Genomic DNA, 57,671 nt, shown 5'->3' with positions numbered 1-57,671 from the left:
AAATTATTATTGATGGATTATTTGGAACTCATAGAATTTTCGCGCCTTTTTTAGGTGTAGTTTATGATGTTTTAATTGCTTCTTTTGAAATATTAGCAATATTGGTAATCTTTGCTGTTACCGTTTTCTGGATAAGAAGAAATGTGATTCGATTGAAACGTTTCATTAATCCCGATTTGAATGGGTTTCCTAAAAGTGATGCGAATTATATTTTGTACTTCGAAACAGTTTTAATGCTTTTGTTTTTATTCATGGATGCAGCCGACTTGCATTTGCAAAATGTACCAGGAGGATTTTCGCATTTTCACAAAGCAGGAAGTTTTCCAATAAGCCAATTTATTGCTCCAATTTTTAATGGAATGTCAAATGAGTTGGTTGCCATATTGTTTGAAGCTTTCTGGTGGTTACATATTGCAGGTATTTTAGTTTTTATGAACTATTTGTACTTCTCAAAACATTTGCATATTCTTTTAGCTTTTCCAAATACGTATTTTGCCAATTTGAAACCAGAAGGGCAATTTGATAATTTAGAATCGGTTACAAAAGAAGTGAAGTTAATGATGGATCCAAATGCTGATCCGTTTGCGGCGGCTCCGGTAGATGAAAATGCTGCTCCGAGTAAATTTGGTGCAAGTGATGTTCAGGATTTAAACTGGGTTCAATTGTTAAACGCTTACACCTGCACAGAATGTGGACGTTGTACATCATCTTGTCCGGCAAATCAAACGGGTAAGAAATTGTCTCCTCGTAAAATTATGATGGATACAAGAGATCGTTTACAGGAAGTGGGTAAAAACATAGATGCTAATAAAGGTGTTTTTGTTCCAGATAATAAAACGTTATTAAACGATTATATTACACCAGAAGAATTGTGGGCTTGTACCTCTTGTAATGCTTGTGTTGAAGAATGTCCGGTGAATATTAGTCCATTGTCTATTATTATGGATATGCGTCGTTATTTGGTGATGGAACAAAGTGCTGCTCCGATGTCACTGAATGCTATGATGACGAATATTGAAAATAATGGAGCACCGTGGCAATACAGTCAGCAAGACAGATTGAACTGGAAGAACGAGAATTAGAAAAGATTTAATTGGTTATTTGTTTAATCGATTTAATAAAATATTTAGGTTTTTTAGTAGGGTTATAGTAGAGAGTGCGATTAACCAATTTAACGATTAACCGATTTAACAACAAAAGAAGATGTCAGAAAGTTTAGTAGTGCCAACAATGGCTGAAATGTTAGCCGAAGGAAAACAACCAGAAGTTTTGTTTTGGGTAGGTTGTGCAGGAAGTTTTGATGATAGAGCGAAAAAAATTACTAAAGCATTTGTGCGTATTTTAAATCGTACGAATGTTTCATTTGCAGTTTTAGGTACAGAAGAGAGTTGTACCGGAGATCCTGCAAAACGTGCTGGAAATGAATTTTTGTTTCAGATGCAGGCTATGATGAATATCGAGGTTTTAAATGCCTATGAAGCTAAAAAGATTGTTACGGCTTGTCCGCATTGTTTTAATACTTTAAAAAATGAATATCCTGAACTAGGAGGTCAATATGATGTAATTCATCATACAGAGTTTTTGAAGTCATTAATTGATGATGGAAGACTGACTGTTGAAGGTGGTCAGTTTAAAGGAAAAAAAATCACTTTTCACGATCCTTGTTATTTAGGAAGAGCGAATAAAGTATATGAAGCACCAAGAGATTTAATTCAGAAATTAGATGTTGAATTAGTCGAAATGAAGCGTTCTAAAGCAAACGGTTTATGTTGTGGCGCTGGTGGAGCACAAATGTTTAAAGATGCGGAACCAGGAAATAAAGAAGTGAATGTTTTGCGTACGGAAGATGCATTGGAAGTGCAACCGGATATTATTGCAGCGGGTTGTCCTTTCTGTAATACCATGTTAACTGATGGTATAAAACATAAGGAAAAAGAAGGACAGGTTAAAGTAATGGATATCGCAGAGTTAATTGCAAACGCACAAGATCTTTAAAAGATTCTGAGTTGCTAAGACACTAAGGTTCTAAGATTTCAAACCTGAAACTTGAAACAAAAAAAAACTAAATTTAATTAAAAATGTATATACCTTTTGAAAATTTACCTGGTGAATCCAGAGTTTGGATTTATCAATCAAACAGAAAATTTTCTGAGGAAGAATTTTCTGAAATTGAAACCGACCTAAAAGCTTTTGTGGAAGAATGGGCAGCACACGGAACAAGTTTAGAAGCTTCATATTTGTTGAAATACAACCGATTTATTATTCTGGCTGTAAATCAGGAAGTGCAGGCTGCTACAGGGTGTTCTATAGATAGCTCTGTTGAATTTATTCAGAGTTTGGAGAAAAAGTATAACGTTGATTTATTAGATAAAATGAACGTGACTTTTAAGAATGGGGAGCATATTGCACATAAAACATTAATCGATTTTAAGAAAATGGTTAAAGATAAATCGGTTTCTGAGAATACGATTGTGTTTAATAATTTGGTAAATAATATAGAAGAATTTAATGAATCCTGGGAAGTTCCTGCTGCTGACAGTTGGCATAGCAGATTTTTCTAAGAGAAAAATTATAATATATTTGAAAGGCATGAAATTTAGGTTTTATGCCTTTTTTTAGTTTAATGTGAATGTGAATTGTTTCAAGTTTCAGGTTTCAGGTTTGCCAGAATTTGTCAGGATGACAAGATTGAGAAAACCTTGTTCTTATGAAAATAAAAACCTCTAATCTAGCCCCGATGGGAGTGATATCCTTTTGTGCCGGGGTTCGGCACAAAAGATATAACGGACAGCGGGACAAGTCGTTCTTTTGAAAATGAAAATTCTGCTCCTTAAAAAAGTTAAAAGTTATTCATTAAAATATAGAAATTCAGGTTTCTCGTTCAACTTGTTCAGGATGACATTTAGAATTACGGAGGTATAATTTGAAATTCTAATAAAGCTAATTATCTGACAAATCCAATATTCACAAAAATCTAACAATTGAAAGCTTAGATTAAACGTGATTTTTGAGTACTTTCGTAGTACTAAATTTAATACATGAAAATAGCAATAGTTTGTTATCCGACATTTGGTGGTAGTGGGGTTGTAGCCACAGAATTAGGCCTCGAATTAGCCAGACGCGGACACGAAATACACTTTATTACCTACAGTCAGCCGGTTAGACTGGCACTTTTGAATCCTAATGTTCATTATCACGAAGTAAACGTTCCTGAATATCCTCTTTTCCATTATCAGCCTTATGAATTGGCTTTGTCAAGTAAATTGGTTGATATGGTAAAATTATATAAAATAGAAGTTCTTCATGTTCATTATGCAATTCCACACGCGTATGCGGGGTATATGGCCAAGCAAATGCTGAAAAACGAAGGAATTAATCTTCCGATGATTACAACGCTTCACGGAACAGATATTACGCTGGTAGGGAATCACCCGTTTTATAAACCAGCAGTTACTTTTAGTATCAATAAATCAGACTATGTGACTTCGGTTTCGCAGAGTTTGAAAGATGATACGTTGAAATTATTCAAAATCAAGAATAAAATAAAGGTAATTCCGAATTTTATTGAGCTGGATAAAGTAAAGACAGACCCAACTGCACCTTGCCATCGTTATGTTATGGCGAAGGAAAATGAGCGTATTATTACCCATATTAGTAACTTTAGAAAGGTAAAACGTATTCCGGATATTATTAAAATTTTCTATAACATTCAGAAAGTGATGCCTGCTAAATTAATGATGGTTGGTGATGGTCCTGAGAAAGAGAAAGCAGAAGTTTTATGTATGGAACTGGGAATCTACGACAAAGTAATTTTCTTTGGCAACAGTAATGAAATCGATAAAATTTTATGCCTGACAGATTTGTTTTTACTTCCGTCTGAGACAGAAAGTTTTGGTTTGGCAGCGTTAGAAGCCATGGCATGTGGTGTTCCGGTAATTTCAAGTAATTCGGGAGGTTTGCCAGAAGTTAATTTTGATGGTTTTTCAGGTTATTTGAGTAATGTAGGAGATGTGGAAGAAATGGCTGCAAATGCTATTAAAATTCTGGAAGACGATGCTGTTTTAAATCAGTTTAAAGAGAATGCTCTCGAAGTAGCGAAGAAATTCGATATCAAAAATATATTGCCAAAGTATGAAGCATTGTATCAAAGAGCAATTGATGACTATAAACATGAAAAACATTCATCTTAAAAATAGGCGATAATGAAAAAAGTAATTTCGGTTTTAGCAGTTTTTGTTTTAATTTCTTGCGGAGCAAAAAAAACATCAGATTCAAATGCATTATATGAAGTTTTGACAGCGCAATCTGACGGTGGTGGAAATATCAAATTTTATGAGATTTTGACAGAACCAAATGAGATCAAAATGTTGGAAAATGATCCTCTTTTGGCTGATAAAATGAAACAAGCCGATATTAGTAATTCTAACTATGTTATTTTAAACATGGGAGAGAAAAATACTGGAGGTTATTCTATTGGTGTTGAAAAAGTAGAAGAAACCGATAAAAATATCATTATCACTGTCAAAGAAAACAGTCCGGCTCCGGATGCTATGACGATGCAGGTAATTACTTATCCTTATACGGTTGTAAAAGTACGTTCGAAAAAGGAGATTATTATTAAATAAGATTAGATGAAGTCAGGATTTCTAAGCCTTCGACTTCGTTTAGGATGATAATCTTTTTCTTGATGAAAAACATAAAAAAACCTGTCGTAATTAAAGCGACAGGTTTTCTTTTACAATTATTTTTTAATTTTATTTTAGAATTTGAATTTGATTCCTAAACCAACATCAAATCCAAAGTTGTCATCGTCGTAATATCCTGAACCAATTTCAGGTCTTGCGTCTAAAGATAATAGAATTGGCACTTCTTTAAAGCCATATTCGATACCGATATCACCTGCTGCAAAAACGTAAGTTCCGCTGTCATTATATTTAACATTTCCGTTATAATAATCATGATCCCAGGCAGCGATACCAGCACCAACACCAGCGTACCAATTAAAACCTCCGTCGATATTCCAAACCCATTGGTAAAGACCAACTGCTTTAATAGCGTCAACATCACTGCTGTTTCTCCATCCTAAATCGAACTCAAGTCTGTTTTTGTCGTTTAATCCTCTTTGGTACGATATTTCTCCTCCAAATCCGTTATTGTCTCCTAAGCGTAATCCAAGAGCGTTTTTAGCAATGTCTTGTGCCTGAGCTGTAAACGCTAATCCAAATAGCATAATGGCTGATAAAATGATTTTTTTCATAAAAATGGTTATTAATTTTTTTCAAATGTAGTTTTATACGAAATGATAAAACGTATAATACTTTTTAAAATTGTTATATAATTCACATTTTTATCCTTGGTAAAAGTGTTTTTTAAGAGAAGAAGGCTAGTGAGACAGGTAACTCTTTGGTGTTTAATATTTTACTTTTTAATAATCATTGAAGTTATTATCTGGGAGGTTAAAATATCTTCCATTTCGAATAAATTTTCTTCTTCTTCAGTCAAATTTGATTCGGCATAGGAAAATAATTTCCAGCGTTTTTTGTGGTATTCAAGGGCGGTTAAATTTTCTACCCAATCTCCGGAGTTTAGATATAAAGTTGATCCGTGTTTGTTTTCTTTGGTGATAATTTTTGGTTCATGAATATGTCCACAAATTACATAATCGTAATTTTTTTCTATTGCCAAATCGGTTGCTGTTGTTTCGAAATCGGAAATAAATTTCACAGCTTTTTTAACACTTGCTTTTATCTTTTTAGAAAACGAATAAGGTTCGCGTCCTAATTTGGCCAGGCACCAATTTGCAAAACGGTTGCTCAGGATTAAATAGTCGTATCCTAATCCGCCTAATTTTGCAATCCATTTAGAGTGTTGTACAGAAGCATCAAAGACATCTCCATGAAAAATCCAGGCTTTTTTATCATCCAGATCTAAAACTAATTTATCGAGAAGTGCAAAATTTCCCATATTCATATCGCTGAATTTACGTAGAATTTCATCATGATTTCCAGTGATGTAATACACTTTTGTACCTTTAGAAGCCATTCCTATAATTCGTTGAATGACTCTTAAATGTGCTTTTGGGAAATAGGATTTTCTAAATTGCCAGGCATCAATAATGTCTCCGTTTAGGACTAAAGTTTTGGGTTTAATGCTTGATAAATAGTTGTTTAATTCTTTAGCATGGCTTCCATAAGTTCCTAGGTGAACATCTGAAAGAACAACTAACTCGACATTTCTTTTTTTCAATTTTTCCTGATTTGAAGTTTAGCAAATAAAAGAAACTTGAGTCAGTTTCATTTTATCAAAAGGTTACCAATTTGGCTTCAATTTTAATAAATTATGATTTTTATTCAACTTAGTCTTTACTTAATAATACCAACTTTAAATTTTTTAATTTAATTCATAAAACTTACATTTGCTCAAAACAAATTACAATGGCAGGAAATAGCTACGGCAACCTATATAAAGTTACAACATTTGGAGAATCTCATGGTGAAGCTTTAGGCGGAATTATAGATGGATGTCCATCAGGAATTGAACTTGACTTAGAAGCAATTGAGGTTGAAATGTCTAGAAGAAAACCAGGACAATCAGCAATTGTAACCCAAAGAAAAGAACCAGATGCAGTTCAGTTTTTATCTGGAATTTTTGAAGGAAAAACAACTGGTACTCCAATTGGTTTTATTATCCCGAATACGAATCAAAAATCAGACGATTACTCTCATATAAAAGATAACTACAGACCAAGCCATGCTGATTATGTATACGATCAGAAGTATGGTTTTCGTGACTATCGTGGAGGCGGAAGAAGTTCTGCCCGTGAAACAGCAAGTAGAGTAGTAGCTGGTGCTATTGCAAAACAAATGCTGCCTGAAATTAAAATTAATGCTTACGTTTCTTCTGTTGGACCAATTCATTTAGATACACCTTATCAGGATTTGGATTTTTCAAAAATTGAAAGCAATCCTGTTCGTTGTCCTGATGAAAAATCGGCAGCAGTTATGGAAGAATATATTCGTAATATCCGTAAACAGGGAGATACTGTTGGAGGAATTGTTTCATGTGTAATTCAAAATGTGCCGGTTGGTTTAGGAGAACCTGTTTTTGATAAATTACATGCTGAATTGGGAAAAGCAATGCTTTCTATCAATGCCGTAAAAGGTTTTGAATACGGAAGTGGTTTTTCAGGATCAGAAATGAAAGGAAGCGAGCATAATGACTTATACAATCCGGACGGAACTACAAAAACAAATCTTTCAGGTGGAATTCAGGGTGGTATAAGTAACGGAATGGATATCTACTTTAGAGTAGCTTTCAAACCTGTTGCGACTATCATGCAGACACAAGATTCATTAGATAATAAAGGAAATATTACACCAATGACCGGTAAAGGTCGTCATGATCCTTGTGTAGTACCTCGCGCAGTGCCAATTGTTGAAGCAATGGCAGCGATTGTTTTGGCTGATTTTTACCTGATCAACAAAACATATTAATAAAAGTTAAGACAGTGAGGGTCTTAATATTTTAATTTAAAACAAACAGATTAATGCAACAAGTTACAGAAACCAAAAAAAAATCATTTCTTTCAGGATTAACAGGGCAGATTATAATTGCTATGGTTCTGGGAGCAACTTTAGGAATTATATTGCACAATTATATTTCGCCTGAAGCTGCACAATCGTTTAGTAATAAAATAAAAATGCTTGCAACCATTTTTATTCGTTTGGTACAAATGATTATTTCACCTTTAGTATTCACTACTTTGGTAGTGGGAATTGCAAAATTGGGAGATATTAAAACGGTTGGAAGAATTGGAGGAAAAGCGCTTGCATGGTTTTTTACGGCATCTTTTATATCTTTATTAATTGGGTTGTTTTATGTAAATGTTTTGCAACCAGGTGTAGGTTTAAAACTAGACCATGTTGATATGGCAGCTGCTTCAGAAGTAACGGGTAAAACTAAAATACTTTCTGTTGAGAATTTTGTAGAGCACATCGTTCCTAAAAGTTTATTTGAAGCAATGGCAACCAATGAGATTTTACAAATTGTAATATTTTCTATCTTTTTTGGATTGGCAGCAGCTTCACTGGGAAGTACTGTAAAACCGGTAATAAATGCTTTAGATAAAGCTTCTCATATTGTATTGAGAATGGTGAATTATGTAATGAACTTCGCTCCAATTGGAGTTTTTGGAGCCATTGCGGGAGTTTTTGCTATTAGAGATGCAGAGGAGTTAGTGCTTACTTATTTTAAATTCTTTGGATCATTTTTGATTGGAATAAGTACATTGTGGGTTCTTTTAATTGCAATTGGATATATCTTCTTAAAAGGAAGAATGACTGAGTTGTTAAAACGTATTTTAGGACCATTAGCAATTGCTTTTGGAACAACAAGTAGTGAAGCTGTTTTTCCAAAATTAACGGAGGAATTAGAGGCATTTGGTGTAAAAGATAAAGTAGTATCTTTTATGTTGCCGCTTGGTTATTCGTTTAATTTGGACGGAAGTATGATGTACATGACCTTTGCCAGTATTTTTATTGCGCAATTTTATGGTGTTCATTTAGATTTAGGAACTCAAATGGTAATGCTTTTAGTTTTAATGTTAACTAGTAAGGGAATTGCAGGTGTGCCAAGAGCTAGTTTAGTAGTAGTTGCGGCAACGTGTGGTATGTTTGATATTCCTGTTGAAGGAATTGCATTGATTTTACCGATTGATCACTTTTGCGATATGTTTAGAAGTGCTACGAATGTACTAGGAAATGCTCTTGCAACTTCTGTTGTTGGACAATGGGAAAATAATAAAGAATTAGCAGCAGCTAATTTGGAAGAATAAAGTATAAAGTACTCTTCACCTCCTTGATTTAGTTAAGGTTAAAGAGGATAAGAAAAATAAAGAAAAGCTGTATTTTTAATGGAAATACAGCTTTTTTTTATTTTTAAGTGTATATTTGAGAAAATTAGCCGACCTATGTCCCGTATGCGGATTTTTTTCCTTCTTATGTTGTTTCTGAATTGCTTTGTCAATTCAGCTAATGCGCAGTCGGAAGTTATCTCAGATGCTAAAATTAATAAACTGGTTCAGCAGGCTTGGGATGATTTTAAAGATGCAAATTTTGAAAAATCACTAATTACTTCAAGAGTAGCTTTGAACTATGCTACGGCATCAAAAAACAATTATTTAATTGCGAAGTCTTATAAGATAATTGCTGGTAATTATAATGAATTATCAGAGTTTGATAAGGCTATTTTTTTCTATAATAAAAGTTTGAATTACGCAAATAAGACAAACAACGACTCTATTAAATATAGCCTTCATAATAATTTAGGAAATATATTTTGTTTTGAAAAAAAACAGTTTGATAAAGGAATTGACTATTATAAAAAATCAATAGCTTACAGTTTGAAGATTAATGATATGAGTCAGGTGTATTTTACGAATGTTAATATTGCCTGGGCTTATTTTGATATCGGAAAATTTAAAGAGGGTTATCCTTATTTGAAATTTGTCGGTAATAATATTGAAAAGTATGGCGATGAATCTACCGAGATCGTCGTAAATATGCTTAATGGAATGTATTCAAGTTATTTTAGTAATAATGATACAGCGAATGCTTATTTTTTATCTGCCATTGCTGCAGGACAAAACAGTGATGAAAAATCAGACTTGTCTTACGCACATTTAGAATATTCAAAGTTTTTAACTAAAACAAAGAAATTTAAAGAAGCTTATGATAACCTAACGACCTATAATCAGATTACAGAAGAATTGTATAATCAGGAAAAGCTTAAAAAAGCTTCTATTGCTGGTTTTAATCTGGAATTGGATGAATACAAAAGGCAAATTGATAAAATTGAGAGTGAAAAAATTTCGCAATCTCAAAGTCTTAAAAAATCCAGAATCATTGTAATACTTTTTGTTTTAGTTTCTCTTATTCTTCTTGTTTTGATAATTACATTGATAAAGAATATCAGATTTAAAAAGAAACATAATCTAGAGCTATTACAAGCAAAAGAAGTTGCAGAGGAAGCTTCTCTCCTTAAAACACAATTTATTTCGACTATAAGCCACGAATTGCGTACTCCCTTGTATGGTGTTGTGGGGATAACAAATATGCTGCTTGAAGAGCATAAAGAATTGGCACAAAGTCAACATTTAAGTTCCTTAAAGTTTTCTGCACGATACTTACTTTCTTTAGTAAATGATATTTTACAGATTAATAAAATTGAAGAGAATAAAGTTATCCTTGAAAATCTGACATTCAATATTTCGGATGAAATTACAATGATTAAAAATTCACTTTCTTTTCTTTCTCAAAAAAATAATAACAAAATCAAGGTTTATATTGATCCGTGTATTCCCGAATATCTTATTGGGGACAAATTAAGGCTGGCGCAAATTTTAATGAATTTGGTTAGTAATGCATTAAAATTTACGAAAGACGGAGAAGTAGAAATTATTGTGAATTTGAATAAAGTAGAAGAGAAATTTTATTTTTTAGAGTTCCATATTAAAGATAATGGTGTTGGTATTGCAGTTGTTGATCAGAACAAAATTTTTGAGAAATTTGTTCAGGTCGGAAGAAAGGAGGAGGATTATCAAGGTACTGGATTAGGGCTGAGTATCGTAAAGCGACTTTTAGGATTGTTTGGAAGTAAAATTAATCTGGAAAGCAATATTGGTGAAGGAACTTCATTTTCGTTTGTAATTCCGTTTGAATATGACCCACAAAAAACGAAAAAAATCATCAATGAAATAGAGGTGGATTTAACATCAAGTGAGGTTTATAAAATCTTAATTGTCGAAGATAATCTGATTAACCAATTGGTTACAAAGAAGATTATCGAAAAAAACAATTATGCATGCAAAGTAGTTGATGATGGTTTTGGTGCGCTGGATATTATTGAGAAAGAAGATTTTGATCTCATTTTAATGGATATTAATATGCCATTGATGAACGGATTTGAAACCACTAAAAGAATTCGTTTAAAGGGAATAACAACACCGATTGTGGCACTAACAGCTTTTGATAAGGATGAAATTACAGATGAAGCTATTTCGTCGGGAATAAACGATATTATAGTAAAACCGTTTGAGCCAATTAAGCTATTTAAAATTATAAGCTATTTAATAAAAGAAACAAAAAACGTTGGTTAATACCAACGTTTTTTGTTTTGCTTAGAAGCATTTGATTTTCTTGATTTATGAGCGCCGCCGCTTCGGTTTGAATTTTTAGGTTTTTCAGCCGTTGCTTCAGGACTTCCTGAATGCCATGGATAAGGATGATCCGTAATTATTTTTACGTCTACTTTTATCAATTTTTGAATATCTTTCCAGTAGGGTTCTTCATCTTTACCACAGAATGAAATAGCAATTCCGCCATTTCCTGCACGTCCGGTTCTACCAATTCGGTGAACGTATGTCTCAGGAATATTAGGTAAATCAAAGTTGATTACATAGGGTAATTGATCAATATCGATTCCTCTGGCCGCAATATCAGTAGCAACCAAAACGCCAACTTCTTTGTTTTTAAAGGCATCCAAAACACGTTGTCTTGCATTTTGAGATTTGTCACCATGAATGGCTTCAGCAGGAATATCTTTCTTACGAAGTGCTTTTACGACATTATCTGCCCCATGTTTGGTTCTTGAAAAAACCAATACATTTGATAAGTCTTCGTTTTTTATTAAATGATATAATAAATTTCTTTTCTCTGTTTTTTCAACAAAATAAACACGTTGCTCTACAGTTTCAGCAGTTGATGAAACAGGAGAAACTTCTACTTTTGCAGGATCCTGAAGGAACATTTCGGCCAGTTCGCGAATCGCAATTGGCATTGTTGCAGAAAACAATAAGGTTTGACGATTTTTAGGCGTTAATTTTACGATCTTTTTTACATCGTTTATAAAACCCATATCCAACATCTGATCAGCTTCATCTAAAACCAAGGTGTGTAAATGGTCCAAATCAAGAAATCCTTGTTTTTGTAAGTCTAATAATCTTCCTGGTGTTGCTACCAGAATGTCAACACCATTTTTTAAAGTATCCACCTGAGGATTTTGAGAAACTCCTCCAAAAATGGTCAATTGAGTTAGGTTCGTGTATTTAGCATAAGTATCAAAACTTTGTCCAATTTGAACCGCTAATTCACGTGTAGGTGTAACTATAAGAGCACGAATTTGTTTGGCTTTTTTTGATGAGCCTACAATTCGGTGTAACTGATGTATAATTGGAATAGCAAATGCCGCTGTTTTTCCTGTACCTGTTTGTGCACAACCAATTAAATCTCTTCCCGATAAAACGATCGGAATAGATTGTTCCTGAATAGGTGTGGGGTTTAGGTAGCCTTCTTCAAATACGGCTTTTTGTATACTTTTTGAAAGTGATAAATCTTCGAATAACATATCTTAGGTATTAAGATTTTAGTTTAAAGTACTAAAATTCTGTGCAAAGATAGGTTTATTCGACCAATCGTTTATTTGAATTGGGGTTTATTTGGGAAATTCATTAATTATCAGCGGTGAAAATTTTAGTTTAGATTAGATTTTTTCGTTGTTGGCCTTAATGAAATCGGTTACAAGATAGCCAATTAATTTTCCTATTAAATTGTTATTTGGAGAATCAGCTAAATCCGGAGCTCCTTCGCAAATATGCAAATAGGCAGCATTTTTATGTTGCCCAAAGAAAGAGACAAACTGTCTTAACTCTTCTACAGAGAAACCACTTATAGTCATAGCGCTACTGGCGATATTTGGGATGGCATCCAAATCAATTTCAATACCGAAAGAATCATTTTTGATGAAATCTAAAGCCATGATCATTTCTTTGTTGAATTCCTTTTCTTTTCGAATGTTTACACTATCATAAGTATTATAGCGAACACGATCTTCTAATTTTTTAATAATATCAAGAACGCTTTTCGATGTATAATTTTCATGAAGCCCAAAAATGAAATATTTTTTCAGGAAACCTTCTTCATAAGCATAAGAGAAACCGTTTCCGCTGTGACGCCCTTCTAAAATTCTAAAATCAGAATGGGCATCAAAATTAATGGCATTTATAGGTTTTCCTTTGGCTAAAGCCGAACCTTTTATATTTCCGTAAGCATTATTATGTCCTCCGCCTATAATAATTGGTGTTTTGCCTGCTTTTATAATGTTGAAAATAATATGGGAAACTTCCTTATCAATTTTCTCTACTAACTGACTTAGTTTGGAACGGTCGTCTATGTCATTAAAATCAAGATTCTCAACGTCACGCATTTCTTCTGCAACATTTATTTGGCCCAAAACAATAATTTGGCTGCCTTTGCAAAAACGATTATGCTGAATATTGGCAATACTTTTTATGGCAGATTGCCATGCCGATGCCGCTCCGGGTCTACCGTAGTTTGCACGCACGCCAATATCTTCAGGAATTCCCAAAAGTACATATTTAGCCTCACTTTCTTTTAGAAAAGCAAGTTTGTCAGCACCTTTCGGAATAACAATCATCTTCTCTCCAAACTTTATTTCGCCACTTCGGTGATTTGTGACTTTTGCTAAATCATTAACAGTAAAAGGAATTAATTTCTCCATAAAAAAAAATTATTGTCCAAAAATAATATAATTGTATTAACTTACGTTATTAGGATATATTAATTCTTAAATTTGTTTTAAAGAAAATTATTTAAATATGGAAAACCCAAAGAACAACAACTCAAGTCTAAAAGCGGTAATCGCAGTTTTAGCAGTCCTACTTATTGGTAGCTTAGTGTATATTTTTAAATTGTCTTCTGATACAGAAGTAGTTAAGACAGAACTTACAACCACCATGACGGAGAAAGAATCTGTTATGAAAGATTTGCAAGAATTGAAAGCAACGTATGATGCTGCTATCGCTGAAAACACATCAATGTCTGATGAGTTAATCCAGGAAAGAGATAAAGTAGTAGCGTTGATGGACGATTTGAATAAATCTAAAGGAGATGTGTCTAAATACAGATCTCAGGTTCAGGCAATGCAAGGTAAAATGAAAACTTTAGTTGCTGAAAACGACGAATTGAAAAAACAAAATGGTGTTTTGACAGTTCAAAGAGATAGTACTATTGTGGTTTTAGGTGAGTCTAAAAAGTATAACGAAGTATTAGTTGGTCAAAACGAAGAACTAGCTAAAACAGTTGAAAAAGGTTCTAAATTATCAGTTTTAAACACTAAAACTATTGCTTACAAAGTAAAAGGTTCTGGTAAACAAGTTGAAACAGATAAAGCAAGCCGTGCGGACGTATTAAAAGTTAGTTTTACAATTGCTGAAAATTCAATCGCTAAATCTGGAGATAAAACGTATTATGTACAAGTTATCGACAGTAAAAACAATGTTTTAGGAGATAAGAAAACAGAGACTTTTGGAGATAATACTTTGACTTACAGTTTTAAAACTACCGTTAAATATGAAAATAAAACGGTTCAGGTTTCTGAAGACTTAATTGGTAAAGATTTCGAAAAAGGAACTTATTTTATCAATGTTTTTGATAATGATGAGTTAGTTTCTAAAACTAGTTTCTCTTTAAGATAATCCCAGCGGGATACAATACCACTAAAATATTAAAGGTCTGTGAAGTTTTTCACAGACCTTTTTTTATTGGGATATTTTTTGATTAGTTTAAAATTGCTCCTTCAAGAAAAACGCTTTCAATTAAATTGCTGCCAAACGCATACGGAATCTGGTAATAAGACGAAATTGGTTTTGTCAGGATAAAATTGGCTTTTTTGCCTTTTGTAATACTTCCATGGGTTTCAGAAAGTCCCATTGCGTAAGCGCCGTTTATAGTGGCTGCGTTAATGGCTTCTTCCGGAGTCATTTTCATTTTAATACAAGCCGTTGCAACTACAAAATTCATATTTCCCGAGGGAGTAGAGCCAGGGTTGAAGTCTGTTGCTAAGGCTAAAGGAAGTCCTGCTTTTATCATTTCACGGGCAGGCGTATATGGAATGCTTAAAAAGTAAGAACAGGATGGTAAAGCAACAGGCATCGTTTCAGTGTTTTTTAAGGCTTCAATGTCTTCTGGGTTCATAATTTCAAGATGATCGACAGAAAGGGCTTTAAATTTGATTCCAGACTGAATTCCTCCAATAGAATTGAATTGATTCACATGGATTTTTGGTGTTAAACCGAATTGAATTCCAGCTTCCATGATTTTTTCTGTTTCTTCTATAGAAAAATAACCTGTTTCACAAAAAACATCAATATAATCAGCTAATTTGTTTTGGGCGATTTCAGGAAGCATATTGGTTATAATTTCATCAATATAGCCTTGCTTGTTTTCCTTGTAATGCACTGGAAAAGCATGTGCTCCTAAAAAAGTGGCTTTAATTGCAATTGGATAATTTTCTGCCAGTTTTTTAATAACGCGCAGCATTTTTAATTCTCCTTCAGTAGTAAGTCCGTAACCTGATTTTATCTCGACAGCTCCGGTTCCTAAGTGCATGACTTCTTCTAATCGAAGTTTGGATTGGTCGTAAATTTCTTCTTCAGAAGTTTCGTTGAGTTTTTTGGCCGAGTTTAAAATTCCACCACCACGGTTGGCAATTTCCTCATAGGTAAAACCATTGATTCTGTCAACAAATTCCTGTTCGCGATTTCCTGCGTATACAATATGCGTATGGCTGTCACACCAAGAAGGTAAAATAATTCGCCCTGTTGCATCAATAATGGTATCTGCTTTGATTTCTGGAAGATTATCCATTGATCCAAAATCTTCAATCAAGTTGTCTTTTAAAATTAAAAAAGCATTTTTAATAGTTGGAAGAATGGCCATTTCGGCTCCTGAAACTTTAGAAACTGAAGTTTCACGTACCTGAAGCAATTCTTTTATATTGGTTATTAAAGTAATCATATGTTGATATTGTTATAAAACACAAATTTCACAAATTAACACTAAATAATTCGTGAAATCTGTGAAATTTGTATTTAAAATTGGAATTTGGAATTTAAAATATTGGGGTTTATTTTAATTTATTCTGAAACTGTTATTTCAAACATTTTTTCCCAATATTTTCCAGTTACGAATATTGTTTTTGTTGCTGGATTATAGGCAATTCCGTTTAAAACCTCTGCTTCCGGATGTTTGATAAATTTACGTAATCCTGACATGTTTAAAATTCCTTCAACAGCCCCAGAAGTTGGGTTTACAACTGCAATAGCATCTTTTTGCCAAACATTTACATAGAATTTTCCGTTGATTAATTCTAATTCGTTAATGGCTTTTATTTTTGAAGTACCTGAGTACACATTAACGTAATCAATTAGTTTTTGATTACTTGGATCCATTTTCCAGATTTTCTCTGTTCCGTCAGAGTGGTAGATGTATTTGTCGTCATGTGTCATTCCCCAGCCTTCAATATCTTTGTCATATGTAAAGGTTTTTTCTAGCTTTAAGGTTTTTTCATCATAAATAAAACCGGTTTTTTCTCTCCATGACAATTGGTAGATTTTACCATTAATAAAAGTTATTCCTTCTCCAAAATATTTTTTAGGAAGATCTACCTGATTGAATATTTTTCCGGTTTTGTAATCGTATGATCTAAAGTAGGATGCGCCTTCCTGACCGGTACTTTCGAATAAAACACCGTCATGAAATTCTAAACCTTCAGTAAAAGCTTTTGTGTCATGAGGATAAGTATTGACGATTTTATAATTTAATAATTTTGGCTCAACGTTAGAAACTAATTCAATTCGTTTGGTTGCATCTGACGAATCAGATCCAAAATAAACAGTAGCTTTTAAATATTGGTAGCCTAGTTTTTGATCTTTTAATTCAAATTTGAATTTTTCTGCATCTTTTGTACTTCCAACTTTTTTGTCGTTAACGAAGTAAGCAATGCTATCAATTTCCTTTGCATTTGGATTTAAAATGGTGATCGAAACGGCTTCTTGAGGCAGAAAATGTGCTGGAAAAGCAGAATCATCGATAGTAAAAAAAGAATTTTCACCTTTATTTTTATCTCCACATCCAATTAATGTGATTCCTAATAAAATGACAGTTAGGAAGTTATATTTTTTCATAGTTAAAAATTTGAATAAGCCAATATACGACGATATTTTTATAGCAACAAAGCTCTTGCAAAAATATAAAAAGATTGTATATTTGCACCGGCAAGTCCTACACGACCAGCTCCTGCAGACTCCCCCAGGATGGGAACATAGCAAGGGTACGTGGTTGAGCGGTGCGATGTAGGTCGCTTGCCATTTTTTATTTTTTAGATTTAAAACAAAAGTAGTCTTCCTTCGGGAGGATTTTTTTATTTTTGGACCTTTCAGAAGTTAGAAGTTATTTGTTAAACGGTAAAAATTTAACTTATCTGCTTCAACTCATAACGTATAACCCCATAATACATAACTTTTCAAAATGAGTAAAGTCGTTTTAATTACCGGAGGATCCTCAGGGATTGGAAAATCTATTGGAGAATTTTTGCATAAAAAAGGTTTCGTTGTTTACGGAACGAGTAGAAATCCTGAAAAAGTTCTTAATTCTATTTTTCCATTATTGACTTTAGATGTACGTAATACAGAATCGATTCATTCTGCTGTTGCAAAGATTATTGAAGTTTCCGGACGATTAGATGTTGTAATTAATAATGCAGGTGTTGGAATTACAGGTCCATTAGAAGAAATTCCGATGGAAGAAATCAAAAACAATTTTGAGACTAATTTTTTTGGACCGATCGAAGTAATGAAAGCTGTTTTGCCACAAATGCGTGAGCAAAAATCGGGTTTGATTATTAATATAACGTCAATTGCAGGTTATATGGGATTGCCTTACAGAAGTGTTTATTCTGCCTCAAAAGGAGCTTTGGAATTAATTACTGAAGCTTTGCGAATGGAAGTAAAATCTTTTGGAATTGATATTACCAATGTGGCGCCAGGTGATTTTGCTACAAATATTGCTTCAGGGCGTTATCATGCGCCTGTTATTGAGGGATCTGCTTATGAGAAAGTTTATGGAGATACGCTTGCAACGATGAATGATCATGTTGATGCAGGCAGTAATCCGAATGAAATGGCAGAGGCGATTTTTAAAATTATGCAGCAGAAAAACCCAAAAGTACATTACAAAGTTGGTGTCTTTATGCAGAAATTTTCGATCGTGTTAAAACGTGCTCTACCGGATAAAGTTTATGAAAAAATGTTAATGAATCATTATAAGTTGTAATTTTGCACCGAACTTGCGTGAAGGATTACTTCACTTAACTTTTATTGTTTATAGGGGTTCGGTGAATATATTTGAGGCGGTATCTTTTTGTGAAGTGAAACGGAGCGAAAGATATAGCCGAAAGTCCTCCCGATAGTTATCGGGATTGGGTCACGCCCAAAATACTCAACACAATTAATTTAAATATATTATGAAATTTTTTATTGATACAGCTAATTTAGCGCAAATTAAAGAAGCACAAGCATTAGGTGTTTTAGATGGTGTAACAACTAATCCGTCATTGATGGCAAAAGAAGGTATTACCGGGAAAAACAACATTTTGAAGCATTATGTTGACATCTGTAATCTTGTAGAAGGTGATGTAAGTGCTGAAGTAAATGCGTTGGATTATGACGGAATGATCAAAGAAGGTGAAGAATTAGCTGAATTGCACGACCAAATCGTAGTGAAATTACCTATGACAAAAGAAGGTGTAATGGCTGCAAAATATTTTTCGGATAAAGGAATTAAAACAAACGTAACACTTGTGTTTTCTGCCGGACAAGCTTTATTGGCTGCAAAAGCAGGTGCGACATATGTTTCTCCTTTTATTGGTCGTTTAGATGATATTTCTACAGATGGTTTGAATTTAATCGAAGAGATTAGATTAATTTATGATAATTACGGATACGAAACTCAAATTTTAGCAGCTTCTGTACGTCATACAATGCATATTGTCAACTGTGCTAAAATTGGTGCAGATGTTATGACAGGTCCACTTTCTGCAATTGCAGGATTATTGAAACACCCGTTAACAGATATTGGTTTAGCTCAGTTTGTTGCTGATTTCGAAAAAGGAAATAAGTAATACGATTTAAACATTACATAGAATCGCCATCTTTCTTGTGAAAGGTGGCGATTTTTTTTATATTTTTATTCTTAAAAATAACCTACATATGAAAAAAGTACTAGTAATGTTTTTGTTTTTAGTAGCTGGTTTGCAGGTAAATGCACAAGCGAGGGTTTTGAAATCAGTAAATGAGGCGGGTGATGTCGCCACTTTTGAATTAGACTGTACGGTAAAGTTTCAGACACTCGCAAAAGGGCTGAGATATAATATTACACGCCACGAGTTCAAAGGTCCAGAGATGAAAAATTCGTACCGCTTATTGTTGGTAATGGATGGTTTTTATTCTAAAACTTTGAATAAAGAAATGACAATTTCAGCTGTTTTAAATGATGGAACTGTAATTGAGGCAAGAAAGACAATTGAAGATGATGGATTCTTTGATGGTGCCTGTACACTAAAAATTAAAGATCCTAAAGCGCTTTTAGAAGCTAATATAGCTAAAATTATTGTTCATGCTGATAAAGATGTGGTTTATACATTATCAGAGCAAAATAAGGCGATTTTTAAAAAGAATCTGAGTAACATCATGACGGAAAAATAGAATACAATTGACTGCGTATTAAGCTAAAAAAAATCCCAAATCTCAATTAGTAAAAATTGAAATTTGGGATTTTTTTATGTTTTATTTTTATGTTTTAATGACCTCCGCCGCCACCTTCAACGTGATTGATTCCTTGTCTTTTTAAAATTTTAGGACAGTAGTATCCGTAGAATCCTAAGTATGCAAAACCAATTAATGGAACGATATAAGAGAAATGTGTCCACGTGATTCCGAAAATACCTTCTGGACTTGTTAGATCAATATCACAAATACTTCCCTGAACTAAAGGAATAACCCCTCCTCCAAGAATCATCATAATTAAAAATGAAGAGGCTTTTCCAGTGTTTTTTCCTAAACCTGCAATGGCTAAATCGAAGATAGAAGGCCACATGATAGATAAGAATAAACCTCCAGAAATAAAGAAGAATTTTGCAATAGAAGGATCTGGACAAACCAAGCCAATCAACATCATTAATACACCTGATATGCCAAAAAGCATTAAAGTTTTTCCGGCATTTTTACCCCCCACAAAACTTACAGCGATAAATAGCAAGATCCAAATTGGATAGATGTAAAATGAAGAAACATCATGTCCGGCAAAAATATTAGCACCAATAATTACTCCAAAAGCTATAGCAGGAACGATGAATTTAAGGGCAGTATTTACAAGGTTTGATGTGTTGAAAACGTTTACTCCACCATTCCAACGGCCAATCATTAAACTTCCCCAATAAAGGGCAATAAATGGTGCAATGGCATCTTCTAAAACGTTACCAAATTCAGCAGTATGCAACAAAGCTGGTAAGTTACTGATGATAGTTACCTCAGTTCCAACATAGATAAAGATACCTAACATTCCCAAATATAGTTGTGGGTAATCTAAAATGTTGAATTTTTCGTGTGCTACTTTAACTACTTCTTCCTCCTCTTTTGCAGGATCTTCAATTTTAGAGAAGTTCATGAAAATAGCTACTAATATAAAAGCAAGACCTAAGATGATAAATGGTAATTTGATATCTTCTAATGAAAGTGAAGTTTTCTTGTCATCTCCCATCCCAAATAAGGCGATCCCTAATAAGATAGCTCCAATAGTTGTTCCAAAAGAGTTAATACCTCCTGCTAACGTTAAACGGTGCGCTCCTGTTGCAGGGCTTCCCATTTTAATCGCTAAAGGATTGGCTACAATTTGTTGAATTGAAAATCCTAAACCAACAGTAAATAAAGCTGTTAAGAAAAAAGGAAAACTTTCCATTGTAGCGGCTGGAATGAATAAAAATGAACCTACTGCAGAAAGAATCAAACCTGCTGAAAGTGTTTTTTTATATCCAAACTTTTGTAAAACATCTACTTTTAAAGAAACTAAAAAGAAGATTATCGATCCTACAAAGTAAGAAACGTAGAAAGCCCATGCAACTAGCTGTGATTGGACCTGAGATAAAGTAAATACTTTTTTAAATACCGGAATTAAGATATCGTTGGCAGATCCAACAAAACCCCAAAAGAAGAAGACGATTATCAATGAGATAAATTGCCCCCATTTGGTTTGCACATTTTCTGAACTCATAATTGTAATAAGGTTAATTTTTAATTTATTGTTTTTTGAAGACCGTAAATATATTTGTTAAGTATATCAAAAAAAAATAAAAAGGCACAAATAATGTTAAATTTAAACCAACAACATCATTTTTTCAACAATGTGTTAATTTTTACCGTGTTAGAAAATGAGAAATGAAATGATATTTATTCCAGAATTTTAGTTTTTACATCTTTACTGTAGTTTCTTCCAATCGGAATAGTATAAGATTGTATCTGGACACGGTTTCCTTCAATAGATTTAACTTTGTTTAGTGCAATAACGTAGGATTTGTGGATGCGAAGAAAGCGATCTGCAGGCAATTCTTCAGACAATGAAGTTAAGGATTTATGGGTAATATAGGTTTTATCGGGAGTAACAACTTTTATATATTCCTTCATTCCCTCAATGAATAAAATCTCCTCAATATTAATTTTCATCATCTTTTTATCAACCTTAATAAAAATATGAGAATCACCTTTTGTGGTTTCTACTTTAATATTGTTTTTTAGATTAAATTCGGTTGTAATTTTATTAATACACTTTATAAATCTTGGAAGCGGAATAGGTTTTACTAAATAGTCTAAAACATCAAGATCATAACTTTCAGCGGCGAATTCCCTGAAAGCAGTTGTAATAATTACTTTGGTTTTGTTTTCAATGAGACTAATTAATTCAAATCCTGTCATCATTGGCATATTGATATCCAAAAAGACAGCATCAACAGGTGTACCGTTTATAAAGTCAAGCGCTTCTAAAGAATTATTGAAAGTAGCGATAACTTCAAAATCAGTAAAATTACTGAAATAATTTTGCAAGACTTTGATAGCTAATGGCTCATCATCAACCAACACGCATTTAATCTTCATTTTGAATAGGTATTTGCAAACGGATTATATAGTAATTTAATTTTGTTACTTGTTTTAAACTGAAATTATTTTTATAAATTAATTTCAACCTCTTTTTAGTATTGGTTAATCCAATTCCTCCTTTTGAGTTAAGATTTTGTGAAATTACAAAATTATTTAGGATTTCAAAATCTAACATTTTATTGTCAATAACTTTACAATTAATCTTAATTTTTAAGTTTCTGTTGTTTAACCCACCGTGTTTAAAGGCATTTTCGACCAGCGAAATAAAAATTAACGGAGGTACTACAATGTCTTCAATATTCGATTCTAAATTGATTGTAACTTCTACATTTTCAAAACGTAACTTTTCAATTTCGACATAATTTTGAATATAATCGATTTCTTTAATTAATGGAACAAATTTGGTTCCTTTTACATCATACAAAACATACTCCATCAAATTCGATAATTTAATAATTACATCGGGAACCTTGTCTGAAGATTCCAGAGATAAAGCATATAAATTATTTAGAGTGTTAAAAAAGAAATGGGGTTGAATCTGATTTTCAAGATATTTTAATTTGATCTTAAACTGATTCTCGCGTAAAGATCTGTTTCTTTCTCGCTCCCTTAACCAGGTCAGAGTTAGATAAACAGAAGAGGCCATTGCTAAAACATATAACTCACCAATACAAACCGCTACAATATGATTGATTTCGAAAGGATGATATTCACGATTAGCTTCAGGCCAGATATTTTCGGATATAATATAATAGGTAAGTGCCGTTTTAAGTAAATAAATTCCAAATAAACTCAATAGTAAAGAAAATGTATAAGTGATATACTTCTGTTTCAGTACATAACGAGGGACTAAAACAAAGAGATTAAAATATACTAAAGGAATGTGTAATGAGAACTCAACTAAGTTTGATTTGAATGAATAGGGGTAATCATTAAAGTAAGCGCCCCATCGTAAAAAGTTTAAAGTAAAGTAGCTCCCCCAAAACCAGAAGTGATTTTGAAGTTTTATGTCAAAGTTTAATTTTTGAATTTCGTTCAATTTAATTGCTAAGGTATTAACTCTTTTTTAACTATTCTTAAATATAGTGCAACTTTAAACAATTAGTTGGTAAAACGCAATTCTTTTAAAGAAAAAAACAATAAAAACTTAAAAAGGCGTAATATTTTCATAGGAAAACGTTTTCGGAAAACGCATTATTGATTGTTTTATGTCGTTTGTTTAAAAAATAAAGCTGTTTGTATAATTTATTTTTTTTAACAATACCTTAAGAATAATTTTACCTCATAACTAACAAAATAAATAAACATGAAAAAAATTTTCTTAATCTTTATGATTGTTTTTACGGCGCAAGTTTCGCTTGCTCAGGTAAAAAATGTTAAAGGTGTGATTACAGATTCTGATGGAATGCCGTTACCTGGTGCATCCGTTGCTGTGCAAGGAGGTCAAAAAGGTACGACTACCGATTTTGATGGATTGTATACAATTGAAGCGCAAAAAGGACAAACATTGGTTTTTAGCTATGTTGGTCAAGAGTCACAAAGTGTAGTTGTAGGAGATAATACTACAATTAATGTGAAGATGAATCAAGCTACTTCAAATGCATTAAGCGAAGTTGTTGTAACTTCGTTAGGTATCAAGAAAACTAGAAAATCTTTGACTTATGCAGCTCAAGAGCTTAAAGGAGAAGAGTTGACACGTGTAAAAGATGCCAACCTTATTAACACTGTTGCAGGTAAAATTGCAGGTGTTGCTGTAACAAAAGCTGCATCAGGATCAGGAGGTTCTACAAAAGTTGTAATTCGTGGTAATTCATCTTTCGTAAATAACCAGCCTTTATATGTAATTGATGGTATTCCTTTGTACAATCAAGGTAGTGGGCAACCAAATGGAACTTTTGGAGATTTAGCGGGAGGTAACCGTGATGGTGGTGATGTTGTCTCATTAATTAATCCTGATGATTATGATGGAATGACTGTACTTAAAGGTGCTGCAGCTTCTGTATTATATGGTAGCCAAGGAGCTAATGGTGTAATCTTGCTTACATCTAAAAAAGGAAAAGCTGGAGTTGAGTCATTCAATGTAAACTCTGTTACTACATTTGATAGTGCAGCTTACTTGCCAGAATTCCAATCAGATTATACTTCTAATGCTGGAGATCCAAGAAGCTGGGGTGCTAAACAAAAAGTTGAAGGAGATATCAAAGATTTCTTTAACACAGGAACAACCCAAATTACTTCTATGGCATTCTCAAAAGCTACTGAAGGAAACTCAACTAGTTTAACCTATGCTAATACAAATGCTTCAGGAATTGTTCCTGGAAATCATTTAAAGAAAAACAACTTCGGAGTTCGTCAAACTGGTAAATTTTTCAATGACAAGTTAAGTGTTTCAGTAACTGGGAATTATGTTGCTCAAACAATTAACAACAGACCAACAAATGGTTTATACTTCAATCCAATTGCTGGTGTTTTTTCTCATCCAAGAGCTTTCAGTTTGAATGATTTAAAAACGTATGAGGTTTTTGATCCAGTTAGAAATATGATGGTTCAAAATTACCCAGGTTTTGCTACAGTAAGCGAAAACAATGAAAATCCATATTGGCAGATTAACAAACAAAAGTCGGTTGATACAAACAATTTCTTTAACGGAGCTATTGCTTTAGATTATAAAATTGCTGAATGGTTTCATTTGACTTCAAGATATAGCTATAACAGAAGTGAAAGTAACTTCCAAAAAGAAATGTATGCTACTTCTGCAACTTCATTGGTTCACCCAACAGGAAGATACATTAATGCTAATTTGATTGGAACTCAAAATTATGCTGATATTTTAGCTTTATTTAATACAAAAATTAATGATAACTTTTCATTCAATGGTACAGTTGGAGCAAGTATTAATAATTCTAAAACTACTGGTTTGACTGTTGATTCAGGAATTGGTGGAGGTTTAAATTATGCTAACATCTTTACTTTAGGTAACTTTGTTAGTAATAATGGTAACGTACAATCAGGTGCTGAAAGAGAAGTACAATCTCTATTTGCTGCTACAACTTTTGGATACAAAGATTATTTGTTCTTAGATCTTGCTGCAAGAAATGACTGGTCGTCTACTTTGGTTAATACAGATGATCCAAGTTTCTTTTATCCATCTGTAGGTCTTACAGGTATCCTTAGTGATATGTTTACAATGCCAGAAGTTATCAGCTTTGGAAAAGTTCGCGCTACTTATGCGCAAGTTGGTAATGATATTTCTGCATTCATTACAAGCCCTACTGCCACTATCGTTGCAGGAAGTATTGTAAATCCACCTGTTGGACCAATGCCAGGAACTACACTAAAACCCGAATTAAAATCAGAGGTTGAGTTAGGTACAGAATGGAGAATGTTTAATAATAGATTAGGATTTGAACTTTCTTACTATGATTCAAAAACTAAAAATCAATTTCTTCAAGTTGCTGCTCCTTCTACAAACCCTAATGGTTATACCAATTATGCAATTAATGCGGGTAGTATTTCTAATAAAGGTTTTGAGGTTGTATTATATGCTGATGTTGTTAAAGGCGAAAAATTCAATTGGGAATCTAGAATTAATTACTCACAAAATAAGAGTAGAGTAAACGATATTCCTTCAGCAGAAGGCTCAAATGGAAGAATTGTTATTACTGATCCAGGATCTAACAGTTACAGATACTCATTAATTGAAGGAAGGCCTTTTGGAGTAATTGAAGGTAAAAATCTTAAAAAAGATGATCAAGGACGAATCTTGATTAATGATGACAATACAATCCAAAGAACAGATTGGGAAGAAGTTGGTAATGCAAATCCTGATTTTATGTTAGGTTTCTCTAATACATTCAAATTGGGATCATTTACAGCAAATATCTTACTTGATGGACGTTTTGGAGGTGAAGTTTTAAGCTTAACTCAAGCTATCAATGATTACAATGGTGTTTCTAAAGCAACTGGTGATGCAAGAAATGCTGGTGGAGTAAAAATCAATGGTGTAAAAGCAAGCGATGGTTCTGCAGTAACTTCTATGGATGCTTTAAATTATTACAGCACAGTAGGAGGTAGAAATGGAGCTTCAGGTGAGTATGTTTATGATGCTACTAATGTAAGTGTAAGAGAAGTTTCTATTGGTTATACTTTCAAAAAAGACAAATTGCCATTTGTACAGTCAGCTAGTATATCTTTAATTGCTAGAAACTTATTCTTCATATATAAAGATGCACCATTCGATCCAAACGTTGCTTTAAGCACAGGTGAAGGTTTACAAGGTGTTGATGTGTTCGGTTTGCCTTCAACAAGAAGTATTGGTCTTAATTTAAACTTAACATTCTAATCTTACAATCATGACAATAAATAAATTTAAAAGAACAGCAATATGCTTCTCTTTACTTGCAGCGTTCAGTTGTACAGATAATTTTGAGGAGATCAACACTAACCCTGAAGGGGCTAGTACAGCACAATTAGAACAAGATTTTAATAATATTAAAAGTTTGTTTAAACCAGCATTTAGTAGATTATACATTTCTGATATCACTTGGCAGTATCAATTACAGCAGAGTTTGCAGGCAGATGCATGGTCTGGTTATATGATTACTCCAGTTCCTTTTGGAAATGAAAACAACTATGATTATGCCTTAAATCCAGGATGGAATGGTTTTGCTTGGGATACAGCTTATGTTGATCTTATTGCAAATCTTTTCAAAGTTGAACAAAGAGCTAAAGGTAAATATGACCAATTTTATGCATGGTCGTTGATTATCAAAGTGGCACAAATGCAAAGAATTACTGATATGTACGGTCCTGCTGTGTACTCTAAATATGGTGCAGAGGGAACAGTTACTTATGATTCTCAAAAAGATATTTATAGTCAAATGTTTAAAGATTTAGATTTTGCAGTTGCCGAATTGACAAAAAGAATCAACGCAAACGAAACTTCAACTTTTACAGGGACAGATCTATCTCTTTACAACGGAAATTATACACAATGGGTTAAGTATGCTAACTCACTTCGTTTAAGAATGGCTATGCGTATTGTTAAAGCTGATCCTGCATTAGCAAAAACTGAAGCAGAAAAAGCGGTAAGTAATTCAATTGGTGTTTTCAAAGTAAATGCTGATGTCATGAAAGTTAAATCTCCTGTAGATCTTAACGTAATTGACGTAATGAGCCATGTTTGGGTTGGTTTAGCTATGGGTGCTGACATGCAGTCAATTTTAGAAGGTTATGGAGATCCACGTCTTGCTAAATACTGGAATACTTCAGATCAAGTTCCTGGTGAATATGCTTCAGTAAGAACAGGTGTAACTTATCCTTCAGGAACAACTTATGCAAAATTCTCGCAAACTGGTCCAAGAACTAAAACTGGTGAAGTTACATGGATGTCAACTGCCGAAGTTTATTTCTTAAGAGCAGAAGGTGCTTTAAGAGGATGGAACATGGGCGGAACTGGTAAAGATTTGTACGAGGCGGGTATAAAAGCATCTTTTGATCAAAATGGTGTTGAAGGTGCGGCTGCTTATGCTGCAGATAATACTAAAAAAGCAGCTGATTATGTAGATCCATTATTCCCAGCTAATAATACTCCTGCGGTTTCTAAAGTTACAGTGGCGTGGGGTGCTGATAATGAAACTAATCTTGAAAAAATCATAACTCAAAAATGGATTGCTACTTATCCTGACGGACAAGAAGCTTGGTCTGAGTTTAGAAGAACAGGTTATCCAAAATTATTCAGAATCGCAAACAACAAAAGCGGCGGAATTATCAGTACTGAATTAGGTGTAAGAAGATTGCCTTTTGCACAGTCTGAAGCAGCAAACAATCCAAAAGGAGTTGAATCTGGTGTTGCTGTTTTAGGCGGACCTGATAACGGAGCTACCAGACTTTGGTGGGATGTTAACAAAGGAAACTTCTAAAACATAAAGATTAAAAGAATTTAAGTTTGGTTGGTAAATGGTATAAACAGCGAAAGTTGTTTATACCATTTCAAAAACCAAAATTGTAAATACAAAAAAAGAAAAAAATGAAAAGTGCTTTAGAAATCAAACCTGATATTAGCTATAAAAGTGCAGGAAAATTTGAAGAAACTCGATTTGAAAAAATTCATAATGAGATCTTTAAAAGTTCTGCAGAAGCTTCAGTAATTGTGGCGCAGGAAATCGCTCAGTTAATCAGATCTAAACAAGAAAAGAATAAATCTTGTGTATTGGGTTTAGCAACAGGTTCTTCTCCTATAAAAGTATATGAGGAATTAGTTAGAATGCATAGAGAAGAAGGACTAAGTTTTAGCAACGTAATCACTTTTAATCTGGATGAATATTATCCAATGACAAAAGAAAATAATCAGAGCTATCACTATTTCATGCATCAGCATCTTTTTAATCACATCGATATCAAGCCTGAAAATGTAAATATTCCTGATGGTACTGTAGCTATTGATGAATTAAATCAATACTGTATCGATTATGAAATGAATATTAAAAGTGCTGGAGGTCTTGATTTTCAGTTATTAGGTATCGGACGTACAGGTCACGTAGGTTTCAATGAGCCAGGATCGCATATTAACTCTGGTACAAGAATTATTACACTTGATCACATAACAAGAGTAGATGCTTCATCTGACTTTAATGGTATTGATAACGTTCCGAAAAGAGCTATTACCATGGGAGTTTCTACGATCATGAGATCTAAAAGAATTGTATTAATGGCTTGGGGACAAAACAAAGCCGATATCATCAAGAGAACTATTCAGGGAGATATAAGCTCAGAAGTTCCTGCAACATTTTTACAAAACCACCCAAATGCAACGTTCGTTTTAGACCAGTCTGCAGCCGTAGAATTAACACGTTTTAAAACGCCTTGGTTAGTTGGAGAATGCATCTGGACACAAGAATTAAAAAGCAAAGCGATTGTTTGGTTATGCCAAAAAACAAAACAATCTATTTTAAAATTAACAGACAGAGATTACAACAATAATGGAATGTCTGATCTTTTGGCACAGGAAGGTTCTGCTTATGATTTGAATATCAATATGTTCAACGTTTTGCAGCATACCATCACGGGATGGCCGGGAGGAAAACCTAATACAGACGATTCTCATCGTCCGGAAAGAGCCAATCCTGCAAAAAAACGAGTGATTCTTTTTAGCCCACATCCAGACGATGATGTGATTTCTATGGGAGGAACTTTTTCAAAATTGATAAAACAAGGACATGATGTACATGTAGTATATCAAACCTCTGGAAATATTGCAGTTACTGATGATGAAGCATTAAAATTTGCTGAAGTTGCCAAAGATTTTATTGGCGAAGCAGGTAGTGGAATAAACTTTAAATCGGTAATTGAATTCTTAAATAACAAATCGGAAAATCAAATTGATTCTTTGGAGGTTCGAAAATTAAAAGGACTTATAAGAAGAAGGGAATCTTATGCAGCGACAAGATACATCGGATTAAAAGATGAAAACACACATTTCCTGGATCTTCCATTTTATGAAACGGGGCAAGTAAAGAAAAATCCGTTGGGTCCGGAAGATATTGCAATTGTTAAAGAAATTATCGCTAAAATAAAACCACATCAGGTATTTGCTGCAGGTGATTTGGCTGATCCACACGGAACACATGAAGTTTGTCTTAATGCCATTTTTGCGGCAATGAAAGAACTGAAACCCGAAAAATATATGGATGACTGTTGGTTATGGTTGTACAGAGGTGCGTGGCACGAATGGGATATTCATGAAATTGATATGGCTGTTCCCCTTTCTCCATCAGAAGTATTATTAAAGCGCCATGCCATTTTATACCACCAATCTCAGAAAGACAGGGTAATGTTTCAAGGAAACGATTCTCGAGAATTTTGGGTTAGGGCAGAAGACCGTAATAAAAACACTGCAATTCTATATGATGAATTAGGTTTGGCAGAATACGAAGCAATCGAAGCATTCAAACGTTTTGATTACTAAAATTAGTTTAAGATTCGAATAGCGAATCAAATTTCAAAATTCAGATTGATTTTATAGCGAAAGTGAGGTTCAATAGAGGTCATTCTGAGTTTTGTTTCTTTTATCTATTATTAATGTTATTTCCGGATAGCATCTTTCAAACACAATAAAATGAAATATTTATTAGTCCTACTATTAGCGGGTTTAACTTCTAGTGCTCAAATTCAGAAAGAGCAGCTAAATCTTATGCCTTGGCCTCAAAGTGTTGTTTTAAACGATGGTAACTTTACTTTAACTAAAAATTTTAAGGTAAACGTTACAGGTAATCCGAATCCAAGAATTTTTGGTGGTGTGACACGTTTTTTACGACGATTAGATGGTAGAGCCGGTATTTTTTTCGAGCAGGGTTTTATTACAAAGTTAAATGAAGTTCCAACGGCAGAACTTCAGGTTAACTGTACTAAGAGTGGAAAAATTGGTTTGTATGAAGATGAAAGTTATCATTTAGACATCAAACAAAATAAAATTACAATAAATGCAACAAGCGATTTAGGAGCTTTACATGGTCTTGAAACGTTATTGCAAATGTTGCAGAATAATAATACCTCATTTTATTTTCCAAACGCACAAATTTCTGATTTTCCAAGGTTTACCTGGAGAGGTTTAATGATTGATGCTTCAAGGCATTTTCAGCCGGTAGATGTTATCAAAAGAAATATCGATGGATTGGCCGCAATGAAAATGAATGTTTTTCACTGGCATTTGGTTGATGATCAGGGTTGGAGAATCGAAATGAAAAAGCATCCGAAACTGATTGAATTAGCTTCAGATGGAATGTATTACACACAAGAGGAAATTAAAAATATCGTAAAATACGCTGATGAGCGTGGTATTTTAATTGTTCCGGAAATAGATGTTCCTGGTCACGGATCTGCAATACTTACAGCTTACCCGGAAATTGGTAGCAAAGTGATTACGCTGACTGGTGGAACTTCAGAAAAAAATATTCAGGGAACCGCTATTGCGACCTATGGAATTGAAAGAAATGCTGGTATTTTTTCGCCAACTTTAGATCCTTCAAATCCTAAAACGTATCAATTATTAAGTGAACTTTTTGATGAGGTTTGTCCATTGTTTCCAGGAGCTTATTTTCATATTGGTGGAGATGAGAATGAAGGGAAAGACTGGGATGCAAATCCAAAAATTCAAGCGTTCAAAAAGAAAAATAACCTAACTACCAATCACGAATTGCAAACTTATTTTACCATGCAATTAGTACCAATGCTTAAAAAGCATGGAAAACAATTAATGGGTTGGGAAGAAATTTTGACTAAAAATATGTCAAAAGAAGCTATCATCCATTCCTGGAGAGGACCTAATGAAGGTGTTGTTGCAGGTCAATCATTGGTTGATGCAGTAAAAAAAGGGTACAAAACGGTATTGTCAAACGGATTTTATATTGATTTAATGTATCCGGTTGAAAGTCATTATTTGAATGATCCAATGCCAAAGGGAGCTGATTTATCAACAGAAGAGAAAGCAAGAATTTTAGGAGGAGAAGCAACAATGTGGACAGAGCTGGCATCATCTACGACCCTCGATTCTAGAGTTTGGCCAAGAACGGCTGCAATTGCAGAAAGACTTTGGTCAGCAGAAAATATTACAGATGTTGAAAATATGCGTAAACGTCTTGATGTAGTTTCGTTTCGACTGGAAGAATTAGGATTGACGCATATTCGAAATAAAGAAGTAATCTTAAGAAACGTTGCAAACAATCAAAATACAAAAGCATTAGATGAATTTACAAATGTTTGCGAACCTCTAAAAGGATATAAACGTAATAAAGGCGGAACCGAATATCAAATGTATTCTCCGTTAACATTATTTGCAGATGCTTGTACACCAGATGCTAAAGACTCTTTAGCTTTTGACGCCGCAGTTGCTCAGTATTTGGCAAATAAAACACCAGAGAATAAGGCTAAAGTTACCGCATTTTTCAATAAATGGATTGCAATGAATAAAGGATTAATAGAGCTGAGTTCCACTGCACCGTTAGTACAGCCAATTTTGCCTTTGTCTAAAAAGTTAACTGATGCATCGCAGGAATTGCTACTTGTTCTGGATAATAAATCAACATTAAAAAGTGATGATTTGAAAAATTTAATAGAACAATGTAATAGCAAAGATTACGCAGATGTTGAGCTATCAGTATATGAAAGTCTTAAAAAATTAATTTAAAGTTTGGTTTGAATTAGTACGTTGTAGTTAGCATTATTTAGTAATTATTTATCTCTACCGGAATTTCTGGTAGAGATATTTATAAGCTGATGAAAGCAATTTCAATTTTTTCAAATTATACAGGTCAATAAAAATCTTAAAATAACCATTAAACGAGTAATAACATTTAAAACCAAATAAGAGAATAAAACAAAACATGACAAAAAAATAGAATTTCAGATTGATGAATCCCCAAGTTTATCTTCTTGTATTTAATACTAATTTTTAAAAAATTATATCTAAATATCAATCAATACTATTGGCTAATGATTATGGTAGAATCGGTAATAGTAATATTTATTTATAGAAGTAATATGAATTAATCCACCTGACTGCAATCTCTCCAAATTGCAGTTAGCTGAAACTCCGGTTATTGTTTTTTTATGTGCTGCGTTTTGGCATATATCATATGGTAACCGGAATATTTATTTTCTATTAACCAATATTTATTAATTATGAAACATTATTACAGATTGCTTTTTTTGTTACTGTTTCCCTTACTAGCGTTAGCTCAACCAGCTCACGGAAAAAAGGTAGTAGGGTATTATGCGCAATGGTCTATCTATGCCCGGGATTTCAATATTCCGAAGATTGACGGAAGTAAATTGACGCATTTGAATTATTCTTTTTATGGGACAACTTATGATCCTGCCCATCCGGAGAATACAAAGTTATTATGTTTGGATTCGTATGCTGATTTTGAGCATATGGAAGGCGGAATTCCTTGGGATGCGCCTGTAAAAGGAAACTTTTATGATTTGATGAAACTCAAACAAAAGTATCCGCACTTAAAAATTTTAATTTCTGTTGGAGGATGGACCAAAGGACAGGATCTTTCTCCAATTGCAGCAAGTCCTGTTGCAAGAGCAGCTTTGGCCGCTGACATGGCAAACTTCATTGTCACTTATCCTTTTATTGATGGATTTGACATTGACTGGGAATATCCGCTTTCAGGAGGAACAGACGGTACTGAAGTTCTTAATGGTGCTCCAGTGCCTCCCCAAAAGTACAGCCCGGACGACAACAAAAATTTAGTGTATTTATTGAAAGCAATGCGTCAGGCAATGCCAAATAAATTGGTTACCATCGCAGCCGGAAATAATGTTCGAAATGTTGCCAAACAATATTTAGGGCCAAACACCAGAGCGCAATACGGAATGACAGAAGACATTTCTACTTATTGTGATTATATTACTTATTTTGGATATGATTTTGGAGGAAACTGGTTTGATAAAACCTGTTACAATGCTCCTTTGTATTCAAGTGGAAATTCAAATGATCCATTATACAATGCAACTCAATCTGAATCATTAGATGAATTGACAAATCAATATTTGAATGTGGTTGGTTTTCCTGCGAACAAATTAATCATGGGATTGCCTTTCTACGGGAAAAAATTCGACAATGTTGCGAATAATGGAACCAATCCAAACTTACCCGGATTATTCGTTTCTGCACCGAGATATATTGTTTCAGGATGTACAAATCCGCAAAATCCTGTTGGAACATGGGATGGACCTGCTGCCTGCGAAAAGTCGGGAAGTATTGAAATCTGTGATTTAGTTGGAAATCCGGTTACGAATTCACATCCTTATTTAGATCCAAACACCATGTTAGTTACGCCAACTGCAGCAGCTGCAGGATGGGTACGATATTTTGACAATACAACCAAAGTTCCTTATTTATACAATGCTACTTTAAAACAGTTTATCTCTTATGAAGATAAACAATCAATGGATTTAAAAGTGCAGTATATTAAATCGAGAAACCTTGCGGGAGGTATGGTTTGGGAATTATCTCAGGATACCAGAGGTTCTGTTTCAAATGCATTATTAAATCAGGTTGATACTTCTTTTGGGAGTATTATTCCAGGAACGGTTACTATTGCAGGTTCTGTAAAAAACGGATCAGCTTTAGTACCAGATGTAACAGTAGAATTGCGTGATGCAAGTAATGCCGTTTTACAAACAGTTGTTTCTACAGCAGGAAATTTTACATTCAATAATTTACCTTCTGGACAGACTTATAAATTAACAGCTTTAAAAGCGACGTATACTTTTACACCGGTAACTTTAACGAATGTTACAGTGAACCAAACAGCTGTGGTTATTAATGGAACTCAACCTTTGTACACCGTTAGCGGAACTGTTCTTGACGGAGCAACCCCAGTAGCAGGAGTTACTGTTACAGCAACTTCCGGAGCTACAGTTCTAACTGCGGTTTCAAATGCAAGTGGTGTTTACAGTGTTGCAGGCTTAACTGCGGGACTTAGTTTTACAGTTACGGCAGCAAAAACAGGATTTTCTTATACGCCAACTTCGACAGTTTATAATGCAATCGATGCCAATAAAACATTGAATTTTGTTCAGGGTGCACCCATTGTGTATTATACAGTAAGCGGAACTATTTTGAATAATACAACGCCAGTTTCAGGAGTTACAGTTACGGCAACTTCAACAGGAGGAACTTTCACTGCAACTACAAACGCAAGTGGAGTATATTCAATCGCTAATTTGCCATCAGGTGGAAATTATACAGTAACGGCTGCTTTGGCAGGACAAACGTATACGCCAGCTTCAACAGTGTATACTAATTTAACGGCCAATAAAACATTGAATTTTTCTCAGGATGTTATTGTAGTTGGTGCCAGTAAAATTAGTGGAACAGTTAAAAACGGAACCGCTGTAGTATCTGGTGCAAAAGTCGAATTGATTTTGCCTTGGACAGATAATACACATCCATATGTAAGTAAAATAGCTGTAACAGATTCTCAGGGAAAATACAGTTTTGATAATGCTATTTTAAATGGATATACAACCGTATCAAGTTTAAAATTAAATACGTGGGAAAACGGAGAAGTTGTTTATTTACCAAACAATTTAGCAAACTTCCCTGTTCCTGCAAATCCAACGGTTTACGATTTTAATACAGGTGTTGTTACGCCAGTATATTATACCGTAAGCGGAACAGTTCTTAATGGTTCAACTCCCGTTTCAGGTGCTACGATTTCAGCTGTGACAGGAACAACAACTTTAACAGCGACTTCAGATGCTTCTGGAAATTACAGTGTGGCTAATTTGGTTTCAGGATCAAATTATACCGTAACTATTGCTAAAACGGGATTGACATTTACTCCGGCTTCCACGGTTTATAATGCAATTAGCTCTAATAAAACATTGAATTTTACTCAATCAATTGTTACCCCGGTTTATTATACCGTTAGTGGAACAGTTTTAAATGGAGCAACTCCGGTTTCCGGTGCTACAATTTCTGCAGTTACAGGAACGACTACTTTAACAGCAACTTCTGATGCTTCTGGAAATTATAGCGTAGCTAATTTGGTTTCAGGATCAAATTACACTGTAACTATTGCAAAAACGGGATTAACATTCACGCCGGCATCAACAGTTTATAGCGCGATCAGTTCTAATAAAACGTTGAATTTTACACAAGTTGCAAATCCGGTTTATTACACTGTTAGCGGAACAACTAAAAACGGGACTACAGCAGTTTCAGGAGTAATCGTTTCTGCGACTTCAGGAACGACAACTTTAACAGCAACTTCTGATGCTTCAGGGAATTATAGCGTTGCCAATTTAGTTGCAGGTTCAGATTATACAGTAACAGCTGCTAAAACAGGTTTAAGTTTTAGTCCGGCTTCAACAGTTTATACTTCAATTAATGCCAATAAAATATTGAACTTCACGCAAAATGTTACCAGCGGTAATTTAATCAGCGGAACTGTAAAAAGCGGTTCAACTCCTGTTGCAGGTGCTAAAGTAGAATTAATTTTACCTTGGACAGACAGCACGCACGGTTATGCAAGTTATATTGCAACGACTGATGCTTCAGGAAATTTTAGCTATGCTAATTCAATTTTATCTGGATATTCAATTATTACAAGTTTAAAATTGAATGCCTGGGAAAACAATAGTATTGTTTATTCTCCTACGAATTTGGCCAATTTTGCTGTGCCGACAACACCTCAGGTTTATAATTTCAATTCAAATTCGGTTGCGCCTCAGGTTACAATTACAAGTCCTTCATTGGCAACTGTGGCAATTGCTCCGGGAACAGCAATTCAGTTAAAAGCAAATGCAAGTTTAACTTTTGCAGATCCAACGGTAACAATTTCTTCAGTTGTGTTTAATATCAACGGACAAAATATTACCGGAACGCTTTCTACAGGAACAGAATATGTAGCAAGTTGGACACCAGTTGCGGCCGATTTCAATAAAAACTATACTTTAAAAGCAACGGCGACAGCTTCAAATAGTATTACAGCAGAAAATACAAAAGCATTTTATTTACAATGTTCAGGAACTTCTTGTCCAAATACATTACCAGAAATTGCGTGGGTAACACCGGCAGCAACTTCTATTAATCAGGCATCAGGATTTCAGGCTGTTCCGGTTAGTGTAAATGTTACAGATGCTGATGGAACAATTTCTTCAGTTTCAATAAGTATTGACGGAACTTCTTTTGCAATGACAAAAGGAACAGGAAATGGTTATAACTACACTTTTACACCAAATGCATTCAAAACGTATGCAATTGTGGTGACTGCTACAGATAATGCTGGTGGAGTAAAAACATTCAACCAGTCTGTAAGTATTATCAGTTCCTCTTTCAATCCGTTACCGGCAAAAGTTATTGTGGGTTATGCTCATGGATGGGATAATGCCAGCGCGCCATTCTTATACTTCAACCAAATAGGAGATAAGAAATTTAATGTGGTTGTTTATTCGTTTATCGAAACTTTAAACAGAGATGGTTACACGCCAATTTTGGTTGTAAACGAACCGAGATACATGACAAATGGTGTTTTCAATCCGCAGTTATTAAAGAATGATATTAAATTCCTGAGAGATAAAGGAATTCCTGTTATTGTTTCTATCGGAGGACAAAATGGTCACGTAGAATTGCAAACAGTTGCTCAGAAAAACACTTTCGTAAACGGATTAAAAGCAATTGTAGATCAATATAATTTTGACGGGGTTGATATCGATTTTGAAGGCGGATCAATGAATTTTGGAGCGGGAGCTTTAAAAGATTTCTCTTATTCAGCGATTTCAGCATATCCAAAATTGAAAAATATTGTAGACGCTTTCAAAGAATTAAAAGCAAGTTACGGAAGCGGATTTATACTAACATCGGCACCAGAAACATTTTACGTTCAGGTTGGATATTCAGTATATTCAGATGGAGCAGGATCCTTCTTACCAGTAATTCACAACTTGCGTAACGAACTGGATTTATTAATGGTGCAATTATACAATACAGGATCTATAACAGCTTTAGATAATGTAGCGTATTCACAAGCAACACCAGACTTTTTAGTTTCAATGTCAGATATGTTAATGAAAGGATTCAATGTGGCTTCTACAGGTTTCTATTTCCCGCCATTACCAGCTTCTAAAGTAGTGATCGCGATTCCGGCTTGTGCGCCTGCAGCGCCTGCGGGAGGTTATTTAACTCCGGAAAAAGGAATTCAGGCATTCAATTATTTGAGATACGGAACTACTTTCTCAGGAAGAGCTTATACCTTAAAAGGTGGTCCTTATCCAGACATGAGAGGAGTAATGACATGGTCAATCAACTGGGATGCTTCATGCGGAACAGGTTACGAATTCTCAAATGCTTATGCAGCCTATTTTGCATCAGCAGGAAAAACATTGGTCCTTGATAAAATTGAAGCAAAAGGAAGCACTATCGCTTATTTTAAAAATGACGCTTTATCGGTTACAAACGATTCTGAAGATATTGCTCAGGTAGATGTATTTAATACGATCGGACAATTATTAGTAAGCAATAAAAACATTCAAAACAATAAAGAAGTTCTGCTTCAAAATCAAAGTTTCTCAACGAAACAATTGTTTTTAGTTGTCGTAACAGACAAAGCAGGAAACAGAAAATCATTCAAAGTAATGAACTTTTTAAACTAGTTACGATGAATAGAAATTTAGAAATAAAAAATTGGGACAGTTAAAATTGAGTTTGGTTATTTATTTTTTAATCTGGTTTTTATTTCAAATAAATGCGACGAATTTAAGTGATTTGTTATTTGGTTTTCACTTAGAGGAGCGTATTATAGACCCGGCAATTTATTGCCGGGTTTTTTTATGGCCTAAAATGTGAGATATAAAATGTAAAATGAGTTGGATTTTTATAAGGAGCTGTTTCCTGCTATCCGCTTGTATCTTTTATGGTGAACCCCACCATAAAAGGATACCGCTTCTATCAGGGCTAAAGGAGTTGTTTTCAAAAGAAGTTTTGTTTGACAAAGTAATCACAATCCTGTAGTGAACTTTGTGTAATGCCTTGCGTCCTTTGCGGTCAAATCAGCGCAATCTAAATAAAAAAATAGTTATTTTTGAATCCCAATTACTCGATTAAAATCTCATGCAAAAATCAATCAGCCTAATAATAGCATTCCTGATATTCACCATTTGTTCAGCTCAAAATAAATTCGGAAATCCCGAAGTCGATCCCATTCAAATTCAGAAAAACTTTAGTGAGTGGTCACTATATCAAAGCAAGAATATTATGCTTTCCAGAGATTTTGTGGCGCTTGATCTTCTTTCAAAAGAAATATCGAAAGAAACTTTTCTAAATGAATTGACCAACGGAAATTTTATCCCAATCCGATTAAAATCAGATGATTCAATTTATTATTATAAACTGTTTAAAATTGACCCCAATTCCGATTCGAGTATAAAAGCGACCATCAATCAAATAGGTTTTGATGCGCTTAAAAACTATAAAATGGAAGGGACCCCTTTTCCTAAATTTTCATTTAAAGATTTAAATGGAAATGAAGTTTCAAACGAAATCATGAAAGGAAAAATCATTGTGATAAAATGCTGGTACATTCACTGTACACCTTGTATAAGAGAATTTCCACAAGTAAACCGTTTAGTAGAAGAATACAAAGATAGAAAAGACATTCTGTTTGTAAGCTTAGCCGAAGATAATCCAGAACAATTAAAAGCATTTTTAGCGAGAAAACCATTGTCCTATGCTGTGATTCCAGAAATGAAAATTTACATGAATGAAACACTGGATTTGAATGCTTTTCCAACACATTTCATATTGAATAAAGAAGGTTTAATCGCGAAAGTATTGCCCAATTTTGAAAGTCTTGAAGTCGCTTTGGCGAAAGAAAGCGAATTGAAGTCGAATTAATCTCGCAAAGGCGCAAAGTTTTTATTTTGATTGCTATTTAAGTTTGGCTACTAACGAGCTTATTTGACTTAGTCTTTCAGTTTTTTACCTTTAAAATTTATTTCTCTGCGCCTTTGCGTCTTTGCGAGAGATTTTTTTAACAGCATAAAAACTTAGAGCCTTAGCACCTTTGCAACTTAGCACCTTTTTCCGTACTTTTGCACAAAATTAATTAAAAAGACATTCATGTTAACAGTCAATAATTTATCAGTTCAATTTGGCAAACGAATTTTGTTTGACGAAGTAAATACAACTTTCACTCACGGAAATATTTACGGCGTTATTGGAGCCAATGGTGCTGGAAAATCTACTTTTCTTAAAATCATTTCGGGCGATATCGACCCAACTTCTGGCCACATTCATTTAGAACCGGGAAAACGTATGTCGGTTTTAAACCAAAATCACAACATGTTCGACGAGCATACGGTTTTGGAAACCGTTTTGATGGGAAATAAAGTATTGTACGCTGTTAAAAAAGAAATGGATGAACTTTACTTAGACTACAACGACAAAAACGCGGACAGAATTGGAGAGCTTCAGGTTCAGTTCGAAGAAATGAACGGCTGGAATGCTGATTCTGATGCGGCTGCGATGTTGTCTAACTTAGGAATCAACGAAGAGCACCATTATACTTTAATGGGCGATTTAGAGGGAAAAATTAAAGTACGTGTGCTTTTGGCGCAGGCCCTTTTTGGAAACCCGGATTTGCTTATTATGGATGAGCCTACCAACGATTTGGATTTCGAGACAATCGCCTGGTTAGAAAACTTCTTAGCAAATTATGAAAATACTGTAATCGTAGTATCTCACGACCGTCACTTTTTAGATGCGGTTTGTACACATATTTCTGATATTGATTTTGGAAAAATCAATCACTATTCAGGAAACTATACTTTCTGGTACGAGTCTAGCCAATTAGCGGCGAAACAACGTGCTCAACAAAACAAAAAAGCAGAAGAGAAGAAACAAGAGCTGGAAGAATTTATTCGTCGTTTTAGTGCGAACGTTGCAAAATCTAAGCAAGCAACTTCTCGTAAAAAAATGATTTCTAAATTGAATATTTCTGAAATCAAACCTTCTAGCCGTCGTTATCCAGCGATCATTTTTGATCAGGATCGTGAAGCAGGAGACCAGATTTTGAATGTTGAAGGTTTAGCAGCTTCTGTAGAAGGAGATCTTTTGTTTAAAGATGTAGATTTGAATATGGCAAAAGGCGACAAAATCGTTCTTTTTTCTAAAGATTCACGTGCTACAACAGCTTTCTACGAAATTTTGAACAATCAACAAAAGGCAGATGCCGGAACTTTTGATTGGGGAATTACAACAAACCAGGCTTATTTACCAGCTGAAAATCATTCTTTCTTTGAAAATGATTTAACTTTGGTAGATTGGTTACGTCAATACGCAAAAACAGAAGAAGAGCGCGATGAGGTTTTCATTAGAGGTTTCTTAGGGAAAATGATTTTCTCTGGAGAAGAAGCTTTAAAAACAAGCCGTGTATTATCAGGAGGAGAAAAAGTACGTTGTATGTTGTCCAGAATGATGATGGAGCGCGCTAATATCTTAATGCTTGATGAACCAACAAATCACTTAGATTTGGAATCTATTACAGCTTTCAACAACTCATTGAAAAACTTTAAAGGTTCAGTAATTTTCACAACGCATGACCACGAATTTGCACAAACTGTAGGTAATAGAGTTGTGGAGTTAACACCAAACGGAGCAATCGACCGTTACATGACGTTTGACGAATATCTTGATGATGAAAAAATTCAGGAATTAAGAAAGAAAATGTACAATCTTTAGTATATAAAGTACAATATTAAAAATCCCAAATTCCAATTAAAAGTGGTATTTGGGATTTTTTTATGTTTTTATTTTCTGAAAACCTTGGCAAAGATCCAGATAATGATCGCAACAATAAAGATTACGATAAATATCCCGAATCCCATTCCGGCTTGAAAAATATCTCCAACTAGTTCGCAACTTGTAAATGAAAATAGTATTACGAATACCATTAACAAACGTGTAATGTTCTTTTGCATGATTTTGCTGTTTTAAATGTTTTAAAAAGAATTTAGTATTCTAATTATCGTTAGAATAAAATTACTTTAAACAGCGAAAAAATGTTTTATATAATTTGATTGAAAAGTTCTATGATTTGGTGATTTGTTTTAAAGTAATGAAAAGAAAATGTTATAGCGATTCAAAATTGATAGCTCCAGCGGAGCATAAGATTTGTAGCTAATTAAATATTTGTAATTGAGAAAAGACCCGGAGAACATTTTATTTACAGATAAATTTTAAGCCTTGGATTTAAGCTCCAGAGGAGCAAAATGTTTATAGCTAATTAATTAAACGTAAAAGAATAAAGCTCCAGAGGAGCGATATATATTACCTAATTATAATTGATTATTAAATCTCGCTAAACAGATATTCATCTTTAAACTCCACATTAAATAATTTTAAAAACTCAATATATTCTTCTTTGAATGTTTTTATTTTATGATGTTCTTCCTGACGTTGAATATAATTTATAACATTTGTTAATTGAGAATGACTGTATGAAAAAGCTCCAAATCCAATTTGCCACTCGAACTTTCCATTAATCCATTTTTTATCATTTATAAACTGTGATGAATTTGATTTTATATCTCTAACTAAATCTGAAATTGACTTATTTGGTTTTAGCCCAATTAAAATATGAATGTGGTCAGGCATTCCATTAATAGCGATTAACTTTTGTTCCTTATTTGTAACTATACCATTAATATATTTATAAATTTCTTCTTTCCAATTGGCTGAAATCAGACTTTGCCTTCCTTTAACTGCAAAAATAACATGAATGTATAATTGCGAATACGTGTTAGCCATAAATTGTGTGTTTAAATTATATGTCACCCCGCTGGGGTTCAATAAAATAAATCTACAAAATAGCTATAAACATGCTGTCCCTATGGGACTTAATTGTATTAAATTCAGTTATTTATTTAATATTGATTTTAATGAATATTTGTCTAAAGATATATTTGAGTAAGGGAAGTTTTAAATTAAAAGTTCCAGTGGAGTATAATATTTGTAGCTAATCAATAATTCGTAAAAGAAAAGCTCCAGCGGAGCACAATTTTTATAGCTAATCAATTACACGTAATAGAAAAAGCTCTGGAGGAGCGACATATTGTTTTCATAGTAGCATTAGAATATCACCCCGATGGGGTTTTGTAAACTATATTTACATATTTTCTATAAACATACCGTCCCGCTGGGACTTTCATACTGGATTAATTAATTATCGAGTTTAATGAATAACATCAATCCAGAAATGTATTTGCGAAAGGAAGTTTTAAATTAAAAGTTCCAGTGAAGTATAATATTTGTAGCTAATCAATAATTCGTAAATGAAAAGCTCCAGCGGAGCACAATGTTTGTAGCTAATCAATTACACGTAATAGAAAAAGCTCCGGAGGAGCGACATATTGTTTTAATCGTAGCATTAGAATATCACCCCGATGGGGTTTTGTAAACTATGTTTTCATATTTTCTATAAACATACCGTCCCGCTGTGACTTGCATACTGGATTAATTAATTATCGAGTTTAATGAATAAGATCAATCCAGAAATGTATTTGCGAAAGGAAGTTTTAAATTAAAAGTTCCAGTGGAGTATAATATTTGTAGCTAATCAATAATTCGTAAATTAAAAGTTCCAGTGGAGTGTAATATTTGTAGCTAATCAATACTTCGTAAATGAAAAGCTCCAGCGGAGCATAATATTTATAGCTAATCAATTACACATAATAGAAAAAGCTCCGGAGGAGCGACATATCACGTATCGTTCTATACCGAAAATGTCACCCCGATGGGGTTTTATGAATTTGATTCTTATATTTCTATAAACATTTTGTCCCGCTGGGACTTTCATACTGGATTAATTAATTATCGAGTTTAATGAATAACATCAATCCAGAAATGTATTTGCGAAAGGAAGTTTTAAATTAAAAGTTCCAGTGAAGTATAATATTTGTAGCTAATCAATAATTCGTAAAAGAAAAGCTCCAGCGGAGCATAATGTTTATAGCTAATCAATTACACGTAATAGAAAAAGCTCTGGAGGAGCGACATATTGTTTTTATCGTAGCATTAGAATATCACCCCGATGGGGTTTTGTAAACTATATTTTCATATTTTCTATAAATATACCGTCCCGCTGTGACTTGCATACTGGATTAATTAATTATGGAGTTTAATGAATAACATCAATCCAGAAATGTATTTGCGAAAGGAAGTTTTAAATTAAAAGTTCCAGTGAAGTATAATATTTGTAGCTAATCAATAATTCGTAAAAGAAAAGCTCCAGCGGAGCACAATGTTTATAGCTAATCAATTACACGTAATAGAAAAAGCTCCGGAGGAGCGAAATGCTAATATTCATCTTAATTATTGAAAATTCTTCAGAAATAATTTAATTTTTAAATAGAGTCTTGCCTCTTATTGTTCTGATTTCTAAAAATACAAGTCCGGCTATAATTACTATTTCTCCAAAAAAATAGGCGATGCCAAAAACTGATATACTTTGGTAATAATAAATTATAATTCCTATGGTCAAAAGGCAATAGAATACATTGGCAATGCAGATTATTTTTAAATACGATTTCCAATTATTAATTATCAGAAAGAAGCACGAAAAGGAATAAACTGAAAAAATTACCGCCAGCAAAGAAAGATATTCCAGGGTAGTTTTTGATAAACCAAGGAAGGTATTGAAAGTTTTGAGAACGAAAAAAAGTAAAAAAGCCGTAAGTATCGCACCAAAAGCATCTATTAGAAATATGTTTTTAGGTACCGCTATAAACTGTTTAAGGTTTTCTTTCATAAACTTTTTTATTTTCTGGGCTCAAATTAGAAAGCTCCATCGGAGCGTAATGTTTATAGCTAATTAATATGCACAATCGAAAAAAAAAGCTCCAGCGGAGCGACATATCGTTTGTATTTGGTAATGAAATATCGCCCCGATGGGGCTTTTTTGAACTCGACTTATTTAGTTCTATAAACATACCGTCCCGCTGGGACTGATATGATGTTGATTTTCTTATTCTCCAATAGTTCCCGTCTTAACCTCTCCAGCTCGTTTATAACTCACCGCAATCACCCCGCTTGGCGTAACTGTACTTTCAATTAAAGTAAATCCTGCCGGGGTAGAACTATCATCGAATAGTTTTTTTCCTTTACCAAGAATTATTGGATAAATTAAAAGTCCTAGTTCATCGACTAAATCATGTTGAAACAAATGCTGAACAAGTGTTGCGCTTCCCCAAACTTTAATATCCCCGCCTTCTGAATTTTTGAGTTTTTTGATGTTTTCTATAGTGGAAACAAATTCGGTATTTTGCCATTCTGAGCTTTTTCTGGTGGACGATAAAACGTATTTGGTAACTTCATTAATTCCCGGCCAGCCTTCTGCGTGTTTCGGCCAATAATCTTCAAAAATATCAAATGTTTTTCTGCCTAAAAGAATATCGGCAGGTTTCATTTGTTCCTGCATGACATTGCCATATTCTTCATCTCCAAAAGGCGCCACCCAGCCGCCATATTCAAAACCGCCCGAAGTATCTTCTTCTGGTCCACCAGGTGCCTGCATTACGCCATCGATAGTAATCATAGTTATGACGATTATTTTTCTCATGATGTTTATTTTTTCAATCAATATATGTTGTTTTCTAATTTCTTTTCTTGATTAGGAAATGGAATTCCTCTCGCTGTTTTTTTTGCTTGTGAATTTGTTTTTGAAAATTTATTGTAAATATTATGCAAAAGAAGAAGAACAATATCAAAGTATCTACCTTATTTGAGAAGTGATTTTTGTCATTTTCTGCAAATAGTTTTATATTTTGTTTTGTGATTATATTTTCATTCTTAATTAACTTGGTTGTGTAGAGGTCAACTTGTCTATTGTAATCTGAAGAAATATAGCTTCTCAAGAAATAAACAGTAGTGAAAAATATTAAGATAATAAATATTTGATAAAAATAAGAAAGGGTTAATCTAGTAATTTTGATCATAATTAAAATTTAATTCAGGATGGTTCATTTTTCAAATGTTGGCAACTAGTTGATGTGTAATATAAATCACATACATCTATTTACTTGTATAATAGATTAATGTAAGTATTTCATTTCAGCTAAAGTAGGAAAAATTTTCGTTGATGAAAAGTGAGTTTCTGCCTCAATTCTATGTCAATTTCAAAAAAAAATATTTCCCCACCCAACACCCCAACAAATAAATTCTGATTTCGTATATTTGCCTAACCAAACATCACACTTAATTATGAGCCAAAAAGTATTACTTAATTCAAAAGAAGTTACTATCATACTCCATCGTTTGGCTTGTCAGTTAATCGAAAAACATCTTGATTTCTCCGATACTATTTTAGTCGGGATTCAGCCGAGAGGCGTTTTTTTAGCTGAACGTTTAAAACAAATATTAGAAGACGAATATAAAGTTCCTGAAATTTCTTTGGGATATCTAGACATCACTTTTTTTAGAGATGACTTTCGCCGTACTGATAAACCGCTTGAAGCCAATAAAACACAAATCAATTTTATAGTCGAAGACAAAAAAGTCATTTTTATTGATGACGTTTTGTTTACCGGACGAAGCATTCGTTCTGCCTTAACCGCAATTCAGTCTTTCGGGAGACCGTCTGAAATCGAATTGTTAGTGTTAATCGACAGACGTTTTAGTAGAAATCTCCCTATTCAGCCCGATTATCGCGGCCGTCAGGTAGATGCCATTAATGATGAAAAGGTAAAAGTTAGCTGGAAAGAAAATGAAGGCGAAGATGTCGTTTACCTGGTTACCAATTAATTGAATTCTTAAAAATTGAAAAATATAATAATGACAGAAAACGAATCGTTTATTTATGAATCAATTTTTAATCAGGTCAGAATGGGATTTCTTTCACTTGATGAGATTCAGGAAAACATCATAGAAGAAATTGAAGACAACGAATTCGAAGATGAAATCTCAGAAGAGTGGGCTTTTGATAAAATAAGAGAAGAATACCAAAAGTTAATTGCAGAAAGTAAACAATGGAAAAGCCCCACAGATACTGAAAGGCTGATAAAAGCGTTTGATGAATTGTGCGATGAGAATATAATCGCACTTCACAATGCTGGTTACACAACAACCGACGGTGAATATGAAGTAGTTGAGGTTGAAAGAGATTTGCAGGAAAATGAAGTGGAATCTGATGGGTATTGTTTTTATCACGAACAGGATTTGGCCAGAGCAATCGATATTGAAAATCCAGGCTTGTATATCGCTTTTCAGAAAGTTGATAATACTGATGATGCAGTTACAATAGAAGTAGGGAAACGAGTTGCTGAAGTTTTAATAAATAACGATTTTAAAATAAAGTGGGATGGCTCTGCACGATCTAAAATCGAAATCCCGGGTTTCAGATGGCAGAAGATTTTTGATGAAGATGCGAGAGATCTGCAGGATTATAGTGAAGTTGTAGACAGAATGGTTCAATAGAGAAGCTTCTCTTTACAGCAGGATTGAAGAACTGAATATTTCAGAACTTCAGGATTTGACAACATAAATATTAAAGAAAGAAAAATGAAAGAATTAAGCGTAAATCATTTATTAGGAATTAAATACATCAACGAGAATGATATTAACCTAATTTTTGAAACGGCAGATCATTTTAAAGAAGTCATTAACAGACCGATTAAAAAAGTTCCTTCATTACGAGATATTACCATTGCTAACATTTTCTTCGAAAACAGTACCCGAACCAAACTTTCGTTTGAGTTAGCCCAAAAAAGATTATCGGCAGATGTTATTAGTTTTTCTGCGGCTCAGTCTTCGGTTAAAAAAGGAGAAACACTTATTGATACGGTTAACAATATCCTTTCGATGAAAGTAGATATGGTTGTAATGCGCCACTCCAATCCCGGAGCGGCTTATTTTTTATCTAAAAATGTCAAAGCAAGTATCGTAAACGCTGGTGACGGTGCGCACGAACACCCAACGCAGGCTTTGTTAGATAGTTATTCGATCAGAGAAAAACTAGGAGATGTTGCAGGAAAGAAAGTAGTTATTGTAGGCGATATTCTGCACTCGCGTGTAGCGCTTTCAAACATATATGCTTTGCAGATGCAGGGCGCAGAAGTAAAAGTATGCGGACCAAAAACGTTGATTCCAAGATACATTGAATCACTAGGAGTTACTGTCGAGCCGAATTTACGAAAAGCATTAGAATGGTGCGATGTTGCGAATATGCTTCGTGTACAAAACGAACGTATGGACGTGAACTTTTTCCCATCGACAAGAGAATACGCACAACAATACGGAGTTGATAAACCATTATTAGATTCTCTTGGAAAAGAAATCGTCATCATGCACCCGGGACCAATCAACAGAGGAGTAGAGATAACTTCTGAAGTAGCAGACTCTGACCATTCTGTAATCCTGAATCAGGTAGAAAATGGAGTAGCAATTAGAATGGCGGTTATTTATCTGCTCGCTTCTAAGATTCAATAAGTTTTATTTGTTTCAGGTTTCAAGTTTCACGTTGTTGGACGTCCAGCTTGGCAAACTTGAAACCTGAAACTTGAAACCTGAAACAACAAATAAAAAAACTTCGTACCTTAGTAAAATGAAAGTAGATCAAAAAGGACATACCGTTACGATTAAAGATACTCAGGGAGATTTTAATTCTTTTTTGGAGAAAGTGACGCAACAATTTAAAACCTTTGAAAAACAAAATATTATAATCGATTTAACAGCAGATACTAGTTTAGCGGAAAGCGATTTGAAACTTTTTCTGCCACTTTCTAAACAACACAAAAAAGCAAAGAAATCATTTGTAATTGTAGTTTCCGATCTTGATTTCAATGCAATTTCTGATAAATTATTGGTTGTTCCTTCTCTTTTAGAAGCACACGATATTATCGAAATGGAAGAAATAGAAAGAGACCTCGGGTTTTAATTTTAGATTTTAGAGTTCAGGTTTTAGATTTTTAATACTGAAATTCAGATTTTAGATTTTTTTAATGCTAATTTTTCCAATCTAAAATCTACAGTCTAAAATCTGCAATCTAAATCAATCTAAAATCTAAAATGAAATTAACCATACTTGGCTGTTATGCCGCAACTCCCAGAACGCTTACAAACCCAACTTCGCAGGTTTTAGAAATTAAAAACAGATTGTTTTTGATTGATTGTGGCGAAGGAACTCAGGTGCAATTGCGCAAGAACAAGATTAAATTCTCAAAAATTAATCACATTTTTATTTCCCATCTTCATGGAGATCATTTGTATGGATTAATTGGAACCATTTCGACTTTTTCGCTTTTAGGGAGAACTACTGATTTGCATGTTTACGGACCAAAAGGAATAAAAGAGTTAATTCTGCTTCAATTAAAACTAACAGAATCCTGGACAACTTACAGTTTGTTTTTCCACGAATTGGAGTCGAAGGAAAGTGAAGTGATTTTTGAAGACCAGAAAGTTGTAGTAAAAACGATTCCGCTAAAACATCGTGTCTACACCAATGGATTTTTGTTTCAGGAAAAACCGGGAGACAGAAAACTAAATGTAGAAGCTGTTCAGCAGTATAATATTCATACAGCCTATTATCAAAAAATAAAGGGCGGAGGCGATGTTACACTGGATAATGGAACCGTAATCGAAAACAAGAAATTGTCTTTTGACCCAATTCCGTCCATGAGTTATGCTTTTTGTTCTGATACGGTTTATAACGAAGCAATTATACCCATTATTGAAAATGTAGATGTTTTATATCACGAGTCTACGTTTTTAGAATCGGAAGCATCATTGGCAGCAAAAACTTTGCATTCAACTGCCAAAGAAGCGGCAAGAATAGCTTTGAAAGCAAATGCGAAACAATTAATTTTAGGCCATTATTCAACACGATATGATGGAATAGAACGTTTTAAAGAAGAAGCTGAAAGTATTTTCCCGAATGTACTTTTAGGAGATGACGGAGTTTCTTTTGAGTTTTGATAAAAAAGGTTCTAAGGTTCTGAGATGCTAAGATTCTAAGTTTTTTTGAAACCTGAAACCTGAAACCTGAAACAAAATAAACTAAATTAAAAATCATGAACGATTTAAGCAATTATAGAAAATCTTACGAGAAGAGCGAATTATTAGAAACTAATATTCCCGAAGATCCAATTAATCTTTTTAACAGATGGTTTCATGAAGTGGAAGACTTTGGTGGAAACGGAGAAGTGAATGCTATGACAGTTTCTACTATTGGTTTGGATGGTTTTCCGAAATCCAGAGTAGTTCTTCTGAAGAAATTTTCAGAAGAAGGTTTTATCTTTTATACCAATTATAATTCGGAAAAAGGAAAAGCGATTGCTGCAAATCCACATGTTTGTCTGTCTTTCTTTTGGCAGGAAATGGAACGTCAGGTTATCATTAAAGGAATTGCGCAAAGAACTTCTGAAAATATATCTGATGGTTATTTTGATTCCCGCCCGGACGGAAGTAAATTAGGCGCGATTGTTTCTAATCAGAGCGAAGTGATTCCGTCAAGAACATTTTTAGAAGAAAACCTTAAAAAATTAGAAGCAGCATTTGAAGGAAAATCAATTCCGAGACCTGAAAATTGGGGCGGATTTTTGGTAACTCCCTTAGAAGTAGAATTTTGGCAAGGAAGACCAAACAGGTTACATGATAGGATTCGATACCAAAGTCAATCCGATTATTCATGGAAAATTGAACGACTATCGTCTTAGTTGTAAGAAAATTATCTTAAAAGAAAAAATTTAGATGTAGTTTGTCGATTATTTTTGTAGTTTAACGGTAAATTGAATACGTTTGGTGTAAGAAAAAACGATTTAATTTAAATATAAAAATTTAAAGGATTTGCCCCAACATTTACTTTAAGCTTGCGTAAACTACTGATGACTATGACGAAGAAAATTATGCACACCATGCTGTTCATTGCAATATTTATTGCAATGAACTCATGCTCTGCCGATACTGCCGAGGGAAGTGAAAGTAGCACTCCAACAAAAACTCTGATAACTGATTATACTTACAATGATTCAGAGTTAGAAACAATGCAGTTGATAAACAATTACCGTGCAACAATTGGTTTAAATGCATTGCAAAGAATCAATCATATTTCATCTCAATGTCTGGATCATAATAATTATATGATTGCTACTAATGCGGTTAATCATAATGATTTTACTGCTCGTTCCGAAAATATAATGCAGGTACTTGGCGCTACAAAAGTGGGCGAAAATGTAGCTTTTAATTATAAAACTTCTGAAGCTGTATTAAAAGCCTGGTTGGAAAGCCCTGGTCATAAAGAAAATATAGAAGGTAATTTTAGCCACTTCGGAATAGCTGTGACAATAGATCCTGCAACAGGAAAAAAATATTACACTAACATCTTTGTTAAAATTTAAGATAATTTAAAACTGGTTGGTTTTTATTAGTGATCGTTGCGACTCTAAGGGTTGCAGCGGTTTTTTTTGCAAAAAAAAGCTGTCTTTTTTAAGACAGCTTTTTTTAAATCTATGAAAATCTTAATTAACTAATTACAGTGCAGTAATAATAAATTCGCTTCTTCGGTTTTCTTGGTGTTCTGCTTCGGTACATGGTACATTATCAGCACATTTGTTTACTAGTTGAGTTTCACCATATCCTTTACCGGTTAATCGCCCTTTATCTATACCATTTTTAATTAACCATTGAATAGTAGATTTTGCTCTTCTGTCAGATAAGGCTTCATTGTATTTAAATGTTGCGCGGCTATCTGTATGCGAGCGAATATCAAGTTTCATTCCTGGGTTTTCATTTAATACAACCAGTATTTTTTCTAAATCAATGGCTGCTTCTGTTCTAATATTGGATTTATCTAAATCAAAATAAATCATTTTTATGCCAAAGCAGGTTCCTAAATCATCGCCTATAGTTACACGACAGGTGCTTTTATCCAAAGCGATGGGTAAGTTTGTTTTTCCACTGACTTTTCCTATTGTGATACTAACTTCTTTAGTTTCATATTCTTCTTTTTCGGCTCTTACATTGTAGGTTTTTCCACAGTCAACCGGGAAACTGTAATTTCCTGATGCATCAGCAATAATGCTATTTAATACAGTTTGGTTTTCATATAGACTTACTTTTGATTCTGGCAACACAACACCCGTTTTAGCATCTGTTATTGTACCGGTTAGCTCCTGAATACATCTTAATTTTTTAGTTTCTAAAAACTTATAAATATCATCTGAACCTTGTCCGCCATCTTTATTAGAACTGAAGTATCCTTTTCTTGTTTCAGGATCAATCACATAAGCAAAATCATCTTTTGGTGAGTTAATATCGGCTCCTAGATTTTGAATGTCACTAACTGTTCCGCTACTTCCAAGTTTGCCGGCAAACACATCCAAACCTCCAAGTCCGGGATGCCCGTCTGAGGCAAAATAAATTTCGTTTTCATCTGTTACATAAGGGAACGTTTCTTTCCCCTCTGTATTTATAGTTTTGCCCATGTTTTCGGGAGTACCAAAACTTCCATCACTGTTAATACTTACTTTGTAAAGATCAGATTGGCCTAACGTTCCAGGCATATCAGAAGCAAAATACAATGTTTTTTCATCGGGACTTAATGCTGGATGCGCTGTGCTGTAATTATCGCTGGAAAAAGATACTGGTGTTATGTTGGTCCATTTTTCTTTATCCAGAGTAGCTTTATATATTTTGATTAAAGTAGTTTTCTCGCCATTTTTTCCTTTTTTCCCGTCTAAATAATTATTTCTTGTAAAATATACTGTTTTCCCATCTTTAGTAAGGGCTGGAGATGATTCATGAAATTTGGTATTTAGATCTGTTTTGAATTTTTTTACTTTGGCAGAGTCGATATCGGCTATGTATAAATTTGTAAAATATTCACCTGTCCATTTGTGTTTTCGCTGAGAAAAATTTCCGGTATCTCTGGCTGAGGCAAAATAGATTTTGTTGTCATGGACAAAAGTTCCATAGTCAGAATATTTAGAGTTGATTCCTGCATTCTCAATATTATAACGTCCGGAATTGGCTTTTATCTGATCAAGATAATTCACATTTTGCTCATAAAGTTTCGCTCTGTTATCTGTTTTGTTTTTGGCATTAAATTCACCCAAAAGTCTATTGGCCTTATCTGCCTCTCCAATAGATTTTAAGGACTGGGCATATCGATAATAATATTCCGGTTCAACTTCAGAATTCATGGCAAATAGTTCGCCATACCATTTTGCAGCTCCTTCAAAATTGGAGTTGAAGTAGTAGGCATTCCCTAGTTTCTTAAACATGTCTTCGGACTTATATCCTTTACTTGCTACTTTCTCGTAGGTCTTTATTGCATCAACATATGCGTAGCTGTCGTATTTTTTGTCGGCAGCATTTATCTTTGATTGCTGTGCATAACTGTCAAATGAAAAAACATTTACAATTATTAGGCAAAGAAGTATGTAATTTTTCATAATCATAGTTTTTTAGAAGAAACGAGGAGTTGTCATTTTACCATTTTTTTTGAAGAATTCATAACGAAGGAATATCTCGTGTGATCCTGAATTGTAATTGTTTAGATTCGTGGTTTCACGATCGTAACCATAACCTAAATAAAGCCCATCCGTAATCTGAAATCCTACCATAGCACTTAATGAAGCGCTCCATCTATAAGCGACACCCACTACAAACTTATCATAGAACATAAAATTGGCTGACATATCTACCTGAAGCGGTGCGCCTTCTACCATTTTGGTAAGTACGGCAGGTTTAAATTTTATGTATTGGTATTTATCGAGGTCAAATACATAACCAGCCATTAAATAGTAGTTGATTTTATCTTTGAAAATAGCCACATCATTATCATCATATCTGTTAGTTTCAATAAAATTAGGAACAGAGAAACCAATATAGGCCTTATCAGAATGCCAATAAACCCCAGCTCCTACATTTGGTGAGAATTTATTATCCAAATCCTGAAACTGCGGATCACCAGCATCTTCCGGATTCAGTTTGCTGACATCCAAATTGAAAATATTAGCAGTTCCCTTGATACCAAAGGAAAGTTTGAAATTGGCGGATGTTTGAACAGTATAAGATAAATCAACAGAGATATTATTCTCATTTGTTGGTCCGATTTTATCATTTACCAGCGAGGCACCAATTCCCAGCTTACTATTGTTGATAGGTGTGTTAACTGAAAAAGTACTTGTTTCAGGAGCTCCATCCAGTCCGACCCACTGTGTACGGTATAGGCCAAAAACACTTAAGGCTCCACGAGAACCCGCATACGCAGGGTTAATATTTATAGTATTGTACATGTATTGCGTAAATTGAGAATCTTGCTGTGCAAAACCTACAATCGTTACAAACATTATGACGAAGGAAAATAATTTTGTTCTCATAGTAGATATGTATTATTTTATTATTACTATTGATTTTTATTAATGGGACTTCTAAAATAAAAGCCAATACATTCGTATATTCAAAAAATAAGGATTTTAATAATTTTATGTAATTCGCTATAAGTTTGTTATTTATAGCGAATCACATAAATAGTAATCTTTATTTTGACAGATATAGATAACCGTCTTTTTTATTATTCTGCATTACATTATTTCCATCCAAAGATTTATAAGTAATAATGTAGAAGTAAGTTCCAGTTGGCAGACCATCAGATTTTTTAACCGTGGTTCTTCCTCTGGAAGTTCCATCAAATGCATTGGTTGTATTGTTATAATTAGTAGTTTCAAATACTAATACTCCCCAACGGTTATATATTTCAACAGTATTTTCCGGATAACAATTTATTTCATCAATACTATCAATTGTAAAGAAGTCATTTATTCCGTCTCCGTTAGGAGAGAAGGCGTTGTGTATCACTATATTTCCGCATGGTAATACTTTACAATCATCTTTTACATCCATTGAAAGCAGTATAGTTCTAGGACAATCTTCATCAGTTATTTTATATTCGAACGTATAATTGCCTAGTGTAAGTCCAAATGGGTTGAAAACACTACCTTGTAAAGCGTTACTATTATTTGTGTCAGACCAGGTACCAGTTCTTGGTTCATTAGTTGGCAGCAAAGTCATTAAATCAATAAGAGAAGAATCTTCATTACAAGCTTCACTTGTAAGATTTGCTATAGTTGGAAGAACAGTTACTGTAATTGTTCGTGTAACGCAAATCTCAGGACGGTTTTTAAGACAAATTTGATAGTCATAATTATAGTTTCCTGCAGGAGTTGTACTTGCAACATTTACATTTCCTGATCCGTCAACAGTGATCCCCGGATGACCATTAGTACTAGGAAGTAATGTAAAGTTTAGTAAATCTATTAAAGCCGGACTAAGGTCAATTGTATCATTGCTTAAAACATTTCCAACATTTCCGTATCCTTCACAACTAACACTATAAGTATCTGCAAGAGCATTGATTACTGGCGGTGTGTTGATAACGGTTACAGTTACTATCGCTGTATCACAGTTTCCAAAATCAGCATTTTCACAAATTTGATAGGTTAGTATGTATGTTCCGCTAGGCGTATTTGCAGGCACATCTACAGAGCCATCAGGGTTTAATGTTAAAGTTCCTGTTGGGTCTGGCGTAACCGTAGTTAAGGTCACGTCGGAAGGATTAAGAACATTACCATTTAATGTATCATTTGTGTAAACATTTAGAACGTTTGTACCTCCGGTATTACCGCTAATTGGTCCTGCGTTATCGTCATTGGCTACAATTACAAATGTTGGACGGGCAATACAATAAGGATCTGATGGTGGGTAATTTACCACTATCGTTTGTGAAGGATTAAGACTTATGGTTAAAGTTGCGGTAGGACGTAATGCTTCGAAACCGTCGGCTCCCTCAATCCATTGATTATTCTGGAATAACCATCCTGGCCAATCTACTCCGTTTCCTGCTTGATCTACAACAGCGCCAGGCCATAATACTCGTCCTGTTAATGGTAAATCGTTCATTGTAGTAATAACATTGTTGTTACTATCTGCCCAGGCAATTGTTACACCGTTAACTGGAGTGAAATTACCAGGTGTTACTGTATAATCTACATAAGGAACATCATTTACACAAATCGCTGTCGCAGTCACGGTCATTATCGGAGCTTCAATAGTAATCGTTACCGTTGCAGTATCGCAATTTGAAGTTTGATCTGCTTCGCAAATTTGATAAACCATTGTTAATGTACCTACTGGGGCATTTGGTAAAATATCTACAGAACCATCAGGATTCAATTGTAAAAATTCATTTGGTGTTACTGTAGTTATTATTACATCAGACGCAGTTACCACTACACCTTCAATAGTATCATTTGGTAAAACATTTAGAACATTGGTAGTTGTATGGTTAACACCAGCAAATGGCCCGGCGCTATCATCATTAGCAATAAGATCACGGTATTCTTTGCAGTTAACACCAAAGTCAATGTCTAAATGAACTAAATCTTCCTGCGTTACATTTACAATATATCCTGCATCAGGACTTGTTGTACAAACTGTATGCAATTGTGCTTTATTGGTTTTGGATGGTACTTTTCTGTCTGTCACTGATGGTAGTACTTTCACTAAACCACCAACTCCTAAAGCAATTGCAGTTGTTTCTAAATTGGTATCGCGGACTAATTTAACAGTATATTGTCCATAAGGATTTTCAGTTTCTGGTCTGTCTCTCCAGTATCCCTGAATTCCTATGATTACTTCTTTATGGTATCCGTTTGGACCGTCGACAAATACATTAGCACTTGCTGCATTTCCGAATCCGCCCGCATTTAATTCACCAATATTTTGTGGACCTGCATAACTTCCATCTCCATTAAGATCGATCCATTCCCAAAGGCTGTAATCTATAGAGCCTTCGCTATCTGGAATGTTTTGAGTTATACTGCCATCATTGTTGGCGTCATACCATTCATCCTGAATTCCATTTGCATTTGTATCGTACCAAACATAATCTCCTAAAATAGGAAGCTTTGTTTTTCCATATTCAAAGTTATGTACCTGGAATTTACAATCTTCAAGAGTAGTAAAGAATAAGCTAGAATCTAAAGGAAATAACTGATAAACATTATTTAAATTAGCATCCTGAACCTGAACTAAATAACTTCCTGCAGCCATACCTGAGAAGGTATACATTCCATCTGCGCCTGTTAGACGGAATAAAATTGGTCCTGTGGTTGTTCCTTGAGGAATCAAAGTTACAGGTACATTTGCAATTGGTGTATTAGTGTCTACATTTAGTATTTGTCCGGAGATTTTAATTCTATAGTTTGGCTCAGTTATAATCACTGTAGCAGTGGCAGTACAGGTTTGGTTTCCACTATTTACAGATGATGTTGCAGTAAGTGTATAAGTTCCGGCTGGTAAATTTGTATTTCCAACCACTTCATTATTTCCATTGGTAATAACAACTGTTGATCCAGGGCTATTGGTTACTAAAATTGAACCATCGCTTTCTCCCATACAAGTTACATTTGAAACGATACCCGATACAGAAACTTTGTTTTCTACCGTAAAAGTTTGTGTCAATTCTGTTTTATTACCCGCGCAATCGGTTAAAGTGTATGTTCTGGTTAGGATATAGGCATTTCCTTCGCAGCCGCTTCCTCCATTATTAACATCATTTATTGTAATGTTTATATTTTGACTACAATTGTCTGCAGCATCAGGTATATCACTTGGACTTCCAACTGGGATATCAGCAATGCTTTGTAAATTAGCAACATCTGTTGGAGCAGTTCCGGTTGGAGCCGTTGTATCTTCTACTTTTATAATTTGAGTATGAGAAACTGTATTTCCACCACAATCGCTTGTTGTCCATTTACGGGTTAAGGTATAATTGGTATTACATTCATTTTGAATATCACTTTTGATTTCAGAATATACAATAGGTAAATTTCCATTACAATTATCAGAAGCTTCTAGTGTAGCCGCTTCTGGAACGGCATCACATGAAACTGTCATGTTTTGTGGAAGATCTCCGATAAATGTTGGAGAAGTAGTATCCTGAATATTGATTACCTGAGTAAAAGTTTCAGAAGTATTTCCACAGGCATCTTTTACAATCCATGTGTTGGTATAAGTACCTGCGTTAGAACATCCTTCAGAAGC

The 57,671-nt window shown here is 34.0% G+C and carries 41 protein-coding genes and 1 other RNA gene (1 of these 42 running past the window's edge); 27 read left to right on the top strand and 15 right to left on the bottom strand.

Features of this window, described 5'->3' with window-relative positions:
* The 5 genes from BUA98_RS10240 to BUA98_RS10220 all read left to right on the top strand — a co-directional run.
* A protein-coding gene (locus tag BUA98_RS10240) for a 4Fe-4S dicluster domain-containing protein (protein WP_072972056.1) crosses the window boundary here: on the top strand, nucleotides 1-1,082 show its 3' portion. The gene continues 256 nt to the left of window position 1, outside the view; only the last 1,082 of its 1,338 coding nucleotides appear in the window; its start codon lies beyond the left edge, outside the window; its stop codon occupies nucleotides 1,080-1,082.
* 121 nt (nucleotides 1,083-1,203) lie between these two features.
* Nucleotides 1,204-1,995 (top strand): (Fe-S)-binding protein, encoded by a 792-nt coding sequence (locus BUA98_RS10235; protein ID WP_026984478.1) that lies wholly within the window; start codon nucleotides 1,204-1,206, stop codon nucleotides 1,993-1,995.
* 83 nt (nucleotides 1,996-2,078) lie between these two features.
* Nucleotides 2,079-2,561, top strand: a complete 483-nt coding sequence (locus BUA98_RS10230; protein WP_072972053.1) for an ABC transporter ATPase — start codon at nucleotides 2,079-2,081, stop codon at nucleotides 2,559-2,561.
* A gap of 477 nt (nucleotides 2,562-3,038) precedes the next feature.
* Nucleotides 3,039-4,190, top strand: coding sequence for an N-acetyl-alpha-D-glucosaminyl L-malate synthase BshA (gene bshA / locus BUA98_RS10225; RefSeq protein WP_072972051.1), 1,152 nt, complete (start codon nucleotides 3,039-3,041; stop codon nucleotides 4,188-4,190).
* Between the two features lie 12 nt (nucleotides 4,191-4,202).
* On the top strand, nucleotides 4,203-4,625 hold the full coding sequence (locus tag BUA98_RS10220; RefSeq protein ID WP_072972048.1) for a protease complex subunit PrcB family protein: 423 nt from the start codon (nucleotides 4,203-4,205) through the stop codon (nucleotides 4,623-4,625).
* Between the two features lie 134 nt (nucleotides 4,626-4,759).
* On the opposite strand, the gene BUA98_RS10215 is transcribed toward BUA98_RS10220, so the two are convergent.
* Together BUA98_RS10215 and BUA98_RS10210 are read right to left on the bottom strand one after the other, a co-directional pair.
* Nucleotides 4,760-5,257, bottom strand: a complete 498-nt coding sequence (locus BUA98_RS10215) for a hypothetical protein (RefSeq protein ID WP_072972045.1) — start codon at nucleotides 5,255-5,257, stop codon at nucleotides 4,760-4,762.
* 161 nt (nucleotides 5,258-5,418) lie between these two features.
* Nucleotides 5,419-6,246, bottom strand: coding sequence for a UDP-2,3-diacylglucosamine diphosphatase (locus tag BUA98_RS10210; protein WP_072972042.1), 828 nt, complete (start codon nucleotides 6,244-6,246; stop codon nucleotides 5,419-5,421).
* Between the two features lie 188 nt (nucleotides 6,247-6,434).
* Between BUA98_RS10210 and aroC the strand changes: the two genes are divergently transcribed.
* The 3 genes from aroC to BUA98_RS10195 all read left to right on the top strand — a co-directional run bounded on the left by aroC (nucleotide 6,435) and on the right by BUA98_RS10195 (nucleotide 11,155).
* Nucleotides 6,435-7,493 carry a chorismate synthase gene (gene aroC / locus BUA98_RS10205; RefSeq protein WP_072972039.1) on the top strand — a complete coding sequence of 353 codons (1,059 nt, stop codon included), beginning with the start codon at nucleotides 6,435-6,437 and terminating at the stop codon, nucleotides 7,491-7,493.
* Nucleotides 7,494-7,546: 53 nt separating this feature from the next.
* On the top strand, nucleotides 7,547-8,833 hold the full coding sequence (locus BUA98_RS10200) for a dicarboxylate/amino acid:cation symporter (protein WP_072972036.1): 1,287 nt from the start codon (nucleotides 7,547-7,549) through the stop codon (nucleotides 8,831-8,833).
* A gap of 144 nt (nucleotides 8,834-8,977) precedes the next feature.
* Nucleotides 8,978-11,155, top strand: a complete 2,178-nt coding sequence (locus BUA98_RS10195) for a response regulator (RefSeq protein WP_244279190.1) — start codon at nucleotides 8,978-8,980, stop codon at nucleotides 11,153-11,155.
* On the opposite strand, the gene BUA98_RS10190 is transcribed toward BUA98_RS10195, so the two are convergent.
* Together BUA98_RS10190 and BUA98_RS10185 are read right to left on the bottom strand one after the other, a co-directional pair.
* Complete coding sequence (locus tag BUA98_RS10190; protein ID WP_072972031.1) at nucleotides 11,152-12,402, bottom strand: DEAD/DEAH box helicase; 1,251 nt, start codon at nucleotides 12,400-12,402, stop codon at nucleotides 11,152-11,154. The genes BUA98_RS10195 and BUA98_RS10190 overlap by 4 nt on opposite strands.
* 135 nt (nucleotides 12,403-12,537) lie before the next feature.
* Nucleotides 12,538-13,575: a formimidoylglutamase gene (locus tag BUA98_RS10185; RefSeq protein WP_072972028.1), complete on the bottom strand. Its 1,038-nt coding sequence runs from the start codon at nucleotides 13,573-13,575 to the stop codon at nucleotides 12,538-12,540.
* Between the two features lie 97 nt (nucleotides 13,576-13,672).
* Here BUA98_RS10185 and BUA98_RS10180 point away from each other — a divergent pair, with 97 nt between their 5' ends.
* Nucleotides 13,673-14,551 (top strand): hypothetical protein, encoded by an 879-nt coding sequence (locus tag BUA98_RS10180; RefSeq protein ID WP_072972025.1) that lies wholly within the window; start codon nucleotides 13,673-13,675, stop codon nucleotides 14,549-14,551.
* A gap of 82 nt (nucleotides 14,552-14,633) precedes the next feature.
* Here the strand turns inward: BUA98_RS10180 and hutI are convergent, their stop codons facing one another.
* Nucleotides 14,634-15,872: an imidazolonepropionase gene (gene hutI / locus BUA98_RS10175; RefSeq protein ID WP_072972020.1), complete on the bottom strand. Its 1,239-nt coding sequence runs from the start codon at nucleotides 15,870-15,872 to the stop codon at nucleotides 14,634-14,636.
* Between the two features lie 119 nt (nucleotides 15,873-15,991).
* Nucleotides 15,992-17,041: a glutaminyl-peptide cyclotransferase gene (locus tag BUA98_RS10170; RefSeq protein ID WP_072972017.1), complete on the bottom strand. Its 1,050-nt coding sequence runs from the start codon at nucleotides 17,039-17,041 to the stop codon at nucleotides 15,992-15,994.
* Nucleotides 17,042-17,129: 88 nt separating this feature from the next.
* Here BUA98_RS10170 and ffs point away from each other — a divergent pair.
* From ffs to BUA98_RS10150, 4 genes are all read left to right on the top strand, one after another.
* Nucleotides 17,130-17,227: signal recognition particle sRNA small type (gene ffs, locus BUA98_RS10165), an RNA gene on the top strand.
* A gap of 157 nt (nucleotides 17,228-17,384) precedes the next feature.
* Entirely contained in the window at nucleotides 17,385-18,188 is an 804-nt protein-coding gene (locus BUA98_RS10160; protein WP_072972015.1) for an SDR family oxidoreductase, read from the top strand.
* Between the two features lie 190 nt (nucleotides 18,189-18,378).
* Entirely contained in the window at nucleotides 18,379-19,035 is a 657-nt protein-coding gene (gene fsa, locus BUA98_RS10155) for a fructose-6-phosphate aldolase (protein WP_029273133.1), read from the top strand.
* A gap of 88 nt (nucleotides 19,036-19,123) precedes the next feature.
* Nucleotides 19,124-19,618, top strand: coding sequence for a hypothetical protein (locus BUA98_RS10150; protein ID WP_072972012.1), 495 nt, complete (start codon nucleotides 19,124-19,126; stop codon nucleotides 19,616-19,618).
* A 94-nt stretch (nucleotides 19,619-19,712) separates the two neighbouring features.
* Here the strand turns inward: BUA98_RS10150 and BUA98_RS10145 are convergent, their stop codons facing one another.
* From BUA98_RS10145 to BUA98_RS10135, 3 genes are all read right to left on the bottom strand, one after another.
* Nucleotides 19,713-21,182, bottom strand: coding sequence for an MFS transporter (locus BUA98_RS10145; protein ID WP_072972009.1), 1,470 nt, complete (start codon nucleotides 21,180-21,182; stop codon nucleotides 19,713-19,715).
* Nucleotides 21,183-21,358: 176 nt separating this feature from the next.
* Nucleotides 21,359-22,060: a LytR/AlgR family response regulator transcription factor gene (locus BUA98_RS10140; protein WP_072972006.1), complete on the bottom strand. Its 702-nt coding sequence runs from the start codon at nucleotides 22,058-22,060 to the stop codon at nucleotides 21,359-21,361.
* Nucleotides 22,050-23,102: a sensor histidine kinase gene (locus tag BUA98_RS10135; RefSeq protein WP_072972000.1), complete on the bottom strand. Its 1,053-nt coding sequence runs from the start codon at nucleotides 23,100-23,102 to the stop codon at nucleotides 22,050-22,052. Before BUA98_RS10135 ends, BUA98_RS10140 begins: the two co-directional genes overlap by 11 nt.
* A 267-nt stretch (nucleotides 23,103-23,369) precedes the next feature.
* Between BUA98_RS10135 and BUA98_RS10130 the strand changes: the two genes are divergently transcribed.
* The 7 genes from BUA98_RS10130 (at nucleotide 23,370) to BUA98_RS10095 (ending at nucleotide 41,315) form a co-directional block, all read left to right on the top strand.
* Nucleotides 23,370-26,405, top strand: coding sequence for a SusC/RagA family TonB-linked outer membrane protein (locus BUA98_RS10130; protein WP_072971998.1), 3,036 nt, complete (start codon nucleotides 23,370-23,372; stop codon nucleotides 26,403-26,405).
* Nucleotides 26,406-26,415: 10 nt separating this feature from the next.
* Nucleotides 26,416-27,984, top strand: a complete 1,569-nt coding sequence (locus BUA98_RS10125) for a RagB/SusD family nutrient uptake outer membrane protein (RefSeq protein WP_072971995.1) — start codon at nucleotides 26,416-26,418, stop codon at nucleotides 27,982-27,984.
* A 107-nt stretch (nucleotides 27,985-28,091) separates the two neighbouring features.
* Nucleotides 28,092-30,029: a glucosamine-6-phosphate deaminase gene (nagB, locus tag BUA98_RS10120; protein WP_072971992.1), complete on the top strand. Its 1,938-nt coding sequence runs from the start codon at nucleotides 28,092-28,094 to the stop codon at nucleotides 30,027-30,029.
* Between the two features lie 150 nt (nucleotides 30,030-30,179).
* The gene (locus tag BUA98_RS10115; protein WP_072971988.1) at nucleotides 30,180-32,246 is read left to right on the top strand and encodes a beta-N-acetylhexosaminidase; all 2,067 of its coding nucleotides are present in this window, start codon (nucleotides 30,180-30,182) and stop codon (nucleotides 32,244-32,246) included.
* A gap of 494 nt (nucleotides 32,247-32,740) precedes the next feature.
* The gene (locus BUA98_RS22180) at nucleotides 32,741-38,230 is read left to right on the top strand and encodes a glycosyl hydrolase family 18 protein (protein ID WP_086065247.1); all 5,490 of its coding nucleotides are present in this window, start codon (nucleotides 32,741-32,743) and stop codon (nucleotides 38,228-38,230) included.
* A gap of 457 nt (nucleotides 38,231-38,687) precedes the next feature.
* Nucleotides 38,688-39,470, top strand: a complete 783-nt coding sequence (locus BUA98_RS10100; protein WP_072971986.1) for a TlpA family protein disulfide reductase — start codon at nucleotides 38,688-38,690, stop codon at nucleotides 39,468-39,470.
* A 225-nt stretch (nucleotides 39,471-39,695) separates the two neighbouring features.
* Complete coding sequence (locus BUA98_RS10095; protein ID WP_072971983.1) at nucleotides 39,696-41,315, top strand: ABC-F family ATP-binding cassette domain-containing protein; 1,620 nt, start codon at nucleotides 39,696-39,698, stop codon at nucleotides 41,313-41,315.
* Nucleotides 41,316-41,383: 68 nt separating this feature from the next.
* Here the strand turns inward: BUA98_RS10095 and BUA98_RS22475 are convergent, their stop codons facing one another.
* The 3 genes from BUA98_RS22475 to BUA98_RS10080 all read right to left on the bottom strand — a co-directional run bounded on the left by BUA98_RS22475 (nucleotide 41,384) and on the right by BUA98_RS10080 (nucleotide 45,192).
* A complete protein-coding gene (locus tag BUA98_RS22475; RefSeq protein ID WP_167547715.1) occupies nucleotides 41,384-41,554 on the bottom strand; it encodes a hypothetical protein in 171 nt (56 codons plus the stop codon).
* Between the two features lie 370 nt (nucleotides 41,555-41,924).
* On the bottom strand, nucleotides 41,925-42,383 hold the full coding sequence (gene tnpA, locus BUA98_RS10090; protein WP_072971980.1) for an IS200/IS605 family transposase: 459 nt from the start codon (nucleotides 42,381-42,383) through the stop codon (nucleotides 41,925-41,927).
* Nucleotides 42,384-44,598: 2,215 nt separating this feature from the next.
* Nucleotides 44,599-45,192 carry a dihydrofolate reductase family protein gene (locus BUA98_RS10080; RefSeq protein WP_072971974.1) on the bottom strand — a complete coding sequence of 198 codons (594 nt, stop codon included), beginning with the start codon at nucleotides 45,190-45,192 and terminating at the stop codon, nucleotides 44,599-44,601.
* 641 nt (nucleotides 45,193-45,833) lie between these two features.
* On the opposite strand from BUA98_RS10080, the gene pyrR reads away from it, so the two are divergent.
* The 7 genes from pyrR to BUA98_RS10040 all read left to right on the top strand — a co-directional run bounded on the left by pyrR (nucleotide 45,834) and on the right by BUA98_RS10040 (nucleotide 50,962).
* Complete coding sequence (pyrR, locus tag BUA98_RS10070) at nucleotides 45,834-46,373, top strand: bifunctional pyr operon transcriptional regulator/uracil phosphoribosyltransferase PyrR (protein WP_026984444.1); 540 nt, start codon at nucleotides 45,834-45,836, stop codon at nucleotides 46,371-46,373.
* Between the two features lie 30 nt (nucleotides 46,374-46,403).
* Nucleotides 46,404-47,045, top strand: a complete 642-nt coding sequence (locus BUA98_RS10065) for a DUF6891 domain-containing protein (protein WP_072971968.1) — start codon at nucleotides 46,404-46,406, stop codon at nucleotides 47,043-47,045.
* Between the two features lie 84 nt (nucleotides 47,046-47,129).
* Nucleotides 47,130-48,056, top strand: a complete 927-nt coding sequence (locus BUA98_RS10060) for an aspartate carbamoyltransferase catalytic subunit (protein ID WP_029273654.1) — start codon at nucleotides 47,130-47,132, stop codon at nucleotides 48,054-48,056.
* Nucleotides 48,057-48,171: 115 nt separating this feature from the next.
* Entirely contained in the window at nucleotides 48,172-48,504 is a 333-nt protein-coding gene (locus BUA98_RS10055; RefSeq protein WP_072973253.1) for a ribonuclease Z, read from the top strand.
* Nucleotides 48,505-48,635: 131 nt separating this feature from the next.
* Nucleotides 48,636-49,541 (top strand): ribonuclease Z, encoded by a 906-nt coding sequence (locus tag BUA98_RS10050; RefSeq protein WP_072971965.1) that lies wholly within the window; start codon nucleotides 48,636-48,638, stop codon nucleotides 49,539-49,541.
* 95 nt (nucleotides 49,542-49,636) lie between these two features.
* Complete coding sequence (gene pdxH, locus BUA98_RS10045; RefSeq protein WP_072971963.1) at nucleotides 49,637-50,281, top strand: pyridoxamine 5'-phosphate oxidase; 645 nt, start codon at nucleotides 49,637-49,639, stop codon at nucleotides 50,279-50,281.
* A 174-nt stretch (nucleotides 50,282-50,455) separates the two neighbouring features.
* Nucleotides 50,456-50,962: a CAP domain-containing protein gene (locus BUA98_RS10040; protein ID WP_072973251.1), complete on the top strand. Its 507-nt coding sequence runs from the start codon at nucleotides 50,456-50,458 to the stop codon at nucleotides 50,960-50,962.
* 132 nt (nucleotides 50,963-51,094) lie between these two features.
* Here the strand turns inward: BUA98_RS10040 and BUA98_RS10035 are convergent, their stop codons facing one another.
* The 3 genes from BUA98_RS10035 to BUA98_RS10025 all read right to left on the bottom strand — a co-directional run.
* Entirely contained in the window at nucleotides 51,095-53,017 is a 1,923-nt protein-coding gene (locus tag BUA98_RS10035) for an OmpA family protein (protein ID WP_072971959.1), read from the bottom strand.
* Between the two features lie 12 nt (nucleotides 53,018-53,029).
* Nucleotides 53,030-53,947 (bottom strand): PorP/SprF family type IX secretion system membrane protein, encoded by a 918-nt coding sequence (locus BUA98_RS10030; protein ID WP_072971955.1) that lies wholly within the window; start codon nucleotides 53,945-53,947, stop codon nucleotides 53,030-53,032.
* A 160-nt stretch (nucleotides 53,948-54,107) separates the two neighbouring features.
* Nucleotides 54,108-57,671, bottom strand: a 3,564-nt coding sequence (locus BUA98_RS10025; protein ID WP_139257003.1) for a T9SS type B sorting domain-containing protein, incomplete at its 5' end; no start/stop codon positions are given.

The sequence above is a fragment of the Flavobacterium saccharophilum genome (genome assembly GCF_900142735.1).
GTDB lineage: Bacteria > Bacteroidota > Bacteroidia > Flavobacteriales > Flavobacteriaceae > Flavobacterium > Flavobacterium saccharophilum.
The sequence above is the reverse complement of the archived record's forward strand: the minus strand, read 5'-3'. Positions and strand labels throughout refer to the sequence as shown.

Bases quoted from the DNA above. Each gene is read 5' to 3' on its own strand.
- BUA98_RS10230 (WP_072972053.1), top strand. From the start codon at position 2,079: ATGTATATACCTTTTGAAAATTTACCTGGTGAATCCAGAGTTTGGATT.
- BUA98_RS10180 (WP_072972025.1), top strand. From the start codon at position 13,673: ATGGAAAACCCAAAGAACAACAACTCAAGTCTAAAAGCGGTAATCGCA.
- BUA98_RS22180 (WP_086065247.1), top strand. From the start codon at position 32,741: ATGAAACATTATTACAGATTGCTTTTTTTGTTACTGTTTCCCTTACTA.
- BUA98_RS10080 (WP_072971974.1), bottom strand. From the start codon at position 45,192: ATGAGAAAAATAATCGTCATAACTATGATTACTATCGATGGCGTAATG.
- nagB (WP_072971992.1), top strand. From the start codon at position 28,092: ATGAAAAGTGCTTTAGAAATCAAACCTGATATTAGCTATAAAAGTGCA.
- BUA98_RS10040 (WP_072973251.1), top strand. From the start codon at position 50,456: ATGACGAAGAAAATTATGCACACCATGCTGTTCATTGCAATATTTATT.
- BUA98_RS10190 (WP_072972031.1), bottom strand. From the start codon at position 12,402: ATGTTATTCGAAGATTTATCACTTTCAAAAAGTATACAAAAAGCCGTA.
- BUA98_RS10185 (WP_072972028.1), bottom strand. From the start codon at position 13,575: ATGGAGAAATTAATTCCTTTTACTGTTAATGATTTAGCAAAAGTCACA.
- BUA98_RS10125 (WP_072971995.1), top strand. From the start codon at position 26,416: ATGACAATAAATAAATTTAAAAGAACAGCAATATGCTTCTCTTTACTT.
- BUA98_RS10145 (WP_072972009.1), bottom strand. From the start codon at position 21,182: ATGAGTTCAGAAAATGTGCAAACCAAATGGGGGCAATTTATCTCATTG.
- BUA98_RS10215 (WP_072972045.1), bottom strand. From the start codon at position 5,257: ATGAAAAAAATCATTTTATCAGCCATTATGCTATTTGGATTAGCGTTT.
- BUA98_RS10050 (WP_072971965.1), top strand. From the start codon at position 48,636: ATGAAATTAACCATACTTGGCTGTTATGCCGCAACTCCCAGAACGCTT.
- bshA (WP_072972051.1), top strand. From the start codon at position 3,039: ATGAAAATAGCAATAGTTTGTTATCCGACATTTGGTGGTAGTGGGGTT.
- tnpA (WP_072971980.1), bottom strand. From the start codon at position 42,383: ATGGCTAACACGTATTCGCAATTATACATTCATGTTATTTTTGCAGTT.
- BUA98_RS10220 (WP_072972048.1), top strand. From the start codon at position 4,203: ATGAAAAAAGTAATTTCGGTTTTAGCAGTTTTTGTTTTAATTTCTTGC.
- BUA98_RS10140 (WP_072972006.1), bottom strand. From the start codon at position 22,060: ATGAAGATTAAATGCGTGTTGGTTGATGATGAGCCATTAGCTATCAAA.
- BUA98_RS10195 (WP_244279190.1), top strand. From the start codon at position 8,978: ATGCGGATTTTTTTCCTTCTTATGTTGTTTCTGAATTGCTTTGTCAAT.
- BUA98_RS10035 (WP_072971959.1), bottom strand. From the start codon at position 53,017: ATGAAAAATTACATACTTCTTTGCCTAATAATTGTAAATGTTTTTTCA.
- hutI (WP_072972020.1), bottom strand. From the start codon at position 15,872: ATGATTACTTTAATAACCAATATAAAAGAATTGCTTCAGGTACGTGAA.
- BUA98_RS22475 (WP_167547715.1), bottom strand. From the start codon at position 41,554: ATGCAAAAGAACATTACACGTTTGTTAATGGTATTCGTAATACTATTT.
- fsa (WP_029273133.1), top strand. From the start codon at position 18,379: ATGAAATTTTTTATTGATACAGCTAATTTAGCGCAAATTAAAGAAGCA.
- BUA98_RS10170 (WP_072972017.1), bottom strand. From the start codon at position 17,041: ATGAAAAAATATAACTTCCTAACTGTCATTTTATTAGGAATCACATTA.
- BUA98_RS10150 (WP_072972012.1), top strand. From the start codon at position 19,124: ATGAAAAAAGTACTAGTAATGTTTTTGTTTTTAGTAGCTGGTTTGCAG.
- BUA98_RS10200 (WP_072972036.1), top strand. From the start codon at position 7,547: ATGCAACAAGTTACAGAAACCAAAAAAAAATCATTTCTTTCAGGATTA.
- pdxH (WP_072971963.1), top strand. From the start codon at position 49,637: ATGAACGATTTAAGCAATTATAGAAAATCTTACGAGAAGAGCGAATTA.
- pyrR (WP_026984444.1), top strand. From the start codon at position 45,834: ATGAGCCAAAAAGTATTACTTAATTCAAAAGAAGTTACTATCATACTC.
- BUA98_RS10235 (WP_026984478.1), top strand. From the start codon at position 1,204: ATGTCAGAAAGTTTAGTAGTGCCAACAATGGCTGAAATGTTAGCCGAA.
- BUA98_RS10095 (WP_072971983.1), top strand. From the start codon at position 39,696: ATGTTAACAGTCAATAATTTATCAGTTCAATTTGGCAAACGAATTTTG.
- BUA98_RS10160 (WP_072972015.1), top strand. From the start codon at position 17,385: ATGAGTAAAGTCGTTTTAATTACCGGAGGATCCTCAGGGATTGGAAAA.
- BUA98_RS10060 (WP_029273654.1), top strand. From the start codon at position 47,130: ATGAAAGAATTAAGCGTAAATCATTTATTAGGAATTAAATACATCAAC.
- BUA98_RS10100 (WP_072971986.1), top strand. From the start codon at position 38,688: ATGCAAAAATCAATCAGCCTAATAATAGCATTCCTGATATTCACCATT.
- aroC (WP_072972039.1), top strand. From the start codon at position 6,435: ATGGCAGGAAATAGCTACGGCAACCTATATAAAGTTACAACATTTGGA.
- BUA98_RS10130 (WP_072971998.1), top strand. From the start codon at position 23,370: ATGAAAAAAATTTTCTTAATCTTTATGATTGTTTTTACGGCGCAAGTT.
- BUA98_RS10055 (WP_072973253.1), top strand. From the start codon at position 48,172: ATGAAAGTAGATCAAAAAGGACATACCGTTACGATTAAAGATACTCAG.
- BUA98_RS10065 (WP_072971968.1), top strand. From the start codon at position 46,404: ATGACAGAAAACGAATCGTTTATTTATGAATCAATTTTTAATCAGGTC.
- BUA98_RS10030 (WP_072971955.1), bottom strand. From the start codon at position 53,947: ATGAGAACAAAATTATTTTCCTTCGTCATAATGTTTGTAACGATTGTA.
- BUA98_RS10115 (WP_072971988.1), top strand. From the start codon at position 30,180: ATGAAATATTTATTAGTCCTACTATTAGCGGGTTTAACTTCTAGTGCT.